The 40,658-nt window shown below is 60.6% G+C and carries 28 protein-coding genes and 1 tRNA gene (1 of these 29 running past the window's edge); 10 read left to right on the top strand and 19 right to left on the bottom strand.

The window, feature by feature from the left end; all coding sequences use genetic code 11:
* The first annotated feature begins 671 nt into the window (after positions 1-671).
* Both FH061_RS05890 and FH061_RS05885 read left to right on the top strand, forming a co-directional pair.
* Complete coding sequence (locus FH061_RS05890) at positions 672-1,322, top strand: hypothetical protein (protein ID WP_151633895.1); 651 nt, start codon at positions 672-674, stop codon at positions 1,320-1,322.
* A 429-nt stretch (positions 1,323-1,751) separates the two neighbouring features.
* Positions 1,752-4,337 (top strand): bifunctional aconitate hydratase 2/2-methylisocitrate dehydratase, encoded by a 2,586-nt coding sequence (locus FH061_RS05885; RefSeq protein WP_151633893.1) that lies wholly within the window; start codon positions 1,752-1,754, stop codon positions 4,335-4,337.
* Positions 4,338-4,453: 116 nt separating this feature from the next.
* Here the strand turns inward: FH061_RS05885 and cynS are convergent, their stop codons facing one another.
* From cynS to FH061_RS05865, 5 genes are all read right to left on the bottom strand, one after another.
* Entirely contained in the window at positions 4,454-4,897 is a 444-nt protein-coding gene (gene cynS / locus FH061_RS05880; protein WP_151633891.1) for a cyanase, read from the bottom strand.
* 55 nt (positions 4,898-4,952) lie between these two features.
* Complete coding sequence (locus FH061_RS30320) at positions 4,953-5,120, bottom strand: hypothetical protein (RefSeq protein ID WP_192804930.1); 168 nt, start codon at positions 5,118-5,120, stop codon at positions 4,953-4,955.
* A 625-nt stretch (positions 5,121-5,745) separates the two neighbouring features.
* Positions 5,746-7,743, bottom strand: a complete 1,998-nt coding sequence (locus FH061_RS05875) for a TRAP transporter large permease (RefSeq protein WP_151633889.1) — start codon at positions 7,741-7,743, stop codon at positions 5,746-5,748.
* The gene (locus FH061_RS05870; RefSeq protein ID WP_151633888.1) at positions 7,740-8,366 is read right to left on the bottom strand and encodes a TRAP transporter small permease subunit; all 627 of its coding nucleotides are present in this window, start codon (positions 8,364-8,366) and stop codon (positions 7,740-7,742) included. The genes FH061_RS05875 and FH061_RS05870 overlap by 4 nt, the downstream gene beginning before the upstream one ends.
* Positions 8,367-8,495: 129 nt before the next feature.
* Complete coding sequence (locus FH061_RS05865; RefSeq protein WP_151633887.1) at positions 8,496-9,635, bottom strand: TRAP transporter substrate-binding protein; 1,140 nt, start codon at positions 9,633-9,635, stop codon at positions 8,496-8,498.
* A gap of 407 nt (positions 9,636-10,042) precedes the next feature.
* Here FH061_RS05865 and FH061_RS05860 point away from each other — a divergent pair, with 407 nt between their 5' ends.
* The 3 genes from FH061_RS05860 (at position 10,043) to FH061_RS05850 (ending at position 14,119) form a co-directional block, all read left to right on the top strand.
* Entirely contained in the window at positions 10,043-11,446 is a 1,404-nt protein-coding gene (locus tag FH061_RS05860; RefSeq protein WP_151633886.1) for an ethanolamine ammonia-lyase subunit EutB, read from the top strand.
* A 50-nt stretch (positions 11,447-11,496) separates the two neighbouring features.
* A complete protein-coding gene (gene eutC, locus FH061_RS05855; protein ID WP_151633885.1) occupies positions 11,497-12,252 on the top strand; it encodes an ethanolamine ammonia-lyase subunit EutC in 756 nt (251 codons plus the stop codon).
* Positions 12,253-12,505: 253 nt separating this feature from the next.
* Positions 12,506-14,119, top strand: coding sequence for a hypothetical protein (locus FH061_RS05850; RefSeq protein WP_151633884.1), 1,614 nt, complete (start codon positions 12,506-12,508; stop codon positions 14,117-14,119).
* 668 nt (positions 14,120-14,787) lie between these two features.
* On the opposite strand, the gene FH061_RS05845 is transcribed toward FH061_RS05850, so the two are convergent.
* Together FH061_RS05845 and FH061_RS05840 are read right to left on the bottom strand one after the other, a co-directional pair.
* Complete coding sequence (locus FH061_RS05845) at positions 14,788-17,208, bottom strand: penicillin-binding protein 1A (protein ID WP_225984499.1); 2,421 nt, start codon at positions 17,206-17,208, stop codon at positions 14,788-14,790.
* A gap of 172 nt (positions 17,209-17,380) precedes the next feature.
* Entirely contained in the window at positions 17,381-18,676 is a 1,296-nt protein-coding gene (locus FH061_RS05840; protein WP_151633882.1) for a cation:proton antiporter, read from the bottom strand.
* Positions 18,677-18,940: 264 nt separating this feature from the next.
* Between FH061_RS05840 and FH061_RS05835 the strand changes: the two genes are divergently transcribed.
* A complete protein-coding gene (locus FH061_RS05835; RefSeq protein ID WP_151633880.1) occupies positions 18,941-21,142 on the top strand; it encodes a putative bifunctional diguanylate cyclase/phosphodiesterase in 2,202 nt (733 codons plus the stop codon).
* A 205-nt stretch (positions 21,143-21,347) separates the two neighbouring features.
* Here FH061_RS05835 and FH061_RS05830 read toward each other — a convergent pair whose 3' ends face one another.
* The gene (locus FH061_RS05830) at positions 21,348-22,511 is read right to left on the bottom strand and encodes an MFS transporter (protein WP_151633878.1); all 1,164 of its coding nucleotides are present in this window, start codon (positions 22,509-22,511) and stop codon (positions 21,348-21,350) included.
* Between the two features lie 261 nt (positions 22,512-22,772).
* Positions 22,773-22,848: transfer RNA gene (locus tag FH061_RS05825), tRNA-Thr, on the bottom strand.
* Between the two features lie 414 nt (positions 22,849-23,262).
* On the opposite strand from FH061_RS05825, the gene FH061_RS31610 reads away from it, so the two are divergent.
* Complete coding sequence (locus FH061_RS31610) at positions 23,263-25,869, top strand: bifunctional diguanylate cyclase/phosphodiesterase (protein ID WP_192804929.1); 2,607 nt, start codon at positions 23,263-23,265, stop codon at positions 25,867-25,869.
* 706 nt (positions 25,870-26,575) lie between these two features.
* On the opposite strand, the gene FH061_RS05815 is transcribed toward FH061_RS31610, so the two are convergent.
* The gene (locus FH061_RS05815; RefSeq protein WP_151633874.1) at positions 26,576-27,487 is read right to left on the bottom strand and encodes a CAP domain-containing protein; all 912 of its coding nucleotides are present in this window, start codon (positions 27,485-27,487) and stop codon (positions 26,576-26,578) included.
* 180 nt (positions 27,488-27,667) lie between these two features.
* On the opposite strand from FH061_RS05815, the gene FH061_RS05810 reads away from it, so the two are divergent.
* From FH061_RS05810 to FH061_RS05800, 3 genes are all read left to right on the top strand, one after another.
* Positions 27,668-28,180 (top strand): SET domain-containing protein, encoded by a 513-nt coding sequence (locus FH061_RS05810; RefSeq protein ID WP_151633872.1) that lies wholly within the window; start codon positions 27,668-27,670, stop codon positions 28,178-28,180.
* 154 nt (positions 28,181-28,334) lie between these two features.
* Positions 28,335-28,547, top strand: a complete 213-nt coding sequence (locus FH061_RS05805) for a hypothetical protein (protein ID WP_151633870.1) — start codon at positions 28,335-28,337, stop codon at positions 28,545-28,547.
* A 181-nt stretch (positions 28,548-28,728) separates the two neighbouring features.
* Entirely contained in the window at positions 28,729-29,814 is a 1,086-nt protein-coding gene (locus FH061_RS05800; RefSeq protein WP_151633868.1) for an endonuclease/exonuclease/phosphatase family protein, read from the top strand.
* Between the two features lie 546 nt (positions 29,815-30,360).
* Here FH061_RS05800 and FH061_RS05795 read toward each other — a convergent pair.
* The 9 genes from FH061_RS05795 to FH061_RS05755 all read right to left on the bottom strand — a co-directional run.
* The gene (locus tag FH061_RS05795) at positions 30,361-31,509 is read right to left on the bottom strand and encodes a DUF3618 domain-containing protein (RefSeq protein ID WP_151633866.1); all 1,149 of its coding nucleotides are present in this window, start codon (positions 31,507-31,509) and stop codon (positions 30,361-30,363) included.
* Positions 31,506-31,910, bottom strand: a complete 405-nt coding sequence (locus FH061_RS05790) for a phage holin family protein (RefSeq protein ID WP_151633864.1) — start codon at positions 31,908-31,910, stop codon at positions 31,506-31,508. The genes FH061_RS05795 and FH061_RS05790 overlap by 4 nt, the downstream gene beginning before the upstream one ends.
* Positions 31,907-32,869, bottom strand: coding sequence for a hypothetical protein (locus tag FH061_RS05785; RefSeq protein WP_151633862.1), 963 nt, complete (start codon positions 32,867-32,869; stop codon positions 31,907-31,909). The genes FH061_RS05790 and FH061_RS05785 overlap by 4 nt, the downstream gene beginning before the upstream one ends.
* Before the next feature lie 427 nt (positions 32,870-33,296).
* Entirely contained in the window at positions 33,297-34,598 is a 1,302-nt protein-coding gene (locus FH061_RS05780) for an NCS2 family permease (RefSeq protein WP_151633860.1), read from the bottom strand.
* Positions 34,599-34,765: 167 nt separating this feature from the next.
* Positions 34,766-35,704 carry a LysR family transcriptional regulator gene (locus FH061_RS05775; protein WP_151633858.1) on the bottom strand — a complete coding sequence of 313 codons (939 nt, stop codon included), beginning with the start codon at positions 35,702-35,704 and terminating at the stop codon, positions 34,766-34,768.
* A 261-nt stretch (positions 35,705-35,965) separates the two neighbouring features.
* Entirely contained in the window at positions 35,966-36,340 is a 375-nt protein-coding gene (locus FH061_RS05770; RefSeq protein ID WP_151633856.1) for a hypothetical protein, read from the bottom strand.
* 101 nt (positions 36,341-36,441) lie between these two features.
* Positions 36,442-37,410, bottom strand: a complete 969-nt coding sequence (locus FH061_RS05765; RefSeq protein ID WP_225984498.1) for an L-lactate dehydrogenase — start codon at positions 37,408-37,410, stop codon at positions 36,442-36,444.
* Between the two features lie 288 nt (positions 37,411-37,698).
* Complete coding sequence (locus tag FH061_RS05760) at positions 37,699-39,927, bottom strand: malate synthase G (RefSeq protein ID WP_151633854.1); 2,229 nt, start codon at positions 39,925-39,927, stop codon at positions 37,699-37,701.
* Positions 39,928-40,042: 115 nt separating this feature from the next.
* On the bottom strand, positions 40,043-40,658 hold the 3' portion of the coding sequence (locus tag FH061_RS05755) for a haloacid dehalogenase type II (protein ID WP_151633852.1). It continues 68 nt past the right edge of the window; 616 of the gene's 684 nt are visible here — the last part of the coding sequence; the start codon falls outside the window, past its right edge; it ends in the stop codon at positions 40,043-40,045.

Raw genomic sequence — 40,658 nt, 5'->3', positions numbered from 1 at the left:
GACTTTGCGCCGATGATAGTGCTGCAACCAGTGTGAAAGTAGGTCATCGTCAGGCTAGTTCTACCGCATCAGCCCTGCCTCCTCATGGACGCAGGGCTGTTTGCTTTGCGCGTGCGCAATGCATGCCGCATAGGGGGCAGCAATCGACGGTCTGGTAGGGTGGACATGCTTATGGTGCATGCAGCAACGCCATCTTAACCAAAATGCTCCACAGATTATCCGATTGAAGTAGCCCCGTAGATTTCTTCATAAACTCTGCAAAACCTAGCGCAGATTGCGGGTGAATGGTCGGTCTCCTCGGCGTGCCTTGGATGCATGGCCGCATTGTTCGTTGCTTGCGTGGCCCGCCACACAACGCTCTTCCCGCTTCACCTTGCATCCCAAGGCAAGTCGAATCTTCCATACACTCACCCGCAATCCGCTCTAGTGAATCGCTTGGAACTTGTTCGAAACATAAGCCACTCACCAGCACGTTTCGAGCAGAGTTTGCAACTTATGTTTTCATATCGCCTGTGCATGCGCGAGCCGCTGACCGAGCCGTCAGAAGACGACGACTATGAGAAACCAATAGCTTCAGCGTCATCAATCGATCGCGGCAGCGCAAATGCCGATTACCCTGCCTCTGCGATGATCATCAACCAATGCAAGCACGCGAAGTGTAGGTATATGCAATGAGATCAAATCGTATTTCTCGCCTATTGTTGTTATGCGCGGCTGTAGCAGCCTTCCCGCTGAATGCAAGAATCTACAAGCTCGAAGATGAGGCTAATCGTGTGACCATTTATAGCAATATGCCAATACGCCCGTCGGCTGCCAAGCCGGAGCTGCCGAAGCCAGCTGAACCGCCGAAAAAGCCAGAGCCGGCAAATGTAATCGAGCTTCCAAGGAGCGATCTACCGAAGTCCAAAATTTCCACGCCGATTCAGGAGATACGCCCATTGACAGCCAAACCAGAGCTGCTGAAAAGTGTTGAGCTGCCGAAGAAGCCAGAGCCGGGAAATACGATCGAGCTTCCGAAAATCGAACCACCGAAGTCGAAGCTCTCCACGCCGATTCAGGATGCAGTATCTCCGCCAATTCCCTTATCGGAAACCGGTGTCAGCACTCAGATCAGCCCAACCAGCTCGGTTGACTATCCACGAATTTCACCCATAGTACAAAAGACGCGGGATAGCGAAAGGCTTTCCATCCTCAATAATGAACTGCAATCGGAACAAACCGCGTTGGCCGAAGCGGAGGCTCGCAATGCGCCGGGAGAGATTCTTCGCAGGTACAGGAAAAATATTGAAGCCTTAAGGCGGGAGATCTCCAATTCCAGGTGAATGAGCCATGCCCAGTTTCTTATAAAGGAAGCAAGCGAGGCATGCCGGATTTTGAAACCTCATGTCAGAGGTCTCCCATACCGGACGCCATGGACACGGCGTGCCGGACTTCACACCAGCCATCCAATCAAGCAGTTGACAAGCCGCATGTTTCGGGCACATGCCTGGAGCCGAATAGTGACCGAGAGCCAAAACAAGTCGGCTTATCTTCGAGCAACGTTGCGGCGCGGTGCTTCAAGCCGGAAAAATTTTTTGTCTTTCGGGATTTCCTGCAGATTTTCGGATAAACTCTTATGTCTTATAGAAGAGTTGTCCTAGCCGCAATGCCGCGTCAGGACGAAGTATCCGGGGCCAGGCATCATGCTCCGTCAGCCTGTACCGGAAGTACTCTCTTCGCCTCTGTTCAATCACGTCACCGAAGGGCGCCCCATGCTAGAAACTTACCGTCAACACGTCGCCGAACGCGCTGCGCTAGGCATTCCGCCGCTTCCCTTGTCCGCCAAGCAGACCGAAGAGCTGGTTGCGCTGCTGAAAAATCCGCCCGCGGGTGAAGAGCAGTTTCTGGTGGAATTGATCACCTATCGCGTGCCGGCCGGCGTGGACGATGCAGCCAAGGTCAAGGCTGCCTTTTTGGAAAAGCTGGCAAAGGGTGAAGACTCCTGTGCTTTGATTTCACGTAAGGAAGCAACGCGCCTGCTCGGCACCATGCTCGGTGGTTTCAACATCAAACCAATGATCGATGTGCTCGACGATGCTGAAGTCGGAACGGTCGCCGCTGAAGGTTTGAAAAAGACCTTGCTGATGTTCGACTATTTCCATGACGTCAAGGAACTCGCCGACAAGGGCAGTGCGAACGCCAAGGCGGTTCTGCAGTCATGGGCGGATGCCGAGTGGTTCACTTCCCGTCCCGAAGTGCCCAAGAGCATGACCATCACGGTTTTCAAAGTCACCGGTGAGACCAATACCGATGACCTGTCTCCGGCCCCGGATGCGACAACCCGTCCGGACATTCCTCTGCATGCACTTGCCATGCTGAAGAATCCGCGTGCCGGCATCAATGCCGACGAGCCCGGCAAGATCGGTCCGATCAAACAGATCGAGGCGCTCAAGGCCAAGGGTAACCTGGTCGCCTATGTTGGCGACGTGGTGGGTACCGGGTCTTCCCGCAAGTCCGCCACCAACTCGGTGCTGTGGTTCACCGGCGAAGACATCCCCTACATTCCGAACAAGCGGTTCGGTGGCGTCTGCCTCGGCAACAAGATTGCCCCGATCTTCTACAACACGATGGAAGATGCCGGCGCATTGCCGATTGAACTCGATGTCTCCAAGATGGACATGGGCGACGTCGTTGAACTGCGTCCGTATGAGGGCAAGGCGCTCAAGAACGGCGAAGTGATTTCCGAATTTACCGTCAAGTCCGACGTGCTCTTCGACGAAGTGCGTGCCGGCGGTCGCATCCCGTTGATCATCGGCCGCGGCCTGACTTCCAAGGCCCGCGAAGCGCTCGGCCTGGCACCCTCGACACTGTTCCGCCTGCCGCAGAATCCCGTTGATTCCGGCAAGGGCTTCTCGCTGGCACAGAAAATGGTCGGCCGCGCATGCGGTCTGGCCGAAGGCAAGGGCATCCGTCCCGGAACCTACTGCGAACCGAAGATGACGACAGTCGGTTCCCAGGATACAACCGGCCCGATGACCCGCGACGAGCTGAAAGACCTCGCTTGCCTCGGCTTCTCCGCCGACCTGGTGATGCAGTCTTTCTGCCATACCGCAGCGTATCCGAAACTGGTTGACGTCAAGACTCATCAGGAACTGCCGAAATTCATTTCCAACCGTGGCGGCGTGTCGCTGCGCCCCGGTGACGGCGTGATTCACTCATGGCTCAACCGTCTCCTGCTGCCTGACACCGTGGGCACGGGCGGCGACTCGCATACCCGCTTCCCGATTGGTATTTCGTTCCCGGCGGGCTCCGGACTGGTCGCGTTTGCAGCAGCCACCGGCGTCATGCCGCTGGACATGCCTGAATCCGTGCTGGTACGCTTCAAGGGCGAAATGCAGCCAGGCGTGACGCTGCGTGATCTGGTCAATGCGATTCCGCTGTACGCCATCCGTCAGGGCCTGCTGACCGTCGAGAAGAAGGGCAAGAAGAACATCTTCTCCGGTCGCATTCTCGAAATCGAAGGCCTGCCGCAGCTGAAAGTCGAACAGGCGTTCGAGCTGTCGGACGCTTCCGCCGAGCGTTCGGCCGCAGGCTGCACGGTGCATCTCGACAAAGAGCCGATCATCGAGTACATGAACTCGAACATCACGCTGATGAAATGGATGATCGCCAACGGCTACCAGGACAGGCGCACGCTGGAGCGCCGCATCAAGGCGATGGAAAGCTGGCTCGCGAAACCGGAATTGCTCGCCCCCGATGCGGACGCGGAATACGCAGCCGTCATCGAGATCGACCTGGCAGACATCCACGAGCCGATCGTGGCCTGCCCGAACGATCCGGACGATGTGAAGACGCTGTCCGAAGTCGCCGGCGACAAGATCGACGAAGTGTTCGTCGGCTCCTGCATGACCAATATCGGCCACTTCCGTGCGGCCTCCAAGCTGCTGGAGGGCAAGACCGATATCCCGGTCCGCTTGTGGATTGCGCCTCCGACCAAGATGGATCAGCAGGTGCTGACCGAGGAAGGTCATTACGGTACGCTGGGCCGTACGGGCGCGCGCATGGAAATGCCCGGATGCTCGCTGTGCATGGGTAACCAGGCGCAGGTGCGCAAGGGTGCGACAGTGATGTCAACCTCCACGCGCAACTTCCCGAACCGTCTCGGTCTTGATACGCGCGTCTACCTCGGCTCGGCCGAACTGGCTGCGGTCTGCTCGGCCCTTGGCAAGATTCCGACCAAGGCGGAGTACATGGAGCATACCGGCGTCATCGACAAGCATGCCGCCAACATCTACCGTTACATGAACTTCGACAAGCTCAAGGAGTTCAGCGACGTGGCCGAGTCCGTCAAGGTCTGAGGTCGGCATTGATGCGCTTGCAGCCCGTATAGGTTCTGCAAGCACAGGATGCAGCACGTAACAAAGGCCCGCAGGAATGCGGGCCTTTGTTTTTTGTCGGAAAAAATCAATAGCTCTTAATAGCTCTTGTAAGGCAGGAATTTGCCGCTCAGGACGACTTGTACACGGTCACCCTTCGGATCCGCCTCCCGCTGGATATCCATGGAAAAGTCGATCGCGCTCATGATGCCGTCACCGAATTCCTCATGGATCAGCTCCTTGATGGTTGCACCATACACGCTAACGATTTCATACCAGCGGTAGATCAGCGGGTCGGTAGGCACTGCGGTAGGCAGCGAACCCTTGTAGGGAGCGATCTGTAGCCAGGCGGTTTCCTCGTCGGTCAGTTCGAACAGCTCCTTGGCGAGGGCTGCCTGTTTCGCATCGAGCGTCATCTGGCCAAGCATCGCGGCGGTTGTCCACTCCTTGCTCTGGCCAATCTTCTCGGCGATGTCGCCCCAGCGCATCTTCTTTGCGACCTTGGCGGAAATGATTTTTTTGGTGACTTCATGACGGTCCATCGCGGCTCCTGGGATTGAATATCAAATACTGCAGTAACTCGGGCAACCAAAGCGTTCAGGCGATGGATTGGGCCAGCCATAACGGATCGCGAATTCGTATATGGCCGTCTCCCGGCCCATCGGTGAAGCTGATGCCGGAAAGAGCGACGTTCGGCAGCATGCCGCTAAGCTCGGCATGTAAGTCTGCGGGTTTCACGCCGGCCGTTTTGATGGGCTGACGCAAGAACGGCCCTGCCTGGCACTAGAGCAATCAACATGCCTGCGTCGGAGTACGCAACTTCTTGTTGATGCACCCGCCCGACGCATGTTGGCGCACCGGGCAGGTGCGATATGGCGTGTTTGCCTTGCTTTACGCTCTGTTTTGATGAGCCGAGAGAAGCGCGGTGAGAATGGCGATGTCTGCCGTTTATTGTTCGGCTAGGCTGTGTTCGATAAGCTGATGTGTGGTCCGGGTACGGATCCGCGCCTACGGTGCCTTCGCACTCCCGAATCAAGTGTGAACAGGCCCGAGAGCGGATTGCAGGTGAATGGTCGGTCGCCTCGGCTTGCCCTGGGCGCATGGCCGCGTTGTTCGTCGCTGGTGTGGCCCGCCGCACGGCGCTCCTCCCGCCTTGCCCTGCATCCCCCAGGGCAAACCGATTCTTCCATACACCCACCTGCAATCCGCTCTAGGCCGGTCAAGGCGAAAACGCTCTGATCTGTGGCGCTTGCTCTTAAGCGAGTTTCACTACTGCAGGAGGTAAGAGATTGAGGCACAGGCCCTTCAACCTTGGGCCGTGTCGGGCAACAGCGGGTGATTGGCTGCGGCTGGCGGGTGAGAATGCGCCAGCCGCGTGCTTGTCAGGCGTTTACTTGTACAGCAACTCAGGCAGCCACAGCCCGATCGCCGGGAAGGTGTACAGCAGAATCAGCGCGAAGACCTGTATCGCCATGAATGGCAGCATGCCTAGGAAGATCTGGTTCAGCGTGACATGCGGTGGCGATACGCCCTTCAGATAGAACGCGGCCATCGCGACCGGCGGCGACAGGAAGGCTGTCTGCAGATTCAAGGCGACCAGCAGGCCGAAGAACAGCGGGTCGATATTGAAATGCGGCAGCAGCGGAATGAAGATCGGCATGAAGATCACGATGATCTCGGTCCATTCCAGCGGCCAGCCGAGCAGGAAGATGACGACCTGCGCCAGGATCATGAACTGGATCGGCGTCAGGTCCATCGACAGCACCCAGTTGTTGATGATTTCCTGTCCGCCCAGCAGCGCGAACGCCGCCGAGAAGATGCTGGAGCCGACAAACAGCCAGCACACCATCGCGCTGGTCTTGGCTGTCAGATACACCGATTCCCTGAGCACGCCGAAATTGAGCCGGCGATACGCCGCGGCCAGCAGCAGACCGCCCATCGACCCCATCGCGGCGGCTTCCGTCGGCGTTGCCAGGCCGAAGACGATGGCGCCGAGCACCGCAAGAATCAGCAAGGCCAGCGGGAAGAACGAACCAAGCAGCATCTTGAAAATTTCAAGGCGTGCAAAGCTGAGCACCGCATAGAAGATGGCAAGTGCGGCCAGCCCGATGGCAAAGGCGATCCAGTAGCCGGACGGTGCCTTGACGCCTTCCTCTTCGGCGGCTTGCGCAGGCGAGGCAGGTGGCGTTGTTGCTGAAGCCGCCGGGGCTGCCTCCTTCGCCGCTTGCGCGTCGCTGGCACCGGTACCGGCACTGGCCGAAGGCTGTGCCTTCGATTCACCTTCCTGCGGCGGTTCGGCAAGCCCGCCTTCAACCTGAGGCTCCGCCAGACCGCCCTCGACCGGCGGTTCGGCCAGTCCGCTGTCGCTTCCCGCTTCGGTGCCGCCACCGTTGAAGCCGGTGCCCATTTCGATGAGTTCCGTATCGGCAGCCGCCTTCTGTTGCGTTACCGTCTGATAGGCGAATCCCATGATGGCAGCGAATGCCAGCGCCGGTAGCAGCGCGACGAACAGTTGCGACAGGATGACACGCATTGGTACTGCTGCATTGGACCGCCCCTTCAGCGCGGTGATCAGGCTGCCGAAGGCATTGCTGCGGCCGGTACGGCCGATCGCCGGCACGTAGCTTGGCAGCGGGACCATCCTGTCCTGTTCCGGCAGCGGCGGAGCCCAATGCGGCTTGATCTTGGCAATGATGATCACATAGCCGACATACAGCAGCGCCAGCATGATGCCGGGGAAGAATGCGCCGGCATACAGCTTGACTACCGAAACCCCCGCCGTTGCGCCATAGACGATCAGCAGGACGGAAGGCGGGATCAGGATGCCAAGGCAGCCGCCCGCCGTGATCGCGCCTGCGGCCAGCTTGACGTTGTAGCCGGCCTTGAGCATGGCCGGCATCGCCAGCAGGCCCATCAGCGTCACGACGGCACCGACGATGCCAGTCGCGGTAGCGAAGATGGCGCAGGTGATCACGGTCGCAACTGCCAGCGAGCCAGGCAATCTGGCCATTGCCAGATGCAGACTCTTGAACAGCCTGTCAATCAGGTTCGCGCGTTCGACCAGGTAGCCCATGAACACGAACAGTGGGACCGATATCAGCACATCGTTGGCCATGACCGCATAGGCGCGCTGCACCATCAGGTCCAGCGTCTGCTGCACGGCAATGTCGGGATTGACATTGCGATACGCAAACCAGGTAAACATCACCCCCATGCCCATCAGCGTGAATGCGGTGGGGAATCCGAGCATGATGGCTAGCACGATCAGACCCAGCATCAACAGGCCAAGATGGCCGTTGGTCATGTCCGACGGCGCCGGCATCAGGGTGAAAATGGCAATGACGATCATGGTCATGATCGACAGCCCAAACCAGACTTCCTTTCTCATTTACGTCCTCCGTCCTGGTTTGTCACGAATTTGTCGAGGTCGGCGATCTCCTTGTCGCTGACGTTGACCATTTCCTTGAGTTTGTCCACATCGACTTCTTCCACATCCTCTTCACGCGACGGCCACTCGCCCCGTTGCAGGCACTGGACGCAACGAACAATCTCCACCAGGCCCTGAAAAAGCAGGAAGGCGCCGGCGATCGGAATCACTATCTTGAATGGATACAGCGGGGGACCGTTGGCCGTGATGTTTGAGGTTTCCCTGATCGCCCAGGATTCCTCGGCGAAGGTATAGCCCGCCCAGACCAGCGCGACCACCCCGGGAATGAAAAAGACGAAGTACAGCAACAGATCGAGCCCGGCCTGCAGCCGCGGCGGAAAAAAGCCATAGAGCACGTCGCCGCGCACATGGCCGTTCTTGGCCAGGGTATAGGCGCCGGCCATCATGAAGACCGTGCCGTACATCATGATCATCAGATCGAAAGCCCAGGGATTGGGCTGATTCAGCACATAGCGCGAGAACACTTCCCACGCGACCTGTAACGTGAGCGCCAGGATGAGCCAGGAAAATGCATGGCCGATCCACGTGCTTATCCTGTCAATGGTGAGCAGGAGTTTTTGCATGTTGAAGCTCCAAGGAAGAAAACACTGCCGGCCTTTCGGGGCGGCATTTCAGTACACCCTGCCGGCATGTGCGTGCGCCGACACCATCCGCATGCGCGAATGGTGTCGGTCAGCCGGACTGGTAGTGGCTTAGCTCTTCGTTGGCGTAGCCTTCTTGGCGAAGTAATGATTGAAGGCCATGCGGCGCGGATTGTTGGTATCCATATCCCACTTCACTGCGCGCTCGGCGAAGGCGCGCATGGATTTTTCCACTTCCTGGAACAGCGGATTGCCTTCGCGCTTCTTGGCAATCACTTCATCCCACACCTTCAGCTGCTCCTGCAGGAACGAGTCGGGCGTCTTGTAGAACTTGACGTTGTCCTTGGTCTGCAGCGCGATGTAATCCTGGGAATAGCGATCCACTGCCTTCCAGGACATGTCCGCCGAAGCGGCCTCGACCGCATTGTCGATGATCGCCTTGAGCTTGCCGGGCAGGGCGTTGTACTTGGTCTTGTTGAAGGTGATTTCGAACTGCTCCGAGCTCTGGTGGAAGCTTTGCAGCATGCAGACCTTGGATACGTCGGGGAAGCCGAGCACGCGGTCCGAGGAGGCATTGTTGAACTCGGCGCCGTCGAGCAGGCCGCGGTCGAGCGCCGGCACGATTTCTCCGCCCGGCAAGGCATTCACCGCCGCGCCCATCGTAGTGAACAGGTCGATCGCCAAGCCGTTGGTGCGGTATTTCAAGCCCTTGAAATCCTCGCGCTTGGTCACTGGCTTTTTGAACCATCCCAGCGGCTGGGTGGGCATCGGGCCGGTCAGGAAGGACACCACATTGGCGCCGATCGAGTCGTAGAGCTTGGCCAGCAATTCCTTGCCGCCGCCGTACTTGTGCCATGCCAGCACCATGTTGGCGTCCATGCCGTAGGCCGGGCCGGAGGTCCACAGGGCGATGGCCGCCTGCTTGCCGTAGTTGTAGCCCATCACGCCGTGACCGCCGTCGAGCGTCCCCTTGGACACCGCATCCAGCAGGCCAAAGGCAGGCACCACCGCACCGGCGGGCAGCACTTCAATCTTCAGTTCTCCGCCCGTCATGTCGTTGACCTTCTTGGCGAAGTCGTTCGCATACTCGTGGAAGATGTCCTTGCTGGGCCATGTGCTCTGGAAGCGGAACTGGGTCGGAGTTTGTGCCGTGGCGATCATCGGCATGGCCAGTGCGGTTGTGCCCGCTGCCGCCTTGCCGAAAAAACGACGACGTGAATCTGCCTGTACTGCTTTCTTACCGTTCTTCATGGTTGTCTCCTAGTTTTGCCATTCGAAACTTGTCAGTTGCGTTGTGTTTCGTATCTATATTGATGCACATGGACAAGCATGCCAAGATTGCCCGCCTTGCATGAATAGTCAAGCCGCATTGCAGCATGAAAAAACGGATACAATCTTCGACCCCGTTTTTTCGGGCGCATTCTGTGCATATTCGCCTTGTGCTTTGTCACAATGAAGCTGGGTAGAACTTTCGTTCTGCCCTAGATCAAAGTCCGTCCATATCTTTCGTCCCAGAATGATTCGGAGATCCTCCGGGAGCCCCGGAGGCCTATCTTGTGCGACGCAGCAACGTCTTCGATGCAGGATGAGCTGAACCGTGGAGAAGACGCTGCGGCGACCTTGCTTTCATTCATTCCGCCTCCGGAAAAACACCTTCTATGGCATATCGCACCAGCATAGGCGCCATTACCTACACATTTCCAGATCTCGCCACCTTGCTGGCAAGGGCGAGTCCGCCGCGTGCAGGCGATCATCTTGCGGGACTGGCGTCGGAGAGTGACGTCGAAAGAATGGCGGCCAGGCTGGTCCTGGCCGATCTGCCGCTGCAGGTCTTCCTTCAGGAAGCCCTGATTCCCTACGAGAGCGATGAAGTGACGCGCCTGATCCTGGATAGCCACGACCGCACTGCATTCGCACCGATCGCGCATCTGACGGTCGGCGAATTCAGGGACTGGCTGCTGCACGACGCCACCGGCAGCGAGACGCTGGCCGCTTGTGCCGCCGGCATCACGCCGGAGATGGCCGCCGCCGTCAGCAAGCTCATGCGCAACCAGGACCTGATCCTGGCAGCGCGCAAATGCCGTGTCGTCACCCGTTTCCGAACCACCATCGGCTTGCCCGGCCATCTCGCCGTGCGCCTGCAGCCGAACCATCCCACCGACGATGCGCGAGGCATCGGCGCCAGCATGCTCGACGGCCTGATGTATGGCGCCGGGGATGCCGTGGTCGGCATCAATCCCGCCAGCGATGCGCTGGCCACCATGATGAATCTCTGGCGCATGATGGACGAGCTGCGCTGCCGCTTTCACATTCCCATGCAAAGCTGCGTGCTCACGCATGTCACCACGCAGATCAAGGCCATCGAGCAGGGGGCGCCGGTCGACCTGGTATTCCAGTCGGTTGCCGGCACCGAGAAGGCCAATGCCGGCTTCGGCATTTCGCTGTCCATGCTGCACGAGGCGCGCGAAGCGGCGCTGTCGCTCGGGCGCGGCACCGTGGGCGACAATGTGATGTATCTTGAAACGGGGCAGGGCAGCGCGTTGTCTGCAGGCGCGCATCACGGCGTCGATCAGCAGACCTGCGAGGCACGCGCCTATGCGGTCGCGCGCGATCTCAAGCCCCTGCTCGTCAATACCGTGGTCGGCTTCATCGGTCCCGAATACCTGTACGACGGCAAGCAGATCATCCGCGCCGGACTCGAAGATCATTTCTGCGGCAAGCTGCTCGGCGTGCCGATGGGCTGCGACATCTGCTACACCAATCATGCCGAAGCGGACCAGGACGACATGGATACGCTGCTCACGCTGCTCGGCGCGGCCGGCGTCAATTTCATCATGGGCGTGCCGGGCGCGGACGACATCATGCTCAACTATCAGAGCACGTCGTTTCACGACGCGCTTTATCTGCGCGAAGTGCTTGGCTTGAAGCGCGCTCCGGAATTCGAGGAGTGGCTGCGGCGCATCGGCATCACCGATGCAGCCGGAAGACTATGCACGCCGCAGCCGAAACATCCGTTGCTGCAACACCTTGCGTCCGCAGTACCTCTGTCCTCCGCAACGTGAATGGACATAGTGGCAGACGGCGGAGCGATTCCGCATCAAAGGAGCCCTGCATGAGCAATTCAAAAGAGGCATTGATCCAACCCGATCCATGGGGGGAATTACGCGCTCATACCAGTGCACGCATCGCACTGGGACGCGCAGGCAACAGTCTGCCTTGCAGCGAAGTGCTGCGTTTCGGCCTGGCGCACGCCCAGGCACGCGATGCCGTGCACCAGGCGCTTGACGCGGACAAGCTATGCGTCGAGCTGCGAACGACGGGCTTCCAGCCGCTTGTCGCGCGTAGCGTTGCCTGCGACCGGCAAACCTACCTGCGGCGCCCCGATCTGGGACGTCGGCTTCATGAAGAATGCCGAGCCGCGCTGGAGCAGGCGGCGCATGGCAGCGAACTCGCCGTGGTGATCGCCGACGGCTTGTCGGCCGTCGCGGTACAGCGTCACGCGCTGCCGTTACTGCAGGCCTTGCGTGCGCGCTTCACGACCGAGTGGGCAAGCACCCCAGTCGTTATCGTGCACCAGGGCAGGGTCGCCATCGGCGACGAGATCGGCGAGGCGCTTGGCGCCAGGCTGGTCGCGGTACTGATCGGCGAACGTCCCGGCCTGAGTTCGCCCGACAGCCTTGGCGTCTACCTGACTTATCAGCCGCGGCCGGGCCGGATGGATAGCGAACGCAATTGCATCTCCAACATCCGGCCCGAAGGCCTCGCTTATGAAGCGGCAGCCCATAAGCTTGCCTATCTGTTTCAAGCCGCGCTACGCCTGCGGCTGTCGGGCGTGCGATTGAAGGAAGACAGTCAGGGCATCGAGTAAGCACATCGGGCTGCCGGCTTTCCTGCTCGTCGATTTTGTTGCGAGAGGAAACCGACAGGGAAATATAGGGACGGCAAAAGCCCGGCAGCCTCCGGGGACCCAAACGCCGTTCAGAGCCTGCCACCCGGATGCCTCGCCAGGAAGAGAAGGAAGGGACGGCCAATACCTGCCTCATGCCTTTCACGTTCCGTCTTCATTCGCCCTATCGTGTTGCTGGCGATCGGAAGGCGTCGTTGGATCATCGGGTGAAGCCTTGCATCCGCATCAGGCGTTCGGCCGGCAGCATTTCATCAGATCTCATCAGGAAATAGCCGGTTGGGTCGTCAACCCGGCAAAAATACAGGAAGGCGAATGGAACAATCCGGATATCGACGCCACTCAGTGGGGCTTTGTTGCCAATATCCGTTATCTGGAGGTTCAAGTGTCTCGTTTTTCTTTGTCTCGTTTTTCAAAACAACCAGTTCCACCCGTGCCCGGCCATCCGGAAGCGCCCGTTCAGCTTCCATCTGCTTCGACAAGTGCCGGCAACGCCGGGCAGGGACAAGCTCCAGCCCCATCGTCGAAGAAGACGCCATTAGTGCGTGTGCGCAATGCCGGCAGGGCTTGCGAAAGACGCCTCCGCAAGTTGATTGAGGCCTGTGGAAGCGGGCTTCGTCGAAGCAAGAAGCCTGACGCCGCAGCACAAAAGCCGAGGCCGATGGTAGTGCTGAATAGAGAGGGAATGGAGGCTGTCATGTACCTGAACATGAAGAACCAGTCGAAGATGGATGAGGCTGCGTTTAAAAAGCTTTCCTCGGCGATCACTGAGCTGCTGGAGGCACAACAAAGCAAGGAAAAAACCGTCAGGAAAAACGCGCGTACAAACTTTAATGACAATTATAAGAACATCTTTGGAACCATCGAATTCAATAAAACGGAATTGTCAAAATTAGGTACTTTAAAAGCTTATATTGAAAAAAAGTTGGAGGAAGAGAAAAAAGAGGAAATAAGAAGAAATTCGTCCCCACCGAAAAGACCTGCGAACACGCATCCAGATCCCACGCAGGAAACGAGGAGCATCAAGCCGAGCATCAGTCATATCAGTGCAACGGTTTCGGATGTGAATCCAATGGTCAGCAAATTCATGAACATGTTGCTGGGCGTACCAGTTGAAAGGCCCGCGATTGATGAGGACCGGGCCGCTCCTCAGGATTTCGCCAATCAATACGCGAGTCCCGATCCTTTGTTTAACGCCCGGCCTGCCACCTCGGCTATCCCGACAGCAATACAGCCTGCATCCCTCGGCAGGCTAATTCCAAATTCAGGAGGTGGCGACTGCCTGCTGCACGCGCTCTATGGAAGGGATCTGGAACGTAAGGAAGTTGTACACGTGCGGTCCCAGATAGCGGAAATCACCGAAAAAGATACTGATAAAACCGAGGGATACTGTGCCAACCTGCTGGCCGCCGGCCTTTCCCAGACGCCTTTCTTCGAAGGACGGGCAGAGGCATTGATGAGAGGGCGCCATGCCATCCCACGCACGGTCTATGCGGCGTTCCAGCGGATACCCGAGATGTATGCAGGCGAAGATGAATTGGTGCAGTGGACAAGGGTTGCAGAAAACCGGTCGTACACCGTGGTCATGATAGATGCCGACGGCACTCTTGCGGCATTCCAAGACGGCAATAGAGAGCGATTGACTACGGAAAATCTGCAAGAGCGGATCGACAGGGCAGACGTGCTACTGTATAAAACCCCGAGGCATTGGACGCAAATCAGGCCACCCGGCAAGGAAGCAATTCCCGCCCCCGAATTGCCAAGAAGAAAAGTCACCATCAAACTCCCTGAACCTTCTCCTAAAGAATTACCGCCTGGTACCAAGCCATAAATGCCAGCGCGGTTTCGCCTTGACCGCCCTAGTCGAGGCCGAGGCCGATTTCCGCAGGAACAAGGCGTGACGGCCCGACATGACTCGACCATGGCAAGGAGTCACAACGCAGTGCCAGCGGCAATCTGGCCGGGGTCGACAGGCAGGTCAGGGTGAAACCGCGCTAGGCCGTGTTTGATAAGCCGCTGCGCGATCCGGATTGGCGCCTGCGGTGCTCGGCGTACCCTGCGTACGCGCGCGCTCCTCGGCGCCAATCCGAACCGCTCGCAACGCTGATCAAACACAGCCTAACGCAACAGCGTCATGATCTGTTCTGGTCCCGCGACTTATCCGGGACGCTGGAAACGAAACCACGGCCGGCGTGATGACAAAAAAGTCAGCGAATGTGAATTGTGGTCGAAGTCGCCGACGGAAGGACGGGGCTAAGCGCATCCTGGAAATGCACGTGCGCATGTGCGAGTCGAAGTTTGCCTGCATGACAGGCCATGGGATGATCGCCATGTTGTTGTCATTGCTCCGAATGGCAGCAGGGCTGCCATTGAGCAGCGGTTGCCGCAGCTGCCGCAGCTATTGGATGACTGGCGCGTGACCAGCCAGCCCGCAGTTGCCCAGCTCGCTTTATCCCCTCGCCATGCCTTCGTCCGCAGACCCGCGTCGTTCCGACAGGCTCATCCGAAAATACTCAGCAAGCGTTTGATACGGTCAAGGATATCCTCCACCGTCTCGCGCCATGCATGATAGGTACGCTCGACCTCGCGCATGCGGTCTATCGTTCCCTGTACGGCATCCAGCGGCGAGCCCGGCTCTTCCCTGCCTGCCGGCGGCGCAGGATCGTCGCCGGGGCCGGACAGATTCCTGATGAAATCCCATGCCCGTTCGAGCAGCGATTCGCTCGGACGCGAGAATTGGGCGGCGGCGTTGACCACTTTGCTGCCGAGCGCCTGCTGGTAGAAGTCGCCCACCACCGGCAGCGCATTGTGCGCGCCCTGGCCCCAGTGGTTGCTGCGCATGGTTACCCGCGCATCGTTGAATCCGACCCACGCACCCGCCACCAGGCGCGGATGCATCAGGATGAACCAGCCGTCGGCATTGTCCTGGGTGGTGCCGGTCTTGCCGGCGACGTCGGCGCGGATGCCGAAGCGCGAACGTATGCCCTGCGCCGTGCCCTGGTTGACCGCGCCGCGCAGCATGTCGATCAGTTGCTCCGTGGTCTCGGTCGAGGCGGCGCGCCGGGAATCGGTCTCGAAGCTGGCGAGTTCGTTGCCGGCCTTGTCGGTGATGCGCGTCACCATCAGCGGCTTGCGGTATTCGCCGCCGGCCGCGATCGTGGTGTAGGCGGTCACCATCTCGAACAGGCTGACCGGACTGGTGCCGAGCGCCAGCGCCGGCACCGGATCGAGCCGGCTTTGCGCCACGCCCATCTTGCGGGCGAGCGCGGCGGTTTCCTTCGGCCCGGCTTCCAGCATGATGCGTGCGGTGATGGTGTTCTTCGAATAGATCAGTCCTTCGCGCACCGTCATGGGCTTGCCGGTTGGCGGCGTGACATCGGCCGGCCGCCAGATTTCGCCGCCGGGCAGGCGCATCTCCAGGGGCGCATCCATGAATTTCCGGTTGGGCGACATGCCTTGTTCCAGCGCGGCGCCATAGACGAAGGGCTTGAAGGTGGAGCCGGGCTGCCGGCGCGCCGCGCCGACATGGTCATACTGGTCGGTCGCGAAATCACGGCTGCCGACCCAGGCCCGGACATGCGAGCTGACCGGATCGATCGCCATGAAGCCGGCTTCCAGCCGGGTCTTGCGAGCCTTCAGCTGGGCAATGAATTCCGCATTGCCGCGCAGTTCGGCCAGTGCCGCGTCGGCCGGCGTGCCGGCATTGATCAGGCGGGAGTAGGCCTGCGATTCGCGGATGAAAGCGTTGATCAGTTCCGGGCGGCTGCTCCAGAAATAGGTGAACGGCTGCGTGCGCTGGCGCCGGCTGACATAGGCGTCGGCACTGGCCGACAGCAGGCGCTCGGAAGACGTCGACCATTCCACATCCGCCACCGCCTGCAGCTGCTCGAGCTGGCGCTCGACGGCGCGGTTGGCCATGGCCTGCAGCCGGGAATCGATCGTGGTCTGCACCACCAGTCCGTCCTGGTAGATGTTGTAGTCGTTGCGGTCGGCCCATTCGATGAGCCACTTGCGCAGATGCTGGGCGAAATGCGGCGCCGGCCCGAGCGCCTCCTGCTGGCGCTCGAAGTCCAGCACCACCGGGCGTGTTTTCAGGGAATCGAAACTGGCTTGCGTGATCACGTTGCGCTTGACCATCTGCGACAGCACGACATTCCTGCGCTTGATGGCGCGCTGCGGATTGAGCACCGGGTTGTAATAGCTGGTGCCCTTGAGCATGCCGACCAGGGTGGCGCTTTCCAGCAGGCTGAGCTTGCTGGCCGGCTTGTCGAAATAGGTGCGCGCCGCCATCTCGATGCCGAAGGCGTTGTACAGGAAGGGCACCGTGTTGAGATAGGTCTCCAGGATCTCCTTCTTGGAGTAGGCGTGCTCGATCTTGAGCGCGGTGATGACCTCCATGATCTTGCGGTTGATCAGCGGCTGCCGGCCGATCTCCTTCGGATACATGTTGCGCGCCAATTGCTGGGTGATGGTCGAGCCGCCTTCCGGATCGCCGATCAGAGCCCGCAGCGCGCCGATCACCATGCGCTGCGGCTCGATGCCGAAGTGCTGGTAAAAGCGGTGGTCCTCGGTGGCGACCAGCGCGTTGACGACATGAGGAGACACCCGGTTCAGCGGCACCCATTCGCGGTTGAGGCGGTTGAACACGGCAAGGCGCTTGCCGTCCGCCGACATCAGCACGCTCGGCTGTTCGTTCCTCGCCTTGCGCAGATCGCCGATGCTGGGAGTGAAGGGGATCAGCAGAAGCGAATAGGCGAGCAGCAGCAGCAAGGCAGCGCAGCCCAGCAGCGCCAGCGCCTTGCATGCGGAAAGGACGCGCGCGCGCAGCGGCAGGGTGGAGTCGATTGCCTGCCGCAGCAGCGACATGAAGTAGATCCGCAGGCGGCGGAATGCGGATGGCTTGACCGTGTTTGTTTGCAAATGCTAATCCGACAGGTTGGTTGGATGAAATCGCATGCACCGCGACGAGGCCCGCATCATCGCATCACGCACTGTTGACCGTGCTGACTCAGCGCATGATCTGAAACCGCCATCCCTTTGCCGCGGGCGCGCCCGGTCGACAACGCGACGGTCCGATCAGTCATGCCGTGGATCATCGTCGCCAGAACCGATCCATCAGCGGCTTGACGCTGATGCCGTGCACATAAATCGACAGCATGACCACCGTCAGCGTGATCTGGGTCAGTTCCCGCGCCAGCTCTTCCTGGAGGCCATGCTGTATCGAATACATCAGGTAATAAATCGAACCGATGCCCCTGACGCCGAACCAGCCCGTAATCTGGCGCAGGCGGTGGGAAGTGCTGGAACCCATCAGGCCAATCCAGACGCTGACGGGACGCGCGATGCAGAATACGAACAGGGCCACGCCGGCGGCGCGCCAACTCCAGGTGCCGAGTACGATCATGCCGCCCAGGAGCAGCACCAGGACCAGTTCGGACAATCGCTCCAGGTGTTCCTTGAAGACCAGCGCCTCGGCGCTGACGATCAGCGGAGGCTCGTTATTCGGGTTGGCGCTTGCCGCCTCGGTGCGCGCCGGATCCTGCTCCAGAAGACCCTGCTTGTCGCGCGGCGCGCCGGCCAGCACCAGCTCGGTATGGCGCAGCGCAACCCCGGCAAAGAACACGGCGAGAAAGCCCCATGCCTTGAGCCAGATGCTCAAGCCGTACACCACCGCGATCAGGCCAAGGCCGACGAGGTCGTCGAGCACCTCATGCTTGGCGCTGCCGCCGCGCAGCTTCCAGCCCAGGCGTGCCAGCAGGGCGCCGCCGGCGGCGCCGATCAGGATGGCGCCCACGGTGGCCCACAGCACGTCGCGAACCAGCCATTCGATGCCGAATTCCCCGATCTCGTGCAGGCCGAGCAGGCCGAGGCCGAGCATGACGAAGGGAAAGGCGCTGCCGTCGTTCATGCCGGCTTCGCAGGTCAGGACAAAGCGCAGCTGGTCCTTGTCCCCCGCATGCCGCACCTGCACATCGGTTGCCAGCACCGGATCGGTCGGCGCAAGAACGGCGCCCAGCAGGATGCCGGCGCCTATAGGCAGGTCAAGGACGAAATAACAGAAGGCGGCAACCAGTCCGACGGTGATCGACATCGAAACCCAGGCCAGCCTGATTGGCGCCGCCCAGCGTTTCAAGGTCAGGGGCACCGGCATCTTCACCCCGGCGGAAAACAGCGAGATCAGCACCGCGATCTCGGTAAACACCTCCAGCACACCCGATTGCTCGATGGGATCGAAGTGGAACAGGCCCAGGAAAGTCGGGCCGAGCAGCAAGCCCACGCTTAAATAAAAGATGGCCGAAGTGATCGGCAAGCGCATGATAGTGGTGGCGGCAAGTCCACGCGCGAGCATCAACAAGCCGATCAACAGGAACCACTGGGCATTGGTCATAGGAATCAATCGCGAAACAGGATCAGCTCGTATGACCGCAGATGTGGTGTTTTATTCAATTCTTCGTGTCAGTGTGCAGAAAAGGGCTCATGCCCATGCGGATTGCTACGTTCACTGGAGGGGCTGCGCCTCGCATGCCCTTTGCGAATTTCGTGCAGCCGCATGAACAATCCATGAGGCAACATAAAGAAGTGGCTTAAGTTGTTGTCGTGAGGGAACCACAGGGAAGGAAGCTCGTCCTATCTAGAAATATCGACAAATCCAATGGACCATCTTCTTTCTTTCTCGCCGGACCGCTATTCCAGAATCGCCCAGATACTCAGCCTGACCGTGCTGGGTATCTGCACATTGGGTTTTGTCGGATGGGTCTGGTATGGCCCCATCCTGACAAGCTTTGTCGCCGGTTTTTACCAGATGAAGATCAACACCATCTTCACCCTGGCCTGCGGCGCCGTGTCGCTCTGGTGCCAAATCGGCAGGCATCGAAGGCCGGCCGTCAGGACGGCGGGACGGGGACTGGCCGTCATCATGGTTGTGCTCGGCCTGCTTAATCTCTCGCAATATCTATGGAATATCAATATCGGTATTGATGAACTGCTGCGAGGCGATCCTTTCGCCGCCCCGCACCAGTTTCCCGGCCGCACGTCCGTGCCGTCTTCCTGCGGCATCATTGCAGCCGGGCTGGCGCTGCTGGGGCTGCAGCACAAGAAATGGAACTCGCGCGCGGTGAAGCTGGCCGCCGTCTCCGCATGCGTCTGGATCGGTCTGGGCGTGGCTTACCTGTACGGACTGGCTTCGCTCTATCAGTTCAATGCCTTCGGCGGCCTCGCGATCCCCACCATCATCTGCTTCATTCTCCTCAATATCGGCGTCCTGCTGTCGCAGGCACAGCAGGGTTTCATGTTTTATTTCACCAACCGCAGTTATGCGGGCCTGGCGGCGCGGCGGCTGCTGCCTACGGCCATCCTCGCGCCGGTGCTGCTGAACTGGCTGGTGCTGTTCGGCCATGAGGCGGAAATGATCGACATCCGTACTGCGCTGGCCATCGAAACCATCATCATCGCGCTGGTGCTGACCATCGTGGTCGGCTGGTGCGCGCGCTCCCTGCTGGCTTTCGAGCGCCTAGTATCGATCAAGCAATCCGAAAAGGTGCAGGCACTGGAAAAGGCGGCGCGCCTTGCGCACTATGACGCGCTGACCGGCCTGCCCAACCGCGTCCTGCTCAATGAACGGCTGGGTGAAGCCATCAAGGCGGCCGGCCGCAAGGCAGGCAGCGTGTCGCTGCTGTTCATCGACCTCGACCGCTTCAAGCCGATCAATGACACCCATGGGCATCAGGCCGGCGACAACGTGCTGATACAAATCGGGCAGCGGCTCAGGGAGGTGGTGCGGGAAACCGACACGGTTGCCAGGCTGGGCGGGGATGAGTTCGTGGTGCTGCTGGCGGAAACCCGCGCCACCGACGACGCCGGCCTCATCGCCGGCAAGCTCATCACTGCCATCGAGCAGCCGTACAAGGTGGGCGAAGAGGAAATGTACCTGTCCGCCAGCATCGGCATCAGCGTGTTCCCCAAGGATGGCATGGAGCCGCAGACGCTGATGGAACATGCGGATGCGGCGATGTATTACGCCAAGTCGCTGGGCAAGCGCAATTACCAGTTCTATGCGCCGCACATGACGCATGAAGCCGTGCGCCGCGCCAGCATCGAGCGCCAGATGCGCATGGCGCTCGACGAAGGCGGCTTCGTGGTTGAATACCAGCCCAAGGTATCGGTCAGCAACGGCCGCCTGATCGGCGTCGAGGCGCTGGTGCGCTTCAAGCCGACCGATGGCCGGCAGCCGGTTTCGCCGGTGGAGTTCATACCCATTGCCGAGGAGAGCGGCCTGATCGTGCCGCTCGGCAGATGGGTGCTCGAAGAGGCCTGCCGCCAGAACAAGGCCTGGCAGAATGCGGGCTATGTGCCGCTGCCGGTGTCGGTCAATGTCTCGGCCGCGCAGTTCCGCAGCGGGAATTTCGCCGATGTCGTGCACCATGCCCTGAAGACCACCGGATTGAGTCCCGCCTATCTCGACCTGGAAATTACCGAAACCACGGTGATGCAAAACTTTGATTATGCGATCGGCTTGATGCGCCAGCTGCAGGGGCTCGGCGTGAGCGTGTCGATCGATGACTTCGGCACCGGCTCGTCCAGCCTCAGCAAGCTCAAGCTGTTCTCGGCCGATACGCTGAAGATCGACCGTTCATTCATCCGCGACCTGCCGCATAACCGCGACGATGCCGCCATCACCTGCGCCATCATCGACCTGGCGAGAAACCTGAACCAGCGTGTCATCGCCGAAGGCGTCGAGACGCAGGAACAGTTTGCTTTTCTCCAGGAGCACGGCTGCGACGAGGTGCAGGGCTTCTACTTCAGCGCCCCCTTGCCGGCCGAGAAATTCGAAAGCATGTATGCCCGGCAGTGGTGAGGCGCCGGCTTCCCTCGTCATGCCCGATCATCCTGTTTGACTCGCCTGGCAGCTTCCAGGAGCGCCTTTCAGGATAGCGCTCCAGGCTGTGTTTGATAAGCTGCTGCGCGATCCGGATTGGCGCCTGCGGTGCTCGGCGTACCCTGCGTACACGTGCGCTCCTCGGCGCCAATCCGAACCGCTCGCAACGCTTATCAAACACAGCCTAATGGTGTTGATTGCCGCCCTTGGCCGGCTGCCTGCGCCGCGCAAAGGCGGCGCCCCACGCCAGCACCGCGGCCAGGGTCCAGAACACCGGGATGGTCCCGACCACGGCGCCCAGCGCGCCGAATGCCGTCGGCAGCACCGTCTGGCTGGTATTGATCAGCGTGGAACGCACGCCGACCGCTTCTCCGGTCCGGCCGGACGGCGCGGTGTCATGAATGAGGCTCATGATGGTCGGCAGCGCCGACCCCAGCCCAAGCCCGAGAATGAAGGCGAGCAGCAGCAATACCGGCACCGAGGTAAACAGCGGAAACAGCAAATAGACCGTGCTGGTGAGACCCAGCGCGCCGACCAGCACGCCCCACCGCGAGACCGATTGCATCAGTCTTGGAATCGCCAGCCGGACCACGAAGGTGCCGACGCCGAAAGTACCCATGATGAGTCCGATGGTGGAAGCGGAGAGGCCGATGCGTGCGCCCTGGATCGGCACCATGAAAGTAAACAGGTCCCATGCCATCGACAGCAGGCCGCTGGCGACGAAGACCGCACGCAGCGGTGCATGGCCGAGCAGGTCCATGACGCGCGGCTTGGTTTTTCCCGCGCCGGTTTCGGCTTGAGGCAATGGCTGTTCATCGCGGCCGGCGCGGTAGAGCACCAGCAATCCCGCGACAGGGAAAAGGGCAAGCAGCAGAAACGCCATGCGATGCCCGACGGCGTCGATCAGCAGACCCGAGATGACCGGGCCTAGCACGGTGGAAACCGAAAAGCCAAGCGCCAGCATGGAGAAGGCATGCGTGCGGCTTTCCGGCGTGCTGGCGCGTCCGACGGCATTGTTGATCGCCAGATGCGCAACCATGAAGCCGGAGCCCAGCAGCACGCTGGCGCCGCACAGCATTGCCAGCGAAGGCAGCAGCGCCGCCAGCAGCGAGCCGGCGCACAGCATCAGCATGGCAATGAGGGTGGGCCGCATCACGCCGGTCCTGTCGGTCCAGCGCCCGGCATGCACTGAAAACAGCATCGGAATGACCGCCAGCAGGCTGATGATGAGTCCCACCTGGAAAGGCGTGGCCTGCAGGTCGATGGCGAGAAGGGTAAGGGCCACGCGTCCGCCCGTGAAGGCGATGTGCGCGAGCACCATCATCAGGATCAATGCGATCAGAGTCAAGGCAGGAATGCGGAAGGCATATCGTTGGAGGTTGGCCCAGTATACGGCAAGCGGCAGCCGGAGGTCTGACGGGGCACGGCCTGCGCGCGGAAGCCGCTGTTCTTGCGCTGATTCCCGAACTGGCCTGAAGCGTTCGCGGCTCTGGCGGGCACGAGCGGCAAGCCTGTGAAGCACCGTGCCCGGAGGCGCATGCGGATCAAGGCAATGTTGGAATGATCGTCAATGGTGGCGGTGATGCGGTGGTGCGGTGCTTGTGAATGGTGGTGCCAGCTGAAGGACTCGAACCCCCTCCCTGCTCATTACACTTGAGCTGCTCTACCCGATGAGCTAAGCCGGCATGAGAGAAGAATAGCAAGTCATGCCTCCCTGGATTTGAGATGACACAAGAGCGGCTTCTATGTACGCACTCGTACCGATGCAGCGCCCGGCATCGGTACGTTCGCCATGCTGCCTGTTGTGTTCCGTAGCACGCATCCCGGTCCGCTACGCAATTTCCCCTCAATCCGCCTTGTCCCGAAAAACATTTTTCAGGGGCATGACCTTTCCTCTTGGCGATGCAACGATGCCTCCATGCGTCGATGCGTTAAGGTTTCCGATGGCAACGCTGCAATGAGTGCGGACAACTTTATCCCGCGCGCGTTGTCCATGGGGGATAGCAATTCATCATCACACTTCCTCCATGCTCGCGTATGCCCACCGCCTAGTCCAATCCTTGAAGTCGGTGCGCGACGCTTACGGACATTTGTGGCCGATGCTGCTCTGGCCAGTCATCGGCATATCGGTCATCTACCTGCTTTGGGTCTTTACCCTGTCGCTGATCGGGATGGAGAGAAGGAATGCGGAAGCCGCGGCGCTTCGCTTGTCGGCAAGTCTGTCGCGCGCCTATGCCGCTCAGCTCGAAAGGACCATACAGGAAATCGATCAGCTGACCTTGCTGCTGCGCTACTCCTGGGAAGAACCCGGGGCGAGCCTGGATCTGGAACGCCAGCGGGACCGTGGCCTGTTTCCCGGCAGTGCACAGCTGCATGCCACCATCCTTGACCGCGACGGCAATATCGTCAGCAGCACCATGCGCTCGCATGAGCGGCCCAACTTCGCCGATATGCCTTATTTCCAGCGGCATCGCAGCAGCCCGGACAGCGGCCTGCAGATCAGCCAGGTCAGCCCGGGAAGGCGGATTGGTCGCGATGTGGTCCGCTTCACGCGCCGCCTGACTGCGAAGGATGGCACTTTCGGAGGCGTTGCCGTCATTGTCGTGGAACCCTCTTACCTCACTACCTTTCATGATGCCCAGACCCTTGGCGCCGGCGATTTCGTATCCGTTCGATTCATCAACGGTTCGCTGATCGCCACCAAGACCGGCGACCATCCGAGCAAAGTGTATTACCGCAAGGATCCGGTCTTTCTTTCCGATACCGGGACCGAAGTCGAACCGCGTGAAAAGTTCGTCGACGGACAGGCTCGTTTTTTTTCCTGGAACCGGCTCAACATGTATCCGGTTGTCGCGCTGGCAGCCATCGCGGAAAGAAATGCCTTGGCCGGGTACGAGAAAACCGCGTTCACCTATCGCCGTTTCGCCTATGCCATCAGCGCGCTGATCGCCGCCTTTACTGTCGCGGGCATGTTCTTCACATTGCGCCTGGCGTGGCGCAAGCGGCGCGAGGAAGAAATCCAGACAACCATGCGCCTTGCCACCGATGCCGCCAATGAAGGCTTCTACACCATCCGCCCGATACGCGATCGCAATGCCTTCATCACGGATTTTCTCTACGAGGACTGCAATGAACGCGGCGCTGAATTGCTCGGTCTGCCGAAGGCGGAAGTCAGGGGACACCGCTTTTCGGAATTCATTCCCGAGGATTACCGGGAGGATCTGTTTGCCTTGTTCCGGCGTGCGCTCTCCAGCGGCTTTCATGAAGATGAATTCCGGGTGCCGAAGAACAGCCGCCTGCGGGCGACCTGGGTCTACCGCAGAATGGTGCGCTCCGGGGATGGACTGGCGCTGACGATGCGCGACATTTCCCAGGCCAAGGAGAACGAGTTCGCCCTGTCGCGCCTGGCCAATACCGATGCGCTGACAATGCTGCCGAACCGGCACTGGCTGTCGACCTTCCTGCCGGAAGCGCTACGGCGCAGCGCCGGACGTGATGGCGCGCTTGCCCTGCTCTTCATCGATCTCGACAATTTCAAGAATATCAACGACACCCTTGGGCATGATGCGGGAGATGAATTGCTGCGCTCGGCCGCCGCCCGTCTCAAGAGCGTGGTGCGCGCCAGCGATCATGTGGTGCGGCTCGGGGGCGACGAATTCATCATCGTCCTGGAAAATGTCGATCTCGTCGAGGATGTGTCACGGGTGGCGTCGCATATCGTCAGGGTGATCGGCGACCCCTTCACGCTGGGCACATCGAGCATCCATCATGTCAATGCTTCCATCGGCATCAGCCTGTTTCCGCAGGACGGGAACGACAGCGATACCCTGCTCAAGCATGCGGACATTGCCATGTATGCCGCCAAGGCGGCAGGCAAGGGGCGCTATCACTTCTACCACTCTCACCTGTCCGACACGCTGCTGCTCAAGCTGGATAAGGAAAAGGCGCTGCGCGACGCAGTCGCCCGCGACCAGTTCGTGATGCATTACCAGCCGCGGGTCGAGGCCGTCAGCGGCAGGCTGAGCAGCATGGAAGCGCTGGTGCGCTGGAAGCATCCGGACCGCGGGCTCATTTATCCGAACGACTTCATCGGCCTGGCGGAAGATACCGGGCTTATCCTGCCCCTGGGCGAACTGGTGATAGAGAAGGTATGCGCCCAGATCGCGGAATGGAAGGCCGGTGGCATGGCCGTCGTTCCGGTTTCGGTGAACGTATCGGCGCTCCAGTTGCGCAACGAGCATCTGGCGGGGTTTTTCAGCGATTGCCTGCGTCGCCATGCCATTGATTCTTCGCTGATTGAAGTGGAGCTGACCGAATCGGCGATGCTGGACAACAGTGCGGTGGCTCGCCGCCAGCTTGCCGAACTGCGCAAAGTGGGCGTCAAGCTTCTCATCGATGATTTCGGCACCGGTTACTCTTCGCTCGCCCAGCTTCACCAGCTCGACGTGGATGTGCTCAAGGTTGATCGCGCTTTTACCACCGCGCTGGCGGACGGCAATGGCGAAGTCATGTTCCGGGCGGTGACTTCCATGGCCGAGGCGCTGGAAATTCGGGTTGTCGCGGAAGGCGTGGAAACCGCCGAGCAATTGCGCAGCCTGCAGCGGCTGCATTGCGACGAGGTGCAGGGCTACCTGATCGCCAAAGCCTTGCCGGCGACGGAAATTCCTTCACTGATCATGCAGCGTTTCCTGTTCGCTGAAGTTTGATGGGATCGTGGATAAAGCTTGTGTTGCATGTCGGAACGGGGGGTGCGCTGGCTCCATTCAATGGTCACGCGGAAGCGACCACAGCATCGCGCCGACTGCGCAGGCAATGTAGAAAAGTATGACCCATTGCTCGTAGACGTTTAGCAGAAGAGTTGACATGTGTCCTCCGTAGTGAGAACACAGCATGCCGGATTGTTAAGGCAGGGTATTGAGACGTCGCAAGGTTTCCTGTGGGATCAGGAAATGAGGGCGGAAACGTACCGCGAGAGGAAGCCGGAAGGAAAAGCGGGAACCGGGCCGGAAGTCGGCCCGGATGGGCATTCGCCGGAAAACGCGTTTGCCTGGATCAGCTGCCGAGATAGCTTGCAAAGGCGACAGCTAGCGCGGAAACGGATACGGCGGCAACGGTAGTACGGACGAAAATGGCAGTCAGGTCACGGATCAGCATGGCAGTACGGGCGAAAACAGAAAGGGTTGGAATTGCCCAGCAACAATATCACTGCAGTTTGGCCTGGTAAATGGAGGAAGATAAATTGTCTGTGCTCCGCAACAAAAAAATTGCGATGGCCGCCTCAAGATGTGACCGGCCTGTAAATCATTTGCCCTTCAAGTAATAGTTCCAGGGTCGTTCCAGGCGCCGCGATTTCCAAAGGAGTACGTTTTTAGAGGAATGCCAATACGTGCATACACTCACCTTCAATCCGCGCTAGCGCGGCGTACCGAACACCTGGGTCCAGTAGATCTGCAGATCGCTGCGCGGCTCGATGACGAACCAGGCGCCCATCTCCCGAAACTCCCTGTTCATGATGTTGGCGCAATGTCCAGGACTGGCAAGCCAGCCGCTGACGGCATCTTCCGCCGACCCCTGACCGGCGGCGATGTTTTCGCCGACCTGGCGCCAGGCATAGCCGGACCGGCTGGCGCGGTCCCCGGCCTGCGCCCCATTCCTGTCGCTATGCCGGAAATAATTATGACGGGCCATGTCGGCGCTATGCGCCTGCGCCGCTCGTGCCAGCGCGGCATTCCAGGCCAGCGCCGGCGCAGGCGGGAAGTGTTTGCCGCCGCAACTGCGTTGCCGGGCGCGGGCGGCATTCACCAGGGTGAGAATCTTCCTGCCGGCGGCATCGGGGTCGCCGAGGTCGGGAGCCAGCAGCGGCTTGGCGAGAATCACTTGCCAGGTATCGCCGTTGCGCGACACGCCGACGCGCGTAAACTCCTGCTTGGCCAGCGAGCCGCAATACTGGTCGCTGATGGCAGCCATGGCGGCAGTGTCGCTCCGCGGACCGGTGACGACGATGGCTTCGGCCAGCGAAGCCTGGTAACCGGCCTGCCTGAACGCCTGCTGCAGGTCCGAGCCGGACGCGAGGCGCATCCGTTCCAGCGCCGAATCCGGCACGAGCGGACCGGCGGCGGCACGCGGCTTTCCTGCGCAGCGGCCGGGCGCCTGGCGGTATGCATTGATCAGTTCCGCCAGCCGCCCGGCATCCGCGGCATGCGCATCCATGCCGGTCGCGAGCAGTGCCGCGGCGCAGGCAAGTACGGGCAACGCGGGCAGCCGACGGCTCTCCCGGGGCAGGCATCGAGGAACGACGGCGTCGTCGCTGTCTAGCAATTTCATAGGCGGTAAGGTCGCTACCTGATTCGCAACATGGCTTAGAAGCGGAAGAAAGGTGTACATTCTATTTGCTCAGCTTCGTGCAAATACCGTTCCAAGGCGCAGATTCGGACCAGATACAAGCCAGGCCCGAGCCAGAACCAGGCCAGACTGTTTGCGCAATCACCAACAACCGACGAGACCATGCCATCCACAAGCCTTCGCAAGACAGCCAGATCTTCCCGCAGCCAGACTACGCCTCTCTATATCGTCAAGCCATCGAAGGTGCATGGCGCCGGCGTGTTTGCGCGCCGGCGCATCGGGCCCGGCGAGTGCATCATTGAGTACCAGGGTGAACATATCGCATGGGATGAAGCCCTGCGCCGTTCGGAAGCCAAGGGCGGGCCGCTGAACCATACCTTTTTCTTCACCCTGTCGAGCGGGCTGGTCATTGACGGCGGCAGCAAGGGAAATGACGCACGCTTCATCAATCATTGCTGCGAACCCAACTGCGAAGCGATGGAGCATGAAGACGGGCGGGTATTCATTTATTCGCTGCAGGAAATCGCACGCGGCGCAGAGCTTCACTACAACTATGCACTTATTTACGATGGTCGCCATACCCCGGCGGTGAAACGCGCCTTCGCATGCCATTGCGAAGCACCGGGCTGCACCGGCGTAATGCTCGCACCGAAACGGGGTAGCCGGCGTAAATGAATCTTCAGTGGCCTTGCATCCGGTCTTGCTGTGAATCGGTGCGACTGCATCCCGGTAGGAGCAGGACAAATAGCCGGCGAGCTGCAATTTTTACGGCCCTGCATGTTCCAATGAATAATGACGCTTCCGAGCATTTCATTGAACGAACAATTTCATGGCCGACTCCGATTCCGCACTGCAAAATATTCGCAGCCAGGCAAGCCTGCGCACCAATCAGACCGCACGCAAGCTCTTTGAGGCCTTGCATCAGCCGCCCGAGTGGAACCTGGAACGGGAAGGCAACGGTTACTGGAGCGTACCGGTGAACGTTCGCTGGAATGCCTTTCTGCTCGGCTGGTATGCGAGCCAGGAAACAGGAAGCTGGTAATGCATTGAAGCAGTGGAAGGCCGGGACGACGGGGACGGCGCCTGCGGTCTGCCGCATTTCCATGCACGATGATTGGATTCGCCAATTTTATAAAGGCCAGGACCCGGTTCCGCGGCTTGCTTGATTGAACTGCCTTGCGCATGCTCATCACGGCAACCGGTGTCTCGACGACAATAAGAAAATGTCTTTCGCCGTGATCCTGTCGCTGACCGTCTTGCTGGTACTGGCGACTCTCTTGCCGTTGTCGCGCTCCACTCACTGGTGGATCCGCGATCTGGATTTTCCTCGACTGCAGATTGCGGCGGTCGGGGCGACGCTGCTCGTCGCGGAGCTGTTTTTCCTGGACCTGAAGGCAGTGGGCCATGACATCATCATCGCGGCGACGCTGGCCTGCATGCTCTATCAGGCATGGTGGATCTTTCCCTATACCAGGCCCTATCCGAACGAGGTCAAGCTTTGCGCCGATGGCGCGTCGCAGGATGACCGCCTGCGCATCCTCGCCTCCAATGTCCTGGGCAGCAACCGCAATGCCGCCGGATTGATAGCCATGATCCGCGAACACCAGCCCGATATCTTCGTCACCCTGGAATCGACTGCATGGTGGCAAAGCCAGCTGGACATGCTGGAGACCGAGTATCCATACACCATCAAATGCCCGCTGGAAAACTTGTACGGCATGCATGTCTACTCCCGCCTCCCGCTCAAGAACAGTACAACCCGCTTTCTCGTTGAGCCCGACATACCGTCCATGCACACGACCGTCGTGCTGCGCTCCGGGCAAACGGTGCAAGTGCATTTCCTGCATCCCACGCCTCCCAGCCCGACGGAGAATGACGAGTCGGCGGCCCGTGATGCGGAATTGATGATTGTGGCAAAACAGGTAGCGAATCTTGAATGCCCGGTCATCGTTGCCGGCGATCTGAACGATGTCGCATGGTCGCCGACGACCCGGCTGTTCCGGAAGATCAGCGGCCTGCTCGATCCGCGCGTGGGCCGGGGCATGTTCAATACCTTTCATGCCGATCACTGGTTTCTGCGCTGGCCGCTGGATCATCTTTTTCACAGCCGTCATTTCACCCTTTCCTTCATCAAGCGCCTGCCGTCGTTCGGCTCCGATCATTTTCCAGTCCTGGTTGAACTGGTTTATGACGAACCGGCCGGTGCCAGCCAGGAAGGCCTAGTGGCCGACGCGGCCGATGAAGAATTGGGCGAGGAAAAAATTGCGGAGGAAGCGGAAAAGGTTCTCGACGCGCAGCGTCCGAGCTAGAGCGTTTTCGCCCTGACCGGCCTGGTCGAGGCCGAGGCAATCTGTCCGGTATCGGCAGGCAGGTCAGGGTGAAAACGCTCTAAAGCGGATTGCAGATGAATGGCCGGTCGCGTCAGCTTGTCCTGGGCGCATGGCTGTGTTGTTCGTCGCTGGTATGGCCCGCCACACGGCGCTCGTTGCGCCTTGCCCTGCATCCCAGGGCGGACCGATTCTTCGCTACACCCACCTGCGATCGGCTGTCCTGCCAATCGCAGGTCATTTCCATCCCATGGGATCGTGGCTCTTTCCGCCTGGCGGCATTGTGCTCGCCACATCCATTGTCCATAGTCCCGCCATGCGTCCCCGAGCTGCTCCATTGGTCTTGCCGGACGAAAAAGCCCATCGATGTCATTGGATATGACGTGTCATGCCATGACTCGGCATGGGATTGGTATAAAGCGAGGGAAAGCGGGAGGCGGAAGCAGCGGGAAGAATTGGCAGCGCAGGATGCGGATGAAACAACGCCCGGACACGCTGCCGTGTCCGGGCGCCTGCGGTCAGCGAGAATCAGTGAATGCTTTGCTGTCCCGACAGACCGCCGTAGGTGGTGCTTCCGGTGCTTCCGGTGCTTCCGGTACTTCCAGTGCTTGCGCCTGTCGCGCCGGAGGAAACCGAGCCGGAACCCTGCTGGTCCTTGCTCTGCAGGACCGAGTTCGACACATCGTCCTTGACGCGAACGGCTTCTTCCTTGGCGATCTCGGCCACACGCTGCGCCGACTGCTTGACAACCTCCGCCTGTTCCATCGCCGTCTGCTTGACCTTGTCCAGCAGATTGTCGCGGGCTTCACCCAGGAGTTCGTTCTCCCGGCGCGTGGAGGGCAGTGTCGCGCCCAGTGCGGCACCCAGCGCGATGCCGAGCGCACCGACGATCAGCGGCTGCTCGTCGATCACCTGGTTGACGCTGCTCTTGGCACGGTAGAACTGCTCCTTCGACATTTCACCCATTTCGCTCAGGCGCGCCTGCGACGTGTGTGCCGTGTCCTGGAAGCGGGAGCGGGCATTCTGTCCGACATACTGCGCGCGTCCGCTCACATCCGAAGCCGTGCTGCTCAAGCGCTGGCTGACATCGCCGGCCTTGCTCTTCAAGCCCTGAGCTGTTTCGCTTGCCTTGTTCCTCAGGTCCTGGGCGGTTTCGGTCGCCTTGCTGCGCAGGCTTTGCGCCGTTTCGCTGACCTTGGACATCGCACGGCTCAGCATGCCGTCGCCGGTGCCGCGGCCTGTTGAATAACTGCTGCGGCCGGTCGAATAACTGCTGCGGGCGCCCGGATAGCTGCTGGTGCGAACGCTGCCGGTGGTCGTATCGAAGGTGCTGTCGTAGGTGGTAGTCTCCATGTTGGGGTAGGAGGTGCCACGCCGGCCGGCGCGCCGCCGCGTGCCTGCGACATAGGTCGTGGGCTGGCGCGAGGCTGCCATCAGCCAGGCGAATCCGATGCCGATCATTGCCACCGGAATCGGGTTTTCACGAACCATGTTGACCAGGCCCACGCTGACCGCTCCAGGCGTCGTCGACAATGCATAATCGACGGCCTGGTTCTTCAGTTCGCTCGGGGTCAATTTCTGCTGGATCGCCTCGATGGTCGAACTGAAGTCGGCGCGGGTACGCTCGATGTCACTCTCGATTTCTTCGGGGCTGCGGTTGTCGATATTTTCTTTCATTGCATTTTCTCCTCGACGACGACTTTGTCTTTTTTAAGTGAATCGATGGTTCTGTGGGGCAGCAGGTTGTCGGCAGTCAGCTTGGAAGCTCCTCCCTTCAGAAGCACGAAACCGATTGCAGAAATGGTCAGGCCGACGATCAGCGGTGCCAGCCACGGCGCCACCGATTCCGGAAGAATCATTTCCACGCCCTTCACCACCGCCTGCAGGATGATGAACAGGCCTGCCAGCAGGATCGCGGCACCGATGGCAACCGAGGTGAGGGCTGCCTGGGCATGCACGATCTTGGTCGACAGCTCCGAACGGGCCAGTGCGATTTCCTGGCGCACCAGGTCAACCACATCCCTGGTCAGATCGGAGATGAGCGCCGGCAGGGACTTGTCGCTCTTGTCGATCATCATAGCGTGCCACCTCCACTGCGGGTCCCGGTGCCGTTCAGCGGACTGGTCGAGCTGCCGACGCCTGCGCCGGTGGTTCCGAGGCCGGTGCCCGGAGTGCCGTCAGCGCCGATCGCTGCCGCATCGCTCGATGACATGTCGGCTTCCACCGGCCGGGCGGACGACGAAGTGCGCCAGTTGCTCTCGCTCAGCTCAAGCTGCTGATAGCGTGCCTGCTCGGATGAACTCTTGATGAAGCGTGCCAGCAGGAAGCCGGCCGCGACCGCGCCGAGGAAAAAGGTGCCGGGCGCGCGGCGCGCGATGCCTTGCACGTCGTCGATGAGTGTGTCGAGATCCTTCTCGCGCAGGCGGCCGCTCAGCGTCTGCAGCTGGTCGGCCAGCATCTCGACGTATTGGGCCACCTGGTCCTGTCCTTGTCCGTGCAGCTGCGATGCGGTATTGCGGATCACGTTGGCGACATTGTCGACCTGTCCCACCGCGGTTTCCTTGCGTTCGTCGAACATCGTGCGGCTGGTTTCCTTGACGCGGCTTGCCATGTCGCCCGCATACTGGCGCGCTTGCTCGGCAATGCGTGCGCTGCTTTCCTTGACCTTGTCCTTGGTGGAAGACATCGTGTCCGAGGTGCCCGACATACCCGACATACCGGTGGTGCCCGAGGTGCCCATGCTGCCGCTGGTCAGCACATCGGCTTCAATGCCGCCGCTGCTGCCCGCTGCGCTGCTCGCGGTGCCGCTCGTTCCCCGAGTGCCGGTCGTGCCGGAGGTACCGGTCGCGCTCGATGCGCCAGGCGTGTTGGAAGTGCCGGTGGCGCCGAGCGTGCCCGGGGTGCCGGTAGTGCCGGTAATGCCGGAGGAGCCGGACGTGCCTGATGCCAGCGATGCCGCGTCCTGCAGCCTTTCACCCGGTCCCGGTTGGACACCGCTAGAGATCGGTGCTTTTCCATCCTTGTTCTGATCTGCCATTGCTATCACTCCTATTTATTGATTGATTACGGCTGTTTGGAGACCTTCTATCCGGCATACCTGCATCCGCCAAGCATCCTCCTGCGCAGGCAGGTTTGTCCGTCCATAACATGTTAGAAATGCAAGCGATGTTTTAGTTCTAACGGATGAGTGCAAATGGATGAGCGGAAGCAAGGAATACGTTCGAATGAAGGCGAACGGAGCAATCTGGTGGCATGCGTGTTACGCGGGGACAACATCGCACTGCGCATCCGACCGCATTTTGGACCGCATCATGATGATGGCCGACGATGCGCCGGCCCGATTAGACATAGGACATACAAAATAAAAAAGCCGGCCTTGCGGCCGGCTGATTGATTAGTTCATCAGCTCATCAGTTCATGGATGAGTCCATGATCGGTTCATCGTTGCACCGGTGCGGACCGGTTTATTCTGCGCCGATGAAGGCATAGCGGAATACAAACACCACGGCAATCGCCCACACCATGACCGGCGCCTGCCTGGGGCGGCCGGTAAACATCTTCAGCACGGCATAGGAAATGAAGCCGAACGCGACGCCGTTGGCGATCGAATAGGTGAACGGCATCACCAGGGCGGTGATGACCGCAGGAATGCATTCGGTCGTATCGTTCCAGTTGAGTTCGACCAGTTCGCGCGTCATCAGGCAGGCGACATAGAACAACGCGGGCGCGGTGGCATACATGGGCACGGTCCCGGCGAGCGGCGCAATGAACAGGCAGCCGAGGAACAGCGCGGCGACCGCCACCGCCGTCAGTCCGGTGCGTCCTCCCGCCTGTACGCCGGCGGCGCTCTCGATATAGGCCGCGGTGCTCGATGTGCCGAGCACCGAGCCGGCGAGAATGGCACCGCTGTCAGCCAGCAAGGCCTTGTTGAGGCGCTCCATCTTTCCTTCCTTCAGCAGGCCGGCGCGGCTGGCCACGCCCATCAGCGTACCGGTGGCGTCGAACAGCTCCACCAGGAAGAACACCAGCACGACATTCAGGATGCCGACCGACAGCGCGCTCGAGATATCCAGCTTGAACAGCGTCGGATCAATGGACGGCGGCGCAGAAAAGACACCGGCGAACTGATTGCCGCCGACGACAAAACTGAGGAGGGTCACCGTCATGATGCCGATCAGGATCGCACCCTTGACGCGCAGATGGTCCAGCGCGACGATCAGGAAGAAGCCGAAGATGGCGAGCAGTGCCTGCGGCTTGTGCAGGTCGCCGAGCGTGACGAAGGTCGCCGGATTGGCCGCGATGATGCCGCAGCTCTTGAGCGACACGATGCCGAGGAAGAGGCCGATGCCCGCCGTGATGGCGATCCGTATCGACGGCGGTATGCCCCTGACGATCAGCTCGCGCACGCGCAGCAGGCTGATGACGACGAAAATGCTGCCCGAGATAAACACCGCGCCCAGCGCGGCTTCCCAGGTATAGCCCATGCCCTTGACCACGCCATAGGCGAAATAGGCATTCAATCCCATGCTCGGTGCCAGTGCGATCGGATAATTCGCATACAGGCCCATGATCAGCGAGCCGATGGCGGCCGCGATGCAGGTCGCGACGAACACGGAATCCTTCGGCATGCCCGCATCGCCCAGGATCGAAGGATTGACAAAGATGATGTAAGCCATCGTCAGGAAAGTCGTGAACCCCGCCATCAATTCCGTGCGGACATCCGTTCCCTGCTCCTTCAGCTTGAAAAGCCGTTCCAGCAGCGCCATTGCATGCTCCTTCTATCGTTATAAGGGGGCCGAGATGGACCCTGTCTCCATGCGTGATCATGTGCCAAGGGCCATGTCTTTGGGATAGCCGGCCACGTATATCCGTCATAGGATTAAAGCGATAGCGGCGTTGCGCGGCGGCGCGCTTGCATGAGCGGGAACAGGCTTTAGTTCGATACCAGCTCCGCCGTGGTGGCGGAAATCAGGTCGCGCAGCCATTTGTGTTCCGGCGCATGATGCACGCGGTCATGCCAGAGCTGGTAAAAGCGCATGGTCGGAAATTGGATCGGCACGGTAAAGCGCTTGAGCGGGAGGTTCTTTTCGAAGAAGCGCGTGAATTGCCTGCCGGTGGTCAGCACCAGGTCGCTGCGCATCAGCAGATAGGGGATCATGCCGAAGTACGCTGATTCCACCACCACATTGCGGTGCATGTCATGCCGCGACAGGAAGGATTCGATGACGCCGAAATATCCCGCCAGCATCTGCGACGGGGCGACATGGGGCAGGGAGAGATAATCCTCCACCGTCATTGCATCGGGCTGCGTGCGCAGCGCATAGGCGCAGTCGGCGCGCATCACGCAGGCGATCTCGTCGTCGAACAGCTTGGACATGTGCAAGTGCTGCGGCGGTTCCTCCCAGTTGGCGATCACCACATCCAGCGTGCCGTCCGACAGCAGCTTCAGGAAATCGACCTCGCGCGCAACGCTGTGCACGACCACGCTGCTCTTCGGCGACTCGCGGCGCACATTGGCCACGATCTGCGGCAGCAGCTGGCTGTCCAGATAGTCCGGCGCGGCGATGTGAAAGGTGCGCGCCTCATGCCGGGGCGTGAATGTCCCCTTTCCGGCGAACAGCCGTTCGGCCTGGTCGAGAATCTGCTTGGCCGGCATCAGCAGGCTCTCGCCGTATTGGGTAGGAATCATGCCATGCGCGCCGCGCACGAGCAGCGGGTCGCCGGTCAGTTCCCGCAGCCTGCGCAGCGACGCCGATATCGACGGCTGCGGCTGGTTCAGCTTGAGTGCGACGCGCGATACGTTTTTCTCGGTGAGAACGAGGTGCAGAATGCGTATCAGGTGAATATCGAGATGGTTCGGTAAGCCCGGCATGGAAATCCTTGTGCATGAAATAGCGGCGCATCGGCGTTCTCGACGTGAGAGGCATGGAAGCCGCTTGCATTCAGGGAAGATATAGACCCGCCGGGATGTTGGATACCGAATATGGGGAATACCGGATATATAAGGAAGCGCATATAACGAAGCGCCGGCGGTGGATGCTTCCATGCCCGCAGTATGGGCAGACTTTCCGGAACGCATTCTGCCCCGGGCGGCCATGCACGAGATGAAACCGCTCCAGCTGCCCGGCCTGATTCACCCGGCCCGCTTCAGCCGGATCAGCCGTTCCTTCTCGCAGAAGTCGCACAGGCAGCGCATCCAGCCGTCGGTCCGCTGGCGGCCGGTTTCTCCGCAGTCCTCGCAGACCGTCGTGCTGAGGTCTTCGATGGCATCGATGATGTCCTCGACCTGCGGGGTGTAGGTGCCGTGATAGCTCACGCTCAGGCGTGCGCGCTTTTCCTTGATCGACTCGATATAAAAACCTTCCACCATGCCGTTCGGCAGGGCGGCATCAATCGCGGTGCACATGTCGAGCACCAGCCGGTGCCATCCTTCGGAAATCGTGATGGAGGGCGGTTCCTTTCCCAGGAACAGGCGCGGATAGAGAAAGGGCAGGGAATGCAGCATCATGTTTCGTTGTTAAAAGACAAGTGGGCCGGCGATGAACGGGTTGGCGTGCAAGGCTTCATTAATTGCTATGTCCGGGGCAGCAGCTTTTCGCGCCGGAATCTTCAATAACCAAGCGCGGTAAAGGTATTCTTGATGAGCGCTGCGCTTTTGCGCAAGGCTTCCTGTTCTTCGCTGCTCAGCAAGGGTTCCATCACCATCTCCACGCCATGCTGCCCGACCACCATCGGCAAGGAGACCGCCACGTTCCTGACGCCTGCAACTTCCGGAATGACCGAGCAGACGCTGAACACGCTGCGCTCGTCGTGGACGATGCAGCGCGCCAGCCTCGCCAGGGCGGCGCCGATGCCGTAGTTGGTCGCGCCCTTTCCATCAATGATCCGGTAAGCGGCATGTCTCACGTCATGGTCGATCTCTTGCCGTGCTTGTTGCGTCAGCGGCTTGCCGCACAGCTCGGCGAAACGGTCGAGAGGTAGTCCCGCCACCTGTGCGGCCGACCATGCCAGGACTTCCGAGTCGCCATGTTCGCCAAGCACATAGGCATGCACCGAAGATGGCGAGACCTGAAACCGCTCGGCAAGCAGCGAGCGAAAACGCGCGGTGTCGAGCATCGTGCCCGAGCCCAGCACCTTTGACGCGGGCAGGCCGGACAGCCTGGCGGCAACCTGGGTCATGACGTCGAGCGGATTGGTGGCCACCAGCAATACCGCATCGCCGGCATGCTGCATGACACGCGGCACGATATCGGCAAACACCGCGGCATTGCGGGTCAGCAGCTGCATCCGGCTCTCTCCCGGTTTCTGGCCCACGCCGGCGGCCAGTATGACCAGAGCGCAGCGGTCGAGATCGGCATAGTCGCCGGCACGGATGCGCATCGGATGGGAAAAGGGAGTGGCATGCAGGATGTCGCGGTACTGCGCATCCGCCAGTTTCGGATTGTGGTCCACCAGCACGAGCTCGGAACCTATGCCTTGCATGGCGATGGAATAGGCGGCGGTACTGCCGACGAGCCCGGTGCCGACGACGCCGATCTTGATGTTGCTGCGGGTAACGGGTGCGAGAGCCTGTGACATAAGTGATGAGCCGTTTGGAAAGGTCGCAATGGTAACTTGAGCGCAGTTCAATCAAGCTGCGCTGCAAGCAATTCCGGCAAGCATGGCGATGCGCGAAGCCGTGCCGGGAGCCTTTTGCATTGACACCAGGCGAAGGCAGAGTTCGCCATGCAGCCATTTTTTGCGGCCTGCGATCGGCGCAAGGCAATACGCGGCAACCCGAGCACGAAATAAAACACCCCTGCCGGCGAACCGGCAGGGGTGCGGACTTGCGCATGCCCGCGGAAGGCGGGGCGGGCACCGAAAAGCTTATCGCGGCATCTCGGCCTTCACCCGCAGGCGCCATGCATGCAGCAGCGGTTCGGTGTAGCCGCTGGGCTGTTCCAGGCCCTTCATCACCAGGTCGCGCGCGGCGCGATAGGCATAGGAGGCTTCGAAGTCGGGCGCCATCGGCTTGTAGAACGGATCGTTGTCGTTCTGGGCATCCACCACCTTGGCCATGCGCTGCAGGGTTTCATCGACCTGTTCCTTGGTGACGATGCCGTGCAGCAGCCAGTTGGCGATGTGCTGGCTGGAAATGCGCAGCGTGGCGCGGTCTTCCATCAGGCCGACGTTGTGGATGTCGGGCACCTTGGAGCAGCCAACGCCCTGGTCGACCCAGCGCACCACGTAGCCGAGGATGCCCTGCGCATTGTTGTCCAGTTCCTGCTGGATTTCCGCCGCCGACCATTTCGCTTCTTCCGCGACCGGCACCTTCAGCAGGTCGTTCAGCAGGCGGGCGGTCTCGGCGTTGGCATCGATCTTTTCCAGTTCCTTCTGCACATTGGCCACGCTCACCTGATGGTAGTGCAGCGCATGCAGCGTCGCGGCGGTGGGCGAGGGCACCCAGGCGGTGTTGGCGCCGGCCTTGGGATGGGCGATCTTCTGCTCCAGCATGGCGGCCATCAGGTCGGGCATGGCCCACATGCCCTTGCCGATCTGGGCGCGTCCGCGCAGGCCGCAGGACAGGCCGACCAGCACGTTGCTGCGCTCGTAGGCGGACAGCCAGGCGCTGGTCTTCATGTCGCCCTTGCGCAGCATCGGGCCGGCATGCATCGCGGTGTGCATCTCGTCGCCGGTGCGGTCGAGGAAGCCGGTGTTGATGAAGGCGACGCGCGCGCGCGCTTCATTGATGCAGGCCTTCAGGTTGACGCTGGTGCGGCGCTCCTCGTCCATGATGCCGAGCTTGACGGTATTGGCCGGCAGGCCGAGCAGGCCTTCCACGCGGCCGAACAGTTCGCTGGCGAACGCGACTTCGGCCGGGCCGTGCATCTTCGGCTTGACGATATACACCGAGCCGGTGCGCGAATTGCCGATGGTCTGGCCGGCCTTGCGCTTGAGGTCGTGCAGCGCGATGGTGGTGGTCACGACCGCGTCCATGATGCCTTCCGGGATTTCCTGGCCGTTCTCCAGCAGGATGGCCGGATTGGTCATCAGGTGGCCGACATTGCGCAGGAACAGCAGGGAGCGGCCGTGCAGGGTGACCACGCCGTCCCTGGCATTGGTGGCGCCGACGCCGGCGGTGTACTGGCGGTCGCCGTTGAGGCTGCGGGTAAAGGTCTTGTCGCCCTTGGTCACGCTTTCCGACAGCGTCGCCTGCAGGATGCCGAGCCAGTTGCTGTAGGCCAGCACCTTGTCCTGCGCATCGACCGCCGCCACCGAATCCTCGAGGTCGAGAATGGTCGACAGTGCCGATTCGATCACCACGTCGGCCACGCCCGCCGGGTCATCCTTGCCGATGCGCGTGCCGCGGTCGATCTGGATATCGACGTGCAGGCCGTTGTTGATCAGCAGCACGGAAGTCGGATCGTTCGCCTGGCCCTGGTAGCCGATGAACTTGCTTTCGTCGGCCAGGCCGGTGGTGCTGCCGTTCTGCAGCTTGACGCTGAGCTTGCCGTCGATGATCTGGTAGGCGGCGGCTTCGCGGTGCGAGCCGCTGGCCAGCGGCGCGGCCTGGTCGAGGAAGCCGCGCGCGAAGGCGACGACCTTCGCGCCGCGGATCGGGTTGTAGCCTTGTCCGCCGGGGCCGGCCTTGGTCGCGCCGTCGCTCTCGGGGATGGCATCGGTGCCGTACAGGGCGTCATAGAGCGAACCCCAGCGCGCATTGGCGGCATTGAGCGCATAGCGGGCGTTCAGGATCGGCACCACCAGCTGCGGGCCGGCCTGCAGGGCCAGCTCGGCATCGACATTGGTGGTCGTGGCCTTGACGTCCTGGGGCTGCGGCACCAGGTAGCCGATGGATTCCAGGTGGGCGCGGTAGGCTTCCATGTTCTTGATCGGACCGGGATTGGCCTTGTGCCAGTTGTCCAGCTCGATCTGCAGGCGATCGCGCTCTGCCAGCAGCGCGGCGTTTTTCGGCGCCAGGTCGTGGGCGATGGCGTCGAAGCCCTTCCAGAAGGCATCGCTGTCGATGCCGGTGCCGGGAAGCACCTTGTCTTCGATGAACTGGTACAGGACGGTGGAAACCTGAAGCCGATGGCAAGGAGTGCGATTAGTCATTGTGAGAGACCTCTTTATGGTTGTTTATGTTTGTAATGGTGATACGTGAATAAAGCAATTCGGACAATGCAATGCGGACAACGCAATGGAATTTCGCATGGGGATTGCCATCTTCCTAGCTTGAGGCTTCCTGCCTGACGAAGGCCGGCAGGTCGTCCAGCGTGCGGCCTTCGCGGCTGGGCGTGACCCCCAGTTCCTCCATCGGCGCTCCGGCCCGGTTGACCCAGAAGGTCTTGTAGCCGAACCAGCTGGCGCCGCAGACATCCCAGCCGTTGCTGGAAACGAACAGCAGATTCTTGGGCGCCACGCCGAAAATGTCCGGCCCCATCTGGTAGGCCTCGGGCGCGGTCTTGTATTTCCTGACGCTGTCGACTGAGAGCAGGTGATTGAACAGCGGTTCCATCCCGGCCGCCTTGACGACGGTTTCGAGCATCTGCGGATTGCCGTTCGACAGGATCGCCAGCTTGAAGCCGTCCCGCTTCAACTGTTCAAGGACCGAAATGCATTCCGGGAAGGGCTGCAGCTTCGCATACTGCGACATCAGCGCATGCTGGGCATCCAGCGTCAGGTCAAGCTCGAGCTTCTTGCAGGAAAACAGCAGCGCATCCTGGGTCACTTCCCAGAACGGCTTGTACATCGAGCAGAGAGTGCGCAGCTGGGTGTACTCGATCTGCTTGGCGCGCCACAGATTGGCCAATGCCTCGCCCTTGCCCCGAAACAGCTTTTCCGCC

This window comes from Noviherbaspirillum aerium (assembly GCF_008929045.1).
Taxonomy (GTDB): domain Bacteria; phylum Pseudomonadota; class Gammaproteobacteria; order Burkholderiales; family Burkholderiaceae_D; genus Noviherbaspirillum; species Noviherbaspirillum aerium.
This window is presented reverse-complemented; position numbering and strand designations above follow the sequence as displayed.

Bases quoted from the DNA above. Each gene is read 5' to 3' on its own strand.
- FH061_RS05890 (WP_151633895.1), top strand. From the start codon at position 672: ATGAGATCAAATCGTATTTCTCGCCTATTGTTGTTATGCGCGGCTGTA.
- FH061_RS05885 (WP_151633893.1), top strand. From the start codon at position 1,752: ATGCTAGAAACTTACCGTCAACACGTCGCCGAACGCGCTGCGCTAGGC.
- cynS (WP_151633891.1), bottom strand. From the start codon at position 4,897: ATGGACCGTCATGAAGTCACCAAAAAAATCATTTCCGCCAAGGTCGCA.
- FH061_RS05875 (WP_151633889.1), bottom strand. From the start codon at position 7,743: ATGAGAAAGGAAGTCTGGTTTGGGCTGTCGATCATGACCATGATCGTC.
- FH061_RS05870 (WP_151633888.1), bottom strand. From the start codon at position 8,366: ATGCAAAAACTCCTGCTCACCATTGACAGGATAAGCACGTGGATCGGC.
- FH061_RS05865 (WP_151633887.1), bottom strand. From the start codon at position 9,635: ATGAAGAACGGTAAGAAAGCAGTACAGGCAGATTCACGTCGTCGTTTT.
- FH061_RS05860 (WP_151633886.1), top strand. From the start codon at position 10,043: ATGGCATATCGCACCAGCATAGGCGCCATTACCTACACATTTCCAGAT.
- eutC (WP_151633885.1), top strand. From the start codon at position 11,497: ATGAGCAATTCAAAAGAGGCATTGATCCAACCCGATCCATGGGGGGAA.
- FH061_RS05840 (WP_151633882.1), bottom strand. From the start codon at position 18,676: ATGACCAATGCCCAGTGGTTCCTGTTGATCGGCTTGTTGATGCTCGCG.
- FH061_RS05835 (WP_151633880.1), top strand. From the start codon at position 18,941: ATGGACCATCTTCTTTCTTTCTCGCCGGACCGCTATTCCAGAATCGCC.
- FH061_RS31610 (WP_192804929.1), top strand. From the start codon at position 23,263: ATGCTGCTCTGGCCAGTCATCGGCATATCGGTCATCTACCTGCTTTGG.
- FH061_RS05815 (WP_151633874.1), bottom strand. From the start codon at position 27,487: ATGAAATTGCTAGACAGCGACGACGCCGTCGTTCCTCGATGCCTGCCC.
- FH061_RS05810 (WP_151633872.1), top strand. From the start codon at position 27,668: ATGCCATCCACAAGCCTTCGCAAGACAGCCAGATCTTCCCGCAGCCAG.
- FH061_RS05805 (WP_151633870.1), top strand. From the start codon at position 28,335: ATGGCCGACTCCGATTCCGCACTGCAAAATATTCGCAGCCAGGCAAGC.
- FH061_RS05800 (WP_151633868.1), top strand. From the start codon at position 28,729: ATGTCTTTCGCCGTGATCCTGTCGCTGACCGTCTTGCTGGTACTGGCG.
- FH061_RS05795 (WP_151633866.1), bottom strand. From the start codon at position 31,509: ATGAAAGAAAATATCGACAACCGCAGCCCCGAAGAAATCGAGAGTGAC.
- FH061_RS05790 (WP_151633864.1), bottom strand. From the start codon at position 31,910: ATGATGATCGACAAGAGCGACAAGTCCCTGCCGGCGCTCATCTCCGAT.
- FH061_RS05785 (WP_151633862.1), bottom strand. From the start codon at position 32,869: ATGGCAGATCAGAACAAGGATGGAAAAGCACCGATCTCTAGCGGTGTC.
- FH061_RS05780 (WP_151633860.1), bottom strand. From the start codon at position 34,598: ATGGCGCTGCTGGAACGGCTTTTCAAGCTGAAGGAGCAGGGAACGGAT.
- FH061_RS05775 (WP_151633858.1), bottom strand. From the start codon at position 35,704: ATGCCGGGCTTACCGAACCATCTCGATATTCACCTGATACGCATTCTG.
- FH061_RS05770 (WP_151633856.1), bottom strand. From the start codon at position 36,340: ATGATGCTGCATTCCCTGCCCTTTCTCTATCCGCGCCTGTTCCTGGGA.
- FH061_RS05765 (WP_225984498.1), bottom strand. From the start codon at position 37,410: ATGTCACAGGCTCTCGCACCCGTTACCCGCAGCAACATCAAGATCGGC.
- FH061_RS05760 (WP_151633854.1), bottom strand. From the start codon at position 39,927: ATGACTAATCGCACTCCTTGCCATCGGCTTCAGGTTTCCACCGTCCTG.